Origin of the sequence: Mesobacillus thioparans (assembly GCF_965138835.1) — a bacterium.
Taxonomy (GTDB): Bacteria; Bacillota; Bacilli; order Bacillales; family Cytobacillaceae; genus Mesobacillus; species Mesobacillus thioparans.
Genome location: NZ_CBCSFH010000002.1, coordinates 460,391 through 504,406 on the forward strand (window position 1 = coordinate 460,391; position 44,016 = coordinate 504,406).

56 protein-coding genes and 1 pseudogene (1 of these 57 running past the window's edge) are annotated in these 44,016 nt (G+C 41.7%); 17 read left to right on the forward strand and 40 right to left on the reverse strand.

Features of this window, described 5'->3' with window-relative positions:
- The 6 genes and pseudogenes from ACNAZ4_RS06840 to ACNAZ4_RS06865 form a co-directional block, all read right to left on the reverse strand.
- A protein-coding gene (locus ACNAZ4_RS06840) for a hypothetical protein (RefSeq protein ID WP_044390679.1) crosses the window boundary here: on the reverse strand, positions 1-82 show its 5' end (the start). Its footprint begins 458 nt before the window's first position; 82 of the gene's 540 nt are visible here — the first part of the coding sequence; its start codon is at positions 80-82; the stop codon falls past the left edge of the window.
- A gap of 1 nt (position 83) precedes the next feature.
- The gene (locus ACNAZ4_RS06845) at positions 84-839 is read right to left on the reverse strand and encodes an ABC transporter permease (protein WP_415813451.1); all 756 of its coding nucleotides are present in this window, start codon (positions 837-839) and stop codon (positions 84-86) included.
- Positions 839-1,597, reverse strand: a complete 759-nt coding sequence (locus tag ACNAZ4_RS06850) for an ABC transporter ATP-binding protein (RefSeq protein ID WP_052806919.1) — start codon at positions 1,595-1,597, stop codon at positions 839-841. Before ACNAZ4_RS06850 ends, ACNAZ4_RS06845 begins: the two co-directional genes overlap by 1 nt.
- A 171-nt stretch (positions 1,598-1,768) precedes the next feature.
- Positions 1,769-2,067 (reverse strand): annotated as a pseudogene (locus ACNAZ4_RS06855) (undecaprenyl-diphosphate phosphatase); the annotation flags it as partial.
- A 118-nt stretch (positions 2,068-2,185) separates the two neighbouring features.
- Positions 2,186-3,382: a translocation protein TolB gene (locus tag ACNAZ4_RS06860; RefSeq protein WP_415813527.1), complete on the reverse strand. Its 1,197-nt coding sequence runs from the start codon at positions 3,380-3,382 to the stop codon at positions 2,186-2,188.
- A 75-nt stretch (positions 3,383-3,457) separates the two neighbouring features.
- Positions 3,458-4,306 carry a VOC family protein gene (locus tag ACNAZ4_RS06865; protein ID WP_415813452.1) on the reverse strand — a complete coding sequence of 283 codons (849 nt, stop codon included), beginning with the start codon at positions 4,304-4,306 and terminating at the stop codon, positions 3,458-3,460.
- A gap of 130 nt (positions 4,307-4,436) precedes the next feature.
- Here ACNAZ4_RS06865 and ACNAZ4_RS06870 point away from each other — a divergent pair, with 130 nt between their 5' ends.
- Positions 4,437-4,739, forward strand: a complete 303-nt coding sequence (locus ACNAZ4_RS06870; protein ID WP_415813453.1) for a winged helix-turn-helix transcriptional regulator — start codon at positions 4,437-4,439, stop codon at positions 4,737-4,739.
- 307 nt (positions 4,740-5,046) lie between these two features.
- Here ACNAZ4_RS06870 and ACNAZ4_RS06875 read toward each other — a convergent pair whose 3' ends face one another.
- Together ACNAZ4_RS06875 and ACNAZ4_RS06880 are read right to left on the reverse strand one after the other, a co-directional pair.
- Entirely contained in the window at positions 5,047-5,583 is a 537-nt protein-coding gene (locus ACNAZ4_RS06875) for a hypothetical protein (protein WP_415813455.1), read from the reverse strand.
- Between the two features lie 424 nt (positions 5,584-6,007).
- Complete coding sequence (locus tag ACNAZ4_RS06880; protein ID WP_415813456.1) at positions 6,008-6,700, reverse strand: DUF421 domain-containing protein; 693 nt, start codon at positions 6,698-6,700, stop codon at positions 6,008-6,010.
- A 222-nt stretch (positions 6,701-6,922) separates the two neighbouring features.
- Between ACNAZ4_RS06880 and ACNAZ4_RS06885 the strand changes: the two genes are divergently transcribed.
- Together ACNAZ4_RS06885 and ACNAZ4_RS06890 are read left to right on the forward strand one after the other, a co-directional pair.
- Positions 6,923-7,672, forward strand: a complete 750-nt coding sequence (locus ACNAZ4_RS06885) for a L,D-transpeptidase family protein (RefSeq protein WP_415813457.1) — start codon at positions 6,923-6,925, stop codon at positions 7,670-7,672.
- 397 nt (positions 7,673-8,069) lie between these two features.
- Positions 8,070-8,525, forward strand: a complete 456-nt coding sequence (locus ACNAZ4_RS06890; RefSeq protein WP_415813458.1) for a hypothetical protein — start codon at positions 8,070-8,072, stop codon at positions 8,523-8,525.
- 134 nt (positions 8,526-8,659) lie between these two features.
- Here ACNAZ4_RS06890 and ACNAZ4_RS06895 read toward each other — a convergent pair whose 3' ends face one another.
- The 3 genes from ACNAZ4_RS06895 to spxA form a co-directional block, all read right to left on the reverse strand.
- On the reverse strand, positions 8,660-8,986 hold the full coding sequence (locus tag ACNAZ4_RS06895) for an IDEAL domain-containing protein (protein WP_415813459.1): 327 nt from the start codon (positions 8,984-8,986) through the stop codon (positions 8,660-8,662).
- A 70-nt stretch (positions 8,987-9,056) separates the two neighbouring features.
- Entirely contained in the window at positions 9,057-9,482 is a 426-nt protein-coding gene (locus tag ACNAZ4_RS06900) for an RrF2 family transcriptional regulator (RefSeq protein WP_415813460.1), read from the reverse strand.
- 73 nt (positions 9,483-9,555) lie between these two features.
- Positions 9,556-9,951, reverse strand: coding sequence for a transcriptional regulator SpxA (gene spxA / locus ACNAZ4_RS06905; RefSeq protein WP_415813461.1), 396 nt, complete (start codon positions 9,949-9,951; stop codon positions 9,556-9,558).
- A gap of 212 nt (positions 9,952-10,163) precedes the next feature.
- On the opposite strand from spxA, the gene ACNAZ4_RS06910 reads away from it, so the two are divergent.
- From ACNAZ4_RS06910 to ACNAZ4_RS06925, 4 genes are all read left to right on the forward strand, one after another.
- A complete protein-coding gene (locus ACNAZ4_RS06910) occupies positions 10,164-11,036 on the forward strand; it encodes a LysM peptidoglycan-binding domain-containing protein (RefSeq protein WP_415813462.1) in 873 nt (290 codons plus the stop codon).
- 247 nt (positions 11,037-11,283) lie between these two features.
- The gene (locus tag ACNAZ4_RS06915) at positions 11,284-11,772 is read left to right on the forward strand and encodes a glycosyltransferase (protein ID WP_415813464.1); all 489 of its coding nucleotides are present in this window, start codon (positions 11,284-11,286) and stop codon (positions 11,770-11,772) included.
- Positions 11,773-11,876: 104 nt separating this feature from the next.
- On the forward strand, positions 11,877-12,146 hold the full coding sequence (locus ACNAZ4_RS06920) for a hypothetical protein (RefSeq protein WP_415813466.1): 270 nt from the start codon (positions 11,877-11,879) through the stop codon (positions 12,144-12,146).
- Between the two features lie 23 nt (positions 12,147-12,169).
- Entirely contained in the window at positions 12,170-12,487 is a 318-nt protein-coding gene (locus ACNAZ4_RS06925) for a hypothetical protein (RefSeq protein WP_415813467.1), read from the forward strand.
- A 64-nt stretch (positions 12,488-12,551) separates the two neighbouring features.
- Here ACNAZ4_RS06925 and ACNAZ4_RS06930 read toward each other — a convergent pair whose 3' ends face one another.
- From ACNAZ4_RS06930 to ACNAZ4_RS06975, 10 genes are all read right to left on the reverse strand, one after another.
- Positions 12,552-13,157 (reverse strand): hypothetical protein, encoded by a 606-nt coding sequence (locus tag ACNAZ4_RS06930; protein ID WP_415813468.1) that lies wholly within the window; start codon positions 13,155-13,157, stop codon positions 12,552-12,554.
- 36 nt (positions 13,158-13,193) lie between these two features.
- On the reverse strand, positions 13,194-13,580 hold the full coding sequence (locus tag ACNAZ4_RS06935) for a YkvA family protein (RefSeq protein WP_415813469.1): 387 nt from the start codon (positions 13,578-13,580) through the stop codon (positions 13,194-13,196).
- 76 nt (positions 13,581-13,656) lie between these two features.
- On the reverse strand, positions 13,657-14,292 hold the full coding sequence (locus ACNAZ4_RS06940; RefSeq protein ID WP_415813470.1) for a LysE family translocator: 636 nt from the start codon (positions 14,290-14,292) through the stop codon (positions 13,657-13,659).
- 18 nt (positions 14,293-14,310) lie between these two features.
- Positions 14,311-15,564, reverse strand: a complete 1,254-nt coding sequence (locus ACNAZ4_RS06945; protein WP_415813471.1) for a cysteine desulfurase-like protein — start codon at positions 15,562-15,564, stop codon at positions 14,311-14,313.
- Between the two features lie 340 nt (positions 15,565-15,904).
- Positions 15,905-16,159 (reverse strand): hypothetical protein, encoded by a 255-nt coding sequence (locus ACNAZ4_RS06950; RefSeq protein WP_415813472.1) that lies wholly within the window; start codon positions 16,157-16,159, stop codon positions 15,905-15,907.
- 95 nt (positions 16,160-16,254) lie between these two features.
- Positions 16,255-17,001 (reverse strand): alpha/beta hydrolase, encoded by a 747-nt coding sequence (locus tag ACNAZ4_RS06955; protein WP_415813473.1) that lies wholly within the window; start codon positions 16,999-17,001, stop codon positions 16,255-16,257.
- Positions 17,002-17,248: 247 nt separating this feature from the next.
- Positions 17,249-18,805, reverse strand: a complete 1,557-nt coding sequence (locus ACNAZ4_RS06960) for a SagB family peptide dehydrogenase (protein WP_415813474.1) — start codon at positions 18,803-18,805, stop codon at positions 17,249-17,251.
- An 11-nt stretch (positions 18,806-18,816) separates the two neighbouring features.
- Positions 18,817-20,766 carry a TOMM precursor leader peptide-binding protein gene (locus ACNAZ4_RS06965; RefSeq protein WP_415813475.1) on the reverse strand — a complete coding sequence of 650 codons (1,950 nt, stop codon included), beginning with the start codon at positions 20,764-20,766 and terminating at the stop codon, positions 18,817-18,819.
- Positions 20,763-22,664, reverse strand: coding sequence for a putative thiazole-containing bacteriocin maturation protein (locus tag ACNAZ4_RS06970; protein WP_415813476.1), 1,902 nt, complete (start codon positions 22,662-22,664; stop codon positions 20,763-20,765). The genes ACNAZ4_RS06965 and ACNAZ4_RS06970 overlap by 4 nt, the downstream gene beginning before the upstream one ends.
- A gap of 155 nt (positions 22,665-22,819) precedes the next feature.
- Positions 22,820-23,104, reverse strand: coding sequence for a heterocycloanthracin/sonorensin family bacteriocin (locus tag ACNAZ4_RS06975; protein WP_415813477.1), 285 nt, complete (start codon positions 23,102-23,104; stop codon positions 22,820-22,822).
- A gap of 337 nt (positions 23,105-23,441) precedes the next feature.
- Between ACNAZ4_RS06975 and ACNAZ4_RS06980 the strand changes: the two genes are divergently transcribed.
- Both ACNAZ4_RS06980 and ACNAZ4_RS06985 read left to right on the forward strand, forming a co-directional pair.
- A complete protein-coding gene (locus ACNAZ4_RS06980) occupies positions 23,442-24,233 on the forward strand; it encodes a TIGR00266 family protein (protein ID WP_415813478.1) in 792 nt (263 codons plus the stop codon).
- A 519-nt stretch (positions 24,234-24,752) separates the two neighbouring features.
- Positions 24,753-25,016: a hypothetical protein gene (locus ACNAZ4_RS06985; protein WP_415813479.1), complete on the forward strand. Its 264-nt coding sequence runs from the start codon at positions 24,753-24,755 to the stop codon at positions 25,014-25,016.
- A gap of 66 nt (positions 25,017-25,082) precedes the next feature.
- Here the strand turns inward: ACNAZ4_RS06985 and ACNAZ4_RS06990 are convergent, their stop codons facing one another.
- The 8 genes from ACNAZ4_RS06990 to ACNAZ4_RS07025 all read right to left on the reverse strand — a co-directional run bounded on the left by ACNAZ4_RS06990 (position 25,083) and on the right by ACNAZ4_RS07025 (position 30,398).
- On the reverse strand, positions 25,083-26,351 hold the full coding sequence (locus ACNAZ4_RS06990; protein WP_415813480.1) for an FtsW/RodA/SpoVE family cell cycle protein: 1,269 nt from the start codon (positions 26,349-26,351) through the stop codon (positions 25,083-25,085).
- Positions 26,352-26,357: 6 nt separating this feature from the next.
- On the reverse strand, positions 26,358-26,765 hold the full coding sequence (locus ACNAZ4_RS06995; RefSeq protein WP_415813481.1) for a PadR family transcriptional regulator: 408 nt from the start codon (positions 26,763-26,765) through the stop codon (positions 26,358-26,360).
- Positions 26,766-27,362 carry a sigma-70 family RNA polymerase sigma factor gene (locus ACNAZ4_RS07000; protein WP_415813482.1) on the reverse strand — a complete coding sequence of 199 codons (597 nt, stop codon included), beginning with the start codon at positions 27,360-27,362 and terminating at the stop codon, positions 26,766-26,768. It abuts the gene before it with no gap.
- A gap of 117 nt (positions 27,363-27,479) precedes the next feature.
- Positions 27,480-28,496, reverse strand: coding sequence for an STAS domain-containing protein (locus tag ACNAZ4_RS07005; protein WP_415813483.1), 1,017 nt, complete (start codon positions 28,494-28,496; stop codon positions 27,480-27,482).
- Positions 28,497-28,729: 233 nt separating this feature from the next.
- Positions 28,730-29,275 (reverse strand): signal peptidase I, encoded by a 546-nt coding sequence (gene lepB / locus ACNAZ4_RS07010; RefSeq protein WP_415813484.1) that lies wholly within the window; start codon positions 29,273-29,275, stop codon positions 28,730-28,732.
- A gap of 181 nt (positions 29,276-29,456) precedes the next feature.
- Positions 29,457-29,582 (reverse strand): glutaredoxin domain-containing protein, encoded by a 126-nt coding sequence (locus ACNAZ4_RS07015; protein WP_415813485.1) that lies wholly within the window; start codon positions 29,580-29,582, stop codon positions 29,457-29,459.
- A 185-nt stretch (positions 29,583-29,767) separates the two neighbouring features.
- Positions 29,768-30,007, reverse strand: a complete 240-nt coding sequence (locus ACNAZ4_RS07020; RefSeq protein ID WP_415813486.1) for a hypothetical protein — start codon at positions 30,005-30,007, stop codon at positions 29,768-29,770.
- A gap of 64 nt (positions 30,008-30,071) precedes the next feature.
- Entirely contained in the window at positions 30,072-30,398 is a 327-nt protein-coding gene (locus ACNAZ4_RS07025; RefSeq protein WP_415813487.1) for a YnfA family protein, read from the reverse strand.
- A gap of 264 nt (positions 30,399-30,662) precedes the next feature.
- Between ACNAZ4_RS07025 and ACNAZ4_RS07030 the strand changes: the two genes are divergently transcribed.
- The 3 genes from ACNAZ4_RS07030 to ACNAZ4_RS07040 are packed head-to-tail and all read left to right on the forward strand — an operon-like array spanning position 30,663 to position 33,101.
- Complete coding sequence (locus ACNAZ4_RS07030; RefSeq protein ID WP_415813488.1) at positions 30,663-31,412, forward strand: AAA family ATPase; 750 nt, start codon at positions 30,663-30,665, stop codon at positions 31,410-31,412.
- 36 nt (positions 31,413-31,448) lie between these two features.
- Positions 31,449-32,336 carry a patatin-like phospholipase family protein gene (locus ACNAZ4_RS07035; RefSeq protein WP_415813489.1) on the forward strand — a complete coding sequence of 296 codons (888 nt, stop codon included), beginning with the start codon at positions 31,449-31,451 and terminating at the stop codon, positions 32,334-32,336.
- 6 nt (positions 32,337-32,342) lie between these two features.
- Complete coding sequence (locus ACNAZ4_RS07040; RefSeq protein ID WP_415813490.1) at positions 32,343-33,101, forward strand: aminoglycoside 6-adenylyltransferase; 759 nt, start codon at positions 32,343-32,345, stop codon at positions 33,099-33,101.
- 84 nt (positions 33,102-33,185) lie between these two features.
- On the opposite strand, the gene ACNAZ4_RS07045 is transcribed toward ACNAZ4_RS07040, so the two are convergent.
- The 3 genes from ACNAZ4_RS07045 to ACNAZ4_RS07055 form a co-directional block, all read right to left on the reverse strand.
- Positions 33,186-33,959 carry a TerC family protein gene (locus ACNAZ4_RS07045; protein ID WP_415813491.1) on the reverse strand — a complete coding sequence of 258 codons (774 nt, stop codon included), beginning with the start codon at positions 33,957-33,959 and terminating at the stop codon, positions 33,186-33,188.
- A 352-nt stretch (positions 33,960-34,311) separates the two neighbouring features.
- Positions 34,312-34,560, reverse strand: a complete 249-nt coding sequence (locus tag ACNAZ4_RS07050; RefSeq protein ID WP_415813493.1) for a hypothetical protein — start codon at positions 34,558-34,560, stop codon at positions 34,312-34,314.
- A gap of 278 nt (positions 34,561-34,838) precedes the next feature.
- A complete protein-coding gene (locus ACNAZ4_RS07055; RefSeq protein WP_415813494.1) occupies positions 34,839-35,087 on the reverse strand; it encodes a hypothetical protein in 249 nt (82 codons plus the stop codon).
- 275 nt (positions 35,088-35,362) lie between these two features.
- Here ACNAZ4_RS07055 and ACNAZ4_RS07060 point away from each other — a divergent pair, with 275 nt between their 5' ends.
- Complete coding sequence (locus tag ACNAZ4_RS07060) at positions 35,363-36,655, forward strand: TolB family protein (RefSeq protein ID WP_415813495.1); 1,293 nt, start codon at positions 35,363-35,365, stop codon at positions 36,653-36,655.
- A gap of 2 nt (positions 36,656-36,657) precedes the next feature.
- Positions 36,658-36,951 (forward strand): hypothetical protein, encoded by a 294-nt coding sequence (locus tag ACNAZ4_RS07065; RefSeq protein WP_415813496.1) that lies wholly within the window; start codon positions 36,658-36,660, stop codon positions 36,949-36,951.
- 92 nt (positions 36,952-37,043) lie between these two features.
- Here ACNAZ4_RS07065 and tatB read toward each other — a convergent pair whose 3' ends face one another.
- Positions 37,044-37,241: a Sec-independent protein translocase protein TatB gene (tatB, locus tag ACNAZ4_RS07070; RefSeq protein ID WP_415813497.1), complete on the reverse strand. Its 198-nt coding sequence runs from the start codon at positions 37,239-37,241 to the stop codon at positions 37,044-37,046.
- A gap of 138 nt (positions 37,242-37,379) precedes the next feature.
- Here tatB and ACNAZ4_RS07075 point away from each other — a divergent pair, with 138 nt between their 5' ends.
- Together ACNAZ4_RS07075 and ACNAZ4_RS07080 are read left to right on the forward strand one after the other, a co-directional pair.
- Complete coding sequence (locus ACNAZ4_RS07075) at positions 37,380-37,892, forward strand: DUF2202 domain-containing protein (RefSeq protein ID WP_415813498.1); 513 nt, start codon at positions 37,380-37,382, stop codon at positions 37,890-37,892.
- A 205-nt stretch (positions 37,893-38,097) separates the two neighbouring features.
- The gene (locus ACNAZ4_RS07080) at positions 38,098-38,925 is read left to right on the forward strand and encodes a DODA-type extradiol aromatic ring-opening family dioxygenase (protein ID WP_415813499.1); all 828 of its coding nucleotides are present in this window, start codon (positions 38,098-38,100) and stop codon (positions 38,923-38,925) included.
- Here ACNAZ4_RS07080 and ACNAZ4_RS07085 read toward each other — a convergent pair.
- The 6 genes from ACNAZ4_RS07085 to ACNAZ4_RS07110 form a co-directional block, all read right to left on the reverse strand.
- Positions 38,920-39,156, reverse strand: a complete 237-nt coding sequence (locus tag ACNAZ4_RS07085; protein ID WP_415813500.1) for a hypothetical protein — start codon at positions 39,154-39,156, stop codon at positions 38,920-38,922. The two genes, ACNAZ4_RS07080 and ACNAZ4_RS07085, sit on opposite strands and share 6 nt — an antisense overlap.
- A 217-nt stretch (positions 39,157-39,373) precedes the next feature.
- Positions 39,374-39,568 carry a hypothetical protein gene (locus tag ACNAZ4_RS07090; RefSeq protein WP_415813501.1) on the reverse strand — a complete coding sequence of 65 codons (195 nt, stop codon included), beginning with the start codon at positions 39,566-39,568 and terminating at the stop codon, positions 39,374-39,376.
- Between the two features lie 75 nt (positions 39,569-39,643).
- A complete protein-coding gene (locus tag ACNAZ4_RS07095; RefSeq protein WP_415813502.1) occupies positions 39,644-40,444 on the reverse strand; it encodes a DUF817 domain-containing protein in 801 nt (266 codons plus the stop codon).
- A 17-nt stretch (positions 40,445-40,461) separates the two neighbouring features.
- On the reverse strand, positions 40,462-40,683 hold the full coding sequence (locus ACNAZ4_RS07100) for a helix-turn-helix domain-containing protein (RefSeq protein WP_415813503.1): 222 nt from the start codon (positions 40,681-40,683) through the stop codon (positions 40,462-40,464).
- Positions 40,684-40,693: 10 nt separating this feature from the next.
- Positions 40,694-41,173: a DUF2975 domain-containing protein gene (locus ACNAZ4_RS07105; protein ID WP_415813504.1), complete on the reverse strand. Its 480-nt coding sequence runs from the start codon at positions 41,171-41,173 to the stop codon at positions 40,694-40,696.
- A 198-nt stretch (positions 41,174-41,371) separates the two neighbouring features.
- Positions 41,372-42,301 (reverse strand): DMT family transporter, encoded by a 930-nt coding sequence (locus tag ACNAZ4_RS07110; protein WP_415813505.1) that lies wholly within the window; start codon positions 42,299-42,301, stop codon positions 41,372-41,374.
- Positions 42,302-42,555: 254 nt separating this feature from the next.
- Here ACNAZ4_RS07110 and ACNAZ4_RS07115 point away from each other — a divergent pair, with 254 nt between their 5' ends.
- Positions 42,556-43,875 carry a DUF3238 domain-containing protein gene (locus ACNAZ4_RS07115; RefSeq protein ID WP_415813506.1) on the forward strand — a complete coding sequence of 440 codons (1,320 nt, stop codon included), beginning with the start codon at positions 42,556-42,558 and terminating at the stop codon, positions 43,873-43,875.
- 65 nt (positions 43,876-43,940) lie between these two features.
- On the opposite strand, the gene ACNAZ4_RS07120 is transcribed toward ACNAZ4_RS07115, so the two are convergent.
- Positions 43,941-44,016, reverse strand: a 76-nt coding sequence (locus ACNAZ4_RS07120; RefSeq protein ID WP_415813528.1) for an IS3 family transposase, incomplete at its 5' end; no start/stop codon positions are given.

Genomic DNA, 44,016 nt, shown 5'->3' on the forward strand with positions numbered 1-44,016 from the left:
GCTGTTCCATGGCAAATGCACTTTGCCCAGTTATGACAAATCCCAGAAGTATCGCCAGAATGATACCTGCCTTTTTCACCAAATTACTCCCCTCCTAAAAAGTCCATTTTTTTACTTGCATAGAATAAGCAAATGATCGATATACCCAAGAAACACAAAACAGGTACACTATCCATAAAGATCGAGAAGAAACTTAATTTATTTACTAACCAATCCTTTAACGTCAGCATACTTGCTGAAACCGGACTCAATGAATCAACTAAATGTGCAAATCCTGACTTTTTCATTGTTGTTGATAAAAACATTGGAATGGCGGTCACCAAGAACAAGACAATCGACATAAGCGTTGCATTTTTACTTGACGATATCCATGTAGAAAATGCTAATGACAGCAATGAAAAACTAATAACCAGCGGCAATCCGATCAGATATAAATAGGATAAAATCGTAGGCAGCATATTCGTTCCATATGTCAAAGAATAGAAATACGGGATCGATATAACCGAGATGATCAACCAAAAAACCAAAATCCCTACTACCTTGGAAAGGATTATTTTCACCTTTGATAAGGGGGTTAATAACAGACTTTCTAACGTTCCTTGCTCCCTTTCACCAGAAACCATTGTTGACCCTAATATGATGGATACTAAAATACTGATGCCAATTAACGCTTTCATGAAAGTCATATTAACTTCGACTTGAGCAAGCAAACTTAGTTCCTTCACAGAGATAAAACTATAAGTCAAACCACTGAATAGAATGGAAACGGCAAAGAAAATCCATACGCCTTTTCGGGAAAAGACATGTTCCCTTATTTCTTTTTTTATTAAGCTGGACATTAAATGCTCCCCCCCACTTCATCAGCTGTTAAACTGAAGAATATATCCTCTAATGTAGGATTCTCATTCTTTAAGACTAGACGATAGCCTTTTATTAATTCGTCTAAATACCCTTCTTCAAGCAGTTTTCCTTGTTTTACAATGGCTACACGATTACAAATTTCTGAGATCTCTTTTAATAAATGCGATGTAATGAAAACAGTAACATTTTGTTCTTGATTCAATCTTGTAATAATCGACTGTATATCCTTTTGCCCTTGTGGGTCCAAACCTAATGTAGGCTCATCAAGAAAGATTATAGAGGGCTCATGTACAATCGTTTTCGCAATACCGATTCTTTGCTTCATCCCTCGTGAATATTGTCCAATCAGAATATCTGCTTTCCCGGCCATTCCTACCCATTCAAGGACCTCTTCGACCCTCGACTTGACCCTTTTCTTGTCAACGCCATAAAGTTCAGCAAATAATTTTAAATACTCTCTGCCAGTCATCCAATTATAGTAACCATGTGACTCTGGCAATACCCCAATTAATTTGCTTACTGATGCATTTTCACTTTTTACCTCTTTGCCTTCAATGGTTACGGAACCGTCACTAGGTTCTATTAACCCATTTAACATTCTGATGGTCGTCGTTTTCCCTGCCCCATTCGGACCTAAAAACCCGTAAATATCCCCTTTATTTACTTGAAGATTCAAAGAATCAACAGCCACAAAACCGTTGTCATATTGTTTTGTTAAGTTTGTTGCCTTAATCATTTCAACCCCCCCTTAATACCCACTTTTTAAATACAGATTTAATATAAAGAATGACTATGAATCTCTCCCGAAGGTTAAAAAAATACAAATTAAAATTTTAATGAAAAATTTTTCATTATTGACCATAAAAAAACTCCACCATTTAGGCGGAGTAGAAATATAAGAATTTATTTATCCTAAAATAATGACTGCAATTCCAACGACAAAACAATAAATTGAAAAGTAACCGAGTTTTCCCTTTTGCATAACATTAATGAACCACTTTAATGAAAAATAGGAAGCAACTAAAGATGCAATAAAGGCTAGTGTATAGGGAAGAAAGAGCTCTCCCATTCTTGGATCGTGAATTAAATCGGAAAGCGACAATATCATCCCTCTACACTAACAGGTATATAGAGAAAAAAGGAAAACTTAAGTGCTGTCTCACGTTTAGTTCCTAGGCCCATAGAAGATACGATGGTTGCACCTGATTAATAAAGTTAGCAGAAATACAATAAAATCAACATAAGACGTTTGATAATGAGCGTTAATTCATAAATAAGCGTTAATCCTTCAAGGACTAACGCTGGAGTCTGCTATTTTCTTTTATCATGGCTCTAAAATGGCCGGACCTGACTCGATGTTTTCAATCCATTTATATTCTTGGCCGTTCAGCCCCTTTTTTACCCATAGATCATTCTTATTATCATTTTGTCGCAACCATGTAATATAATCTCCGGCAACTTGTGGCTGATGGTCAAGTTCGTTCTTTTTTGGATGGGAAATCTGGTGTTGTTCATCAGTTTTGATATTAATTGAATATAACGCCGTATACATCGTAGGAACCGGACCTTCATTCCATTCTTTGTTCTCTTTCGCACGTGCAACAATCACTTTTTTCGGAGAGTACCACTCAAGGTCAAGGTCAACAAACCCTTCAGGTGTGTATTGTTTTTGCTGAAGTGCTGCCGGCATGTCGGCTATGGTCGCTTTCTTGTTTTCCACGAAAAATCTTCCTTCTCCAGAAATATAGGCAAGCTGATTCGCATACGGCGCCCACTTCATCCAGTCTTTGAACCCGAGCATCTTTCCTACCTCCTGAAACTGTTCACCTTCATCGGTTAGAACACATAATGAATTGCTATCCATTGACCATGAAGCTGTTGGAATGACAATGAAAGCAAGCCATTTTCCATCGCGACTCCACTTGAAATAGTCGGCATCGATCCCAAACAATTCACTTTCATCCGTCTTAATGGTATAAAAAGATTTCATCTTATTTTTATCCAGATTTGCGTTCACTGGTATTCTATACATCGGAATCGGCCCCCACCCTGTCGGCCGCAAACTGGATTGTGAGGAAACGATGAATTCCTCTCCATTCGGGAACCATTCAAAACCGCTGACACCAAGGGCCACATTCTCAAATCCCTTCGGCCTGCCATTCTTCATCTTGGTAACATTCAATATCCCCTGTGAATTATAGGCTAGCTGATTCCTGGTCGGTGACCATTTAAAATCCGAAGTTTCAATTAGATATGGCCGATAGCTGCCATTATCCTTCGTATCATAAATAAACAGTTCCGATTTATTCCTCTGCTCATCGCCGTCTATATATGCGATAAATCTCCCATCATAAGACCATTTGGGCGACTGCACATATTTCCCCTTCGTCACCTGTACCTCTTGTTCCGCTGTTTTGATCCATAACTGGTGATCACGGACAAACGCAGCAGTAAATGGACCTTCGGCACTTACTTTTATAGATAAAAGAAAACTCACACAAATAAAAAATAGAACCCTCATTTTCAATGAACATCCCTCCTCTTTATAGAGTGTCCTGTTCTGAAATGAGGATTCTATTTGGAAAAATCAGGTTTTTTACACTTTCAGGACTATTTTATTGCTTGAAGGATCCGTTGTCACATAGTAATCATGTTCTTTTGAAACTGATATATTCATTTTTTCCAGCTGATCAACTATCCTGGCTAATTTTGTCTCGTCTGACAGAATCAGTGTATAGGAAGATAACCCCACACTATTTTCTGGGGGTGTTGGTGCACCGACGCCGTTCCAGGTATTCAAAGCAATATGGTGATGGTATTTTCCATCTGAAATAAAGATCGCCTGATGTCCATAACGGCATACTACCTCAAATCCCAGTCCATTAAGATAAAATTCCTCTGCCTTTTTCAAATCGGCAACATGCAAATGAATATGTCCCATTACCGTACCAGCAGGAAGGGCCTCCCAGGGTTCCTGTTCCACACCGGAAATCAGGTCCTCGAAGTCCAACGGGTCCACCGTCATTTTCACTTCCCCATTTTTCCATTCCCATTCAGAAGGCTGGCGGTCTCTATAGACCTCAATCCCGTTGCCATCCGGATCAGAAAGATAGAGGGCTTCACTTACAAGGTGATCTGAAGAACCAAAGCGCACTCCAGCTTTCATGAAATGCAGAACAATCTTGGCTAAATCAGAACGTTCCGGTAAAAGAATAGCAAAGTGGTATAAGCCAGTTGTCCTTCCCTGTTTTGGAATGACGTTTGCCGGCTGCTCAATCGTTAATATCACAGTTTTTCCATCCGCAGTAAAGCTTGCGGAAGAATCCGTCTGTTCCATTAACTGAAACCCAATTACTTTTTCATAAAAAGCGATGGAACGCTGTAAATCCTGCACCTTTATGTTAACTTGTCCTACGAACGTTATAGGCTTTTGATGAAAATTCATGTCTGGAGCCCCCACTAATATTAGTTACTTTATGTAAGTAAGTATATAATGTAAAATAACTTTAAGCAAGTAACTTTTTTATTTCATTGATTAAAAAAATGTATATAATAGGATTAAGGAGTTGGTTTCATTGGATAAGACAATATGCCCTAGATTTGAAAAAGCCATGGGGATCTTAGGCCAAAGATGGACAGGGTTGATCATGTATCAGCTCTTATCAGGCCCTCAGCGGTTTTGTACAATAGAATCAGCCGTAGGAGTAAGCGGCAGAGTTTTGTCAGAAAGACTGAAAGACCTCGAAAGCGAAGGAATCGTCAAGCGGGACGTATATCCAGAAACACCCGTACGAATCGAATATTCCTTAACCGAAAAAGGCAAGGCATTAGAACCACTGATGAAAGAAATCGAAACATGGTCGCAATCATGGCTGTAAGCAGAGGGACATTACCTCTGCTTTTTTTATTGAAAAGCAATTGCAGGTTAGGGTAATTTATCTTCAGTTAAAATTGATTTATCGACGGTTGGACTCGATCTATCGACGGTTGCAGCCATTTTATCAACTGTTACAGGCATTTTAACAACGATTCTAGATGATATTAACGGTTAGATCACATAATTTAACGGTTGGAGCAGATATTTTAACGGTTGGAGCACATATTTTAACGGTATCAGCTATTTTACTTAGGGTTAGCATCTTTTTATTTACTATAACAGCTGCACCCGTTTTACATACATTCTATCTAATCCAAACCGCCAATCGAATTTGCAATCTTAACCAATACTTCTGCAGTCACTTGATCGGATGCTCTCTTATCAACGCTTAAAATATACTGCCAGCCATCTCTTTCAAAAACAAGAAGGTTGAAGTTTGTCACATTGGTATAGATGGCTTTAGTTCCATTCCGCAATTCATAAGTGTCATTTGCTCTCATTGGAATCTTGTGACCAATTGGCCGAATGTCTATTTTATAATGGTGACCAGGTGAATCCTCATTTAAATATTGAATTTCCAAAGAGTCGTTTGTATCTCCATCCTGGTCATTGAACCTTCCAAAGTAATGTGTGAATGATAAAGGTGGAACTCTCACAGGAAGTTTCAAATCTCTTTTAAAATGCTGCTCAAACTTCGATACGGCCTCCTCGACTGTCGTATATCCAATCTCAGAATAAATTACTTCCAAGGGTTTTAGCTGACTGTTGGCTGCAACTACTAATCCGCAATTAACTCCGAAAAACATAATATTGAAAATTAGCAGTTGATACAGCTTCCCTCGCATTAAAATCATCCCCTTTTCCAAATTTAAGTTTTTTTCCTGTAACTGGGTATTTAAAAACTAACCAAAGGACGTTTTTCTGACGGAAATCAATGAGGACTAAATTTAACTTATTGCGAACAATTAAAGACTGAAATTAAAGAGTTGTGATCTCTTTTTTAACGATTTTTTATTGGTTGTACTAGCTTTTTAACCACTGAAGATTTTTTTTACTGTTAGGTAGTGGATTTCTAAAGGATTATCAAATTTAATCCCTGTTGAATTTCTTTTAATCCCTGTTGCCTCCATTTTAATCCCCGTTGAATTTTTTTTAATCCCCTTTGTACCCCTTATAATCCCCGTTGAGTCAATTACAATCCTTTGTTGGCTTCCACAATTCGACCTACATAAAAAAAAGCTGAACCAATACCCGGTTCAGCCAATCCTCTCAATTCGCCTTCTTGTCATATTCCAGCACAAACAGCGGCTCGTTTTCCTTCCATTCGGCAAAAAGTACGTCTTCGAAATGGTGAATTTTTTGCTTTTCCAGTTCGCGCTTCAGCCACTGTTCGTCGAAGCCGGCTTCTTGTAAATTCGCCTGCACCACTTCCCCGTCAAGAATCATGTTGACTGGCAGACTGGGATCATCTGCTTTGATTTTCATGTCAGTGTTCTTGGGGGTGTCAAAATCCGCTTTTGGAAGGACGCTGACCATTCCATTCGTTTCGATGATGGCGTATTCGACTTCCCGCAATGAGAAATACCCCTGCTGCCTGATCAGACTTTGCAGCTGATTGATATCCAGCTTCGCTTTTTTCAAGGCGTCGTATTTGATTTGCCCTCTGCGGACGACGATATTTGGTTCGCCCTCGAGCAATTTTCGCGAACCGAGGAACTTTTGTGTGATCGTCTCTGTCACATAGACAAGTATTCCCCACAAAGCTACAGCAAAGGCGATTTCACCCACCTTCACTTCGTGGTCATAGATGGCATTCCCCACCAATTCACCGAGGATGATGGCTGAAATAAAGTCAAATGGGGTTATTTGAGAGAACTGTGTCTTACCCTGCATCTTCGTCATGATAAATAAGAAGACAAATCCACTCGTCAGCTCGAGTGCTATAGATAAATAATGATTCAACACTCCCACTCCTTCCTTCCCATTATGGGAAAAAGTACAGAAATTGAACCGCATATTTTAAAAAAAAGTTTCCAACTACATAGTTCGACATTCTTGTCATAAAATCAGGAAAGATTTATATCCCATATAAAGGTAAAACATGTAACTTTTATAAAATAAAATCGTTTATAAGGTTGTAATACTTATCAAATTAGTGCACTTATTTTTCAAGGGGGATGGGATATGAAAAAGCTGATAGTTTGCATGATGCTGCTGCTTTCAATGGTGTTCTTCGAGGCACCGGCGCAGGCTGCCGGCGGGGAAATGATCATCATCAACAAGTCTACTAATCAACTGGCTTATTATAAGAATAATAAGCTGGTTAAAACCTTTAAGGTGGGCACGGGACGGCAACCTTCTTATACACCTGAAGGAACATTTAAGGTTGTTAACAAGATCAAGAATCGCCCTTATTATACCGGCAAAATCCCTGGAGGCGATCCGCGGAACCCGCTTGGCAACAGGTGGCTGGGAATCAATGCGAGAGGAACCTGGGGCACGACTTATGCCATCCACGGCAACAATAACCCTAAATCGATCGGCGGATATGTTAGTGGCGGCTGCATTCGGATGTACGACCAGGAAGTGGAATGGCTGTATGATCAGATAAAAGTCAATACTCCAGTTGTCATTACGACTTCGAAGAAATCCTTTAACACGATTGCTGCGGCAAACGGTTATAAAGTTACCGGGCAGGCGTCTGTCCCTGTAATCGCAGTTCCATCAAGCACTGTTCTGAAAAAAGGCATGAGAGGCGCAGAAGTGAAAACCCTCCAGCAAACCCTGACGAAAAAGGGTTATAGTACAAAAGGAATCGACGGTGTATTTGGTCCAGCAACAGAAGCAGCCGTAAAGAAGTTCCAAAAATCAAAGAAACTTAAAGCAGACGGAATCGTCGGACCAGCCACAAAAAAAGCTCTGGGGATGAAATAAAGTGCAGAAGGCCTAAAACTTTAAAAGGGTTCCGTTTCCTAAGGCAAACATTAAAAATGTAATGCAAAATGACCTACTAATTGTATGCCAATTAGTAGGTCATTTTTGTTTATTATAATGGTATTTTGTTTAAAATTTCCGGAGATTTTATAGTAAAATTTGTATATATAAATGTAGGGGTACAATAGCCAGTGTATCCCTACAAACTACAACACATTTTGGCATACAAATTGGCTTACCTAAAACTACATTTGTTATCCTATTAAAGGCTACTGAGAAGATCGTACAACTGCGCAGAGGATTGGAATCGCAGACTGAGCATACAGTTGAAAAGATATAATTTATAAAAGATAACTTTTAACAAATCTTTTATTCATTTTTAAAGGAGAAAACTTATATGGAAAATAAAATAATCATCAAAACACCTTCTCACAAAATAACAATGTGGATTGGTAGCATCTTTTTCCTTTCAGGCACTATTGCCTGTATATTAAGTAAAACCTTAATTATAGCACCAGTCTTTATCTTGTTTTTCTTATTAGGATTATTAGGCATTTTAATTGGAGGCAAAGCGGAGATTTCTTCCAAGGGCTTCTTGGCTGTGTTACCAATCGGTAATTACTATATCTCGTGGGAGGAGGTTGAGTTTATCGAGACAGGTGCAGGAAACCTCGTCCTTGGAAACAAGAATAAAAGATTATGTTTCCCATCGTTTGAATATTGGAGTGGAGGCGAAGAAGGAAAAGCGTTCGACTTCGTACAAAAAGTTTCAAAAGGTAAGAAATTAGAAATTAGGGAGACAAAAAGGGCTATTCTTCCGATACCTCTATTTAAAAATACAAAAGTTAAATAGTCTATAAATAACAAAAATACACTACATTCCGCAGTGCATTTTTGTTTACATTTATACTAACAATTTTCAGTTTTGCGATAGGAAACGTAACCCGTTACAAAACTCTGGGCATTTTGAGGTTTTATGATAACTCTCTATCTTACACCCTTCACCAGTTCCCGCATTGCTTTGAGCTGTTCAGAAAGCTCCATGAACCATTCTTGATCTCCGGTGGCCAGTGCCAGGTCGACCAAGTACTGAATTTGTTCTTTATTTTTCACCTGGGGTACAGGCAGTTTTTTCACTCCGGTTGTTGGCATTGGGATGGTTTTGCCGACAAGTGCTTCATCATCGCTGGAAGTGATTGTTGCATTGATCTTTTCGTCTAGAACATCAAGTGATTCTACGTACCCGATGATCAATTCTCCGTCTCGGGATTTCCCTTTAATCCAATCCCCTACTTTTAAGATTAAGTTATCCATATACGTCACCTCAATTGTTCTGTAATCTTTTTTATTACATTTCCCTCAAATGAATGGGAGTCAAACCTCCCTATTCACAGCATTCTTTTTCCTGCCTGATCAGATCGACCACTTCTTTAATGGAATAATGCTTCAGGAATTCTCCCAAGTGTTCCTCCGCCCCTAGAAAAATGGCAAACAGGACCTTGTGCATATGCGCGCCAACCATGCATTTTTCATTGGAATCAGGACACTTTGGCTGCAGGGCGCCTTCTGAGGTTAATTTATAGATATCCCATAGGTTGACTTCATTTAAGTCCTTGGCAAAAATAAACCCGCCGCCGGAACCTTCTTTTGATTTGATAAAGCCATGTTTTTTTAACAGCCCAAGTACTTTGCGAATTCGCACTGGATGGACGCCGGCACTTTCTGCGATTGCATCGCTCGTCGACATTCTGTCAGGCTGCAGTGCAAGCAAGGTTAAACTGTGAATGGCAAGGGTAAAGTCACTGTTCATAGCCTGCCTCCTATCATCAATCTGTAATACAATATATTACAGTTAAAATAACCAAATGACAAATAATCAGCTTTTAATTGGCTTTCGTTTCCCATTCAAGGCCGGTAAATGTGCGAAGTTTGCGCGGCAAGAAGCTGCGTATTTCTTCTTCATTGTAGCCAACCTGCAACCTTTTGTGGTCCTGGATTATCGGACGGCGCAGCATTTGCGGATTTTCAATGATCAGTTCATATAGCTGATTCAGCGGCAGTGAATCGATATCCACCTCCAGCTTCTGATACGCTTTTGAATTCTTAGAAATAATGTCTTCTGTTCCGTCTTCTGTCAATCGAAGAATCGATTTGATTTCATCCACAGTAAGCGGCTGGGATACGATGTTCCGTTCGATAAAATCGATTTGATGCTCCTGTAGCCAGGCTTTTGCTTTCCGGCAGGATGCACAGCTTGATGTTATATATAAAGTTACCATGAACCGACAACTCCTTCTTTTTACTGTAAAATTAAAGATTACAGTTGAGGCGAAAAATTACTTTGATTTAAAGATATTCACCATTACTGTAATATTAATCCTTACAGTTCATTTAGTCAATAGTATTTTCGCTGAAACCTATTTTTCAAAATGGGCTTATCCCTTCGAAACTCGTTCAGAATCATCTCGTCAAACTATATGAGGTGAGGAAAATGAGGAAGATAAAGCGTTTCATACAGCTGGGGTTAAGTATAATATTAATGGGGGCATTGCTTCTTTTTGCCAACGAGTCGGGATATGCCGATGAGGCTTCGGTCACAGTGAAAAAAGGAGATACATTGTACAGCATTTCCCAAAAATACAACCTGACTGTTCGCGAGTTGAAGGAGTATAACAGCCTGACGAACAATACCATTTACATTGGGCAAAAGTTGGTGCTGCCAGTTTTATACAAACCGGAACAAATGTATTCGGTGGTCGGTGGGTCTTTTTCCAAGAAGGACAATGCAAAAAAACAAATCGGTAAACTGAAAAAAGAAGGAATCGATGCTACACTCACTACCAAAGTTATCAATGATAAAACCTACTATCGCATCCAGGCTGGTGTCTTTTCCAAAAAGGCAAATGCTGAAAAACAAAAAAAGCTGCTGCAGAAAAACGGAATTAAGGATGCCTATATTGCAACATACAATACTCTCCACATTAACGGAGTCCACCTTGGCTCGACGTACGGCCAGGTCCTCCAGCAATTTAGAAAACCTATGAAAACTGAAGACCATCTGAATATCAGGTCGCTGTACTATGTCGGAGACGGTGCTGGAATTCGCGTGAACTTCAATATGAAGGATGGGTCCATTTTCGGCCTGCAGGCATATCCAGAATATTTGAAGCTTAGAAACCTTCCAATCCATAAAAACCAGGTGATCAATGAATACGGATATCCGAATAAAGTGCAGAAAGTCTCTTGCTACGAAAGCGCCACCTGCGGACAATACATTTACCAATTCAATAAAAATGAATTGATCATCCAGTTCGACCGTGACGGAAAGACTGTTCAATATTTCGACTTAAAAAAAATGCATTAAAACCGCTATCCGGCGGTTTTTTTTTTGAATAAATAAGTACTTTGTATAAATAATAAGCAAGATACTATCAACTCTAGAAGGAGCACAGATCATGAAAAAGTTATTAATAATTGGTTTAACATTATTCATGTCACTGGAAATGGTGGCTGGAGTAACCCCAGCATTAGCAAAGCCTCAGCACTAATGTCTCAGCCAGTCTCAGGTCAAGTTCGAAAATGAATTCCGGCGACTGTGGGTAGACCATGTCTTGTGGACTAGCAATTACATAACAAGTGCAACAACCGCAGGTGCAGAAGATCAAAAAGATGTGCTCAAAAGGCTCCTGAAAAATCAAGAAGATATCGGAAATGCCGTCAAGCCTGTATATGGAGAGGAAGCCGGAAACCAACTTACCGCTTTGCTTAAGGAGCATATTGTCATAGCCGGTGATATTGTTCAAGCTGCAAAAGCCGGTAATAAAGCAAAGTTGGATCAGTTGAACAAAGCATGGTATAAGAATGCTGACGATATCGCTGCGTTCCTCAGTAAAGCAAATCCGAATTTGAAAAATGAACAGTTAAAAGAGTTGCTTTATAAACATCTTGAAATGGTGGCAGATGACCTGTCAGCGAGCATGAAAAAAGACTGGGGAGCAAGGATTGTTTCGATTGATGATGGAATGTCTCATATTATAATGATGGCGGATACCATTTCAACAGCCGTTGTAAAACAGTTTCCTGAGAAGTTCAAGAAATAATAAAAAATCTTGGAGTCTGTCGTGACTCCAAGATTTTTTATTGGTTTTTTTGCCACAGATAAAAGGCAATTGTAAACGTCGAAACAAATACAAGTAAGAAGCAGATGCCAATCATCATCGGAATATTGGTAAATGCATTAATTAAGCTTTCTGCGGTTGACCATGATGAAGCATTAGGCGGACGAGAAAAAGTCACTGCCAGATCGGTCCCGTTTGCACCGATAATTAAAAACAAAACACCCAAGAAGAAAAACATCACTGGTACTTTGAATACCTTGAATTCTTTCTCCACCATTCAACTTCTTTTCTTTCCAGCTGCTATTCCAGATCAACTGGTTATATTCATCTCTGGACAGGCATATTATTTACTGTAATTCGACCAAAAGGAGCAATTATATTGATACGAATATTAGGGTTATCCGCTCTCATGCTATTCTGTATTTATCTCGTTTATGCCTATCCCCAAATTGCACAAAAAAATGCTGATGTCGAGACGAACGCTACAGTCCAAGAAGAGCCGGAAACGAATAAAGACATTTTAGAAACCATCATACCGGAGTTTGAATACCTGCACGAAGAAGCACTTGACAAAGAAGTAAACGGATACACGGTTGAGACTTACAGAGAATATGAAATTTACCGGGACAAGTCCGGAAAAGTCATAAAACAAACCCCTACTTCAAATTATGAGTATATAAGATATAGAAGCTACTAATTATGGGCAAAGGCTTTTCTTTGCCTATTTTCATTGTAGCGAATTAACTATCTTGGAGTTACTCTCATTGAGCACCTTTGCTCAAAATTCTTACCCCATTCGGATCCACTGCGCTATTAGCAGGGAATTTTTCCATAACTGCTTCCCGTATGGTTACATTATTGCCATTTACCGTATGTATCTGTTTCACAGGCTGTCCGAACAATTTGAAAAAATCATCTTCCAAACCTTCTTTCTTTGTTTCCATTCTTAATTCTTCAATTTTATCATCCATTGAATCTACCAAGTCTTTATGTGTTTGCAGTTCAATCCGAAAATCATATGGAGTCGATATAAAGGTCCTTCGTTCGCCACGGTCCACTTTCCAATCCAGTCTTCCTGCATTATCGCAGATGGTTTCTTGTTCTTTTTCCGATACGAGAAAGCCAATATGGTCAAACTTAACCTTCGTCCCATATCCAAAAGTAATGTTGATGCTGCCCTTCCTGGCTTCTATAATCCGGATCATCACCTTTTTATCCCGAAAGTCTTCCCATTTCAACGGGGGATTGAAGTTCTGAAATTCCCCCTGGTATTTTCCGACACGCTGAACGATGCGGAAGCCATGGTCTTCGTAAAATTTTTCTGTCTCCTCTACATATGGGGTCCAAAAATGATAATGAAATAGCAAAGTACCACCTCTTTATATATATATTCGATCGGCTGCTTAACTGTTTTGAACGAGTAGTCCAACCACCCAGTATATTACGGCTGCCCACAACAATAAAATCACTGCTCCTGCCAGCCAGTTCTTCTTTTTCACCTTGCCGTTTGCAGCCACTGTCTCACGGGATTCCTGAATGACATGATTGGGAAGCAGTTTTAACAGTAGGGCAATTCCCAGCGGTACGAGGATGAGATCATCCAGATAACCGAGGACCGGAATAAAATCCGGAATTAAATCAATCGGACTGAAAGCATAGGCGACTACAACCAAGGCTATGACCTTTATATAAAAAGGTGTATCCTGGTGCTTTACGGCTTCTGCGATGACAAAGATATCTTCTTTGATTTTTTTCATCCGCACTTTGAATCGTTCCATCGCCTTTCTCATGGATATCCTCCCTGCTATGTATAATCATTGTAATAAGCATAAAGAGAGCCTGGCAATATGTCCAGGCTCTGCACTATTAGGATGAAGCTTTCGTCTTCAGCAAGCTAATGCCCATTCCGATAAAGATAATGCCTGTGAGGCGGTTCAAAGCTGTACCGACTTTTACATTTTCCCTGAGTTTCGAAGTAGCCATTGAAGAAAAATAGGCGGTGATCAGACACCAAATGCCACCTGTCAATGTGAACGTCAGTCCCAGGATGATGAAGGGAATCGGGCTGGCAGAACCGGCATCGGCATGTATGAACTGTGGAAGAAATGCCAGGAAAAACAAAGCAACTTTAGGATTCGTTACATTCGTGACCACCCCTTGAAAGAAGATTTTTCTATTGCTGTGTATTGGCAGCGACTTCTGTTCATTTCCATTACTTTTATCCATGATCATCTTGACCCCTAAATAAGCCAGATAAATCGCTCCGGCAATTTTAATGGCGTTAAACAAAAGGGCTGACTGAGTCAAAATGACGGATAAGCCAAAAGCGGCCAGCAATGTATGCACCACCACACCTGATGTGATTCCCAGGGCTGAGTACATCCCTGCCGTCCTACCTTGCGAAATGCTTCTGCTGACGATATACATTGTATCTGTACCAGGAGTCAAATTAAGCAGGATGGCGGTCATTAAGAACACCTCAAAATGACTAATTCCAAACATGATTCATCTTACCTTTCTTTAAAATCTGACGGCATTCTTTTGATGCTGTTCAATATAAGCTGTCAATCCTGCCTTGAATTGCTGGATTTCTTCTTTTGTATTATAAGGGGCAAGCCCGATCCGCACCCAGCACCCTGTCGGATAGACATCCAATACCTCAGCCATCGTTGAAGCATAGAAATCCCCATCCGCCACACACATATTATAATTTTTGGCTAGCCATGCAGTTACTTCCCGGGAATGGTGCCCTTCTATGGTAAAGGCAAAAGTCGGCGTTTTGCGTCCTGATGCTGCCCGGTACAAGGTCACTTCTGGAACACTTCTAAGAAAGTTCTCCACTTCCCCTGCAAGCTCCTGCTCATATTCATCTATTGCATGCATTCCAGTGAGCAATCGTTCTCTTCTCGTCTCTCCATAACCCAGTTCCTCAATGAACTGAATGGCACCCATCACTCCGGCAATGCCTTCATGGTTCTGAGTCCCTGTCTCGAGCTTATATGGGATCTCGGCAGGTGCAGGTTTCAGCTTATAAACAGGAAGTTTTTCAAAAAGACTCTCTCTAACAACAGCAATTCCCACATGAGGACCAAAGAACTTGTAAGCCGAGCATAGAAGTATGTCACAGCCCAACTCCTCAACATCGATCGATACATGTGGTACACCATGGACGGCATCGACAACCGAGAGTGCCCCGACCTCCTTCGCCCGTTTGATGACCGGCAGTAAATCGGTCACAGTCCCGGTGACATTCGATGACATGCCTACCGCGACCAGTTTGGTTTTCGGTGTAACCACCTGCTCCAACTCATCCATTTTTAAACTGTACGTCTCGGGATCAAGCTTGAGGAATTTAATTTCTGCTCCTCGGTCCTTTGCCAGGGTGATCCAGGGATCGACATTTGCACGATGGTCAAGTTCGGTGACGACAATCTCGTCACCTTCATTGATGAAGCTAGCGAGACTCCGTGCAATCGCAAAAGCATGTGTGGTCATGTTTGCACCAAATGCCACCTCATTCACCTTGCACCCTAGCAAATCCGCCACTGCCTCCCTGGCCTTATCCAGCATCGTATCCGTGTCGGCACTCGTATTGAAGGTGCCATGGAGATTTGCCATCCCGTTCCTTATGTACCTGTACATCGATTCAAGCGCATAATCAACCATCTGCGTCCCGCCTGGCCCGTCAAAATAAATAACTTGCCGGCCATCATCCTTACGGTTTAAAGCCGGAAACCTCTCCCTCACCTGTTCAATCGGAAACTTATCAGCCAACCCCATCACTCCTTCAGCAAAATATATCTATATTATGTCATAATATTCTAACAATTACATCTAAAACCCTTCGACAAGCAAAGGAAAAGTTTTAATGAATCAGCAATTATTCTTGAAAAGCAGCTGTCCGTCAGAAGAGTAGCCGGACACTGTAACTGGACCTTCTTTACCATTTTCCAGATTAGATACAAGGTAAAAAACAAAATAGAAACCATTGAAATCGAAACCAAAAATCTCATATTTCACCCCTTTCACTTTCTGCACAAACGGTCGTTATTCTAACATAAAAAAAGAAAGACCAAATCCATCACGATTTGGCCTGACTGAATCACTTTTTTCCTTATTCATCCTCAGGTATGACAGGACAGACTATATAACAATTCCCGCTCTCCGTACAAACAATCTCACAGTCATCAAACGGTTCTTCGCCTGTTCCGTAGCAGGCTAAAAAACAAATTGATTCCATACATACCAAAACACAATCGTCAGGCACTTCCCTCACTGGTATGATCTCTAATCTGGATAAAGGCACTCTGCTGACATTCCGGTCACAAAACAAATCAGAAAGATCCCCTATATGTTTTTTTCTCTTCATCTTTTCACCTCCATGTTACCATGTTATTCATGGAGGAAGACAAGGGTATGGATGTTCGTCAGGATTGAAACTAAGACATCATAGAGAAAACCGGATTATGACACCAAATATGAAATGACATCTGAAATTCGCTGTTTAAAAGCTGTATACTGATGCTCAGCCCCTTCAATCACTTTCAATTCTGCCTGAATTCCTTTCTGTTCGATAATGGAAAAAATCGCTTTGTTGGTTTCGAGAAATGGCGCTGCGAGTTTTTCGCCGCCTTCCTTTGTACCGCAATCCAGATATATTTTTTCCAGTGAAGATAAATCTGTGTCCTTCATCAGCTGCTCGATTTCTTCTTGATTTCGGTAAAAACCGGAGGAAAGACCGGCCACCCTTTTAAAAATATGTGGATATTCGCATGCAGCATAGACTGTGATTAAACTTCCTAATGAAATGCCAGCCATATAAGTTTCATTGGGGTTGGAAGGATACTCCGAGTCAATCAATGGCTTTAATTCGTTCACAATGAACGAGATATAATCCTTCCCTTTCCCGCCTTCGGTACTCGGTTTGCCGAGCAGTTTTGTTGTAAATTCGCCATTCTTCCATGGACAATATTCATTGATCCGCTCCGAAGACTTTTGGTCAATCGCCACAACCATCAGCTCGATCTGTTTCTTTTCCAATAGCTTAACCAGCTCCAGCCCGACACCGCCGATTGCCTCTTCATTGCCAAATACATTCTGGCCATCATGCATGTATAAAACGGGAAACCTTTTGCCGGCCTTTTCTGATGGGACATATACCCGGATCCCTCTTGCCTCGCCAAACAATGAAACTTCAAAACTATTGATCATCAGCAGCACACTCATCTCATCATTTTTAAAGAAAATATTACCATAATCAGTTAACAGTCGCTAGAATATCTTATGAAAGCTTACGGCAGGAAAATAATGATAAATTTCGTGATCACCGAGCATCAAGACGTCTCTTTTAATGGAGTCCTTACCAATCCCGATGAGCAATGAAGAAAGCTGCACCAGCTTGAATGCTGCGCAGCTTTCTTTGCTTCATCATTCTATGAACAGTTCACTTCGTCCTCTCTTAGCTATGCAAACTTGCTTTTAACCATGGCCTCGGACGGAATGCACCGATTGGAATCTGGATCAGACTTGTTTGTTCACTCATTCTGTACAATTCATCCGCCATGCCTGCATCGAATCCAAGCAACGGATGTCCTCCCAATCCCAGCGCGGAGGATGTTAAAAGCAATCTTTGCACGAGCATGCCTGCTTCCATTTGCATAATACGGTAGCCTCTATACCCGATTTCTTCCTTGTAAAAATCCATATTGCCAGCCACATGCAAACAAAGCGGCACTTGCTGCAGATTGACATTATCAAAGGACAAACCTGACTGCAAGAGACGACGGTGATCTCCGTGCTGTATTTCTAGTAAACTATGTTCCCTATTGTCATATTGGTATGCCCCATTCGGGACACCTTCAACATTATAAAGGCAGCTATAGAGCGAAACCCTTGGAGCCTGATAGGGAAAAACATCGTCCAAATCATTGCGGTATTGAAACGAAGTCAACGACTCTTTAAATAGGGCCGCCACTTGCTGATGACTGATCCGTGATAAGACAAAATCCATCTCAGGAGAAAAGCGTCTTTTGCTTACTTCTGCCAGATCATAGGTTAATGATTCTGTTTCTGGTAGAATAACCTGTTGGTTTCCCCGTGCATAAGAAGACCAGTTTCGAAGCCGCGTGAATGAGTCGGTTGATTCGATTTTTGCGGCTTCATTCATGGCTATTAATTTATAGAATTCCAGAACGTTCTTCGACCTTTCTACTCGCTCGCATACGACTGGTTTCAATGTTCTTTTTAGTGCCTCCGCTGTTTGAAGATCACGTGCTCCTTTGCCACTTGAAGTCCAGTTGGTCGGTTCCGCGGACAAGGGGATCACCGAATAGATGCTCTCCTCCTTTTCTGATAAGCCGAGAAGGTGATTGATTGCCGAATCCAGATATTGATAGTAAACCCCGGCAGCGAAACCAAAACGATTTGCAGTTTCCAACAACTGGCCCATCAGCACCCCGGCATCCAATCCTTGCAGGCGATAGGAAAAATTATTGTACTTAAAGAAGTTTTTCCAGAACATTGTAGAGATGAAGACAGTACCGAAACAGGATGAAACTTCACAACGGTCTCCAAGGGCAGCAGAAATATAGGAATCAAAATTCCCAGCCCGCAACAAGACAAGGCGGTGGTGCGATGGATCATAGTGATAGACTCCATCTGGAAGCCCATTTATCTTTAAATAAATATAAAGTTCATTAGGATAAAGCGCTCCGCCGGAGGGAGCAAACCGCTTGTAGGAATGAATCGGATCAGCATCTTCAGGATAAATGGTTTCGCTTAATTGCGTTATTCCATAGACATACCAGAGGAAATGGCCAATTTCCTTTATGTCCGGACTGGTGGGCATTCTGTTTTCCGCAAGCGACAACGGGACCTCCGCAGAGAGCGGCACCACCGGAAGTCCTTTATACAACTTATAGGATAAAGGCGCATCCTCCCAATTAGGTTCCCAGTTTTCCTGGTTGGCACGATCGATATCAAAGTGTAAATCCTTCAGAAATTCATCAAGTTTCATTCTCGCACCTCCTACGGGAACGGATGCGGCAGGTGGTTTAATCCTTCATATTTCAAAGGTTCATTCGTATAACCAAGTTGCATCGGTACTTGGAGCACACGCTCAAGCCCTTTGAGACGGGTCAGATGGTGGCCAAAGGTCATTGGCAGCATTCCCGGTATCATCACCTTCACACAATAAAGCCCATTTTCCCTCAGTTCTGGCGGAGTCTGGTCGACAACGATGACATTGAGGCCCGATTCACGGAATTTCCCGAGAACTTCCTTCAAATCTTCGGTCAAGTCATCATGGCGGGACTCCCAGTTAAATGCATCCCTAAAACTCTGGATTGACCGGCTGTCATCGAGCAGGAAGCTCAACCTCTCTTCAGCCTGCGGCAAGCCATAAAGCATCCCGTGATCATCCATTTGAGTCACTAGGTAATCATCCTCTAGCATTTGTAAATACTTTTCCTGGTTCGCTTCGAATTTCCCATCAAGATTAAGCATCATCCCGGCAAGCTCCTGAATCGCACTTTTGGCAGCCTTCACTGGATCCAGATGGGCCCCGGCGGCACAAATGATGTTCATTCCCCTATTCTTCAAGTTCCTTGCCAATGCCCAGACGCTTGGTATGCCATGCTCCATCGTAGCGTTATACAAAAGCAACTCATAGCCAGCTACAGAACGAATGCGCTCAACCATCAATTGCAATTCTTCGTCTTCGGCAGATACAGGATCCAGGCGGTTTAAATTCAGTTTTGCGTACCACGACAATAGGAAGGAGTCACGCTCGACCACCTCCATGATGCCATAAAAAATCGCTTCTTCCATGCTTCCGCCGAGTGCGCATCCGTTGGAAGTTTCATAGACAAATCCCGAAGACCCGCATCCCAGGCTATAATAGGAGAGCAGTTCGGGCACAAGGATTGGACGCTCATCGGTCAATGAGTAACCCCAAACCCAATCCATTGGACGATCAGGATCGAATTTCTGAAATGGAAAACCTGGTTTTTCATATTGCTCATCCGCGTGGACACCAACCTCCAATGGGTTCAATGCCTTGCCTTCGAGATTTCGGTAACTGTCATGAACAACTGGACGTTTCCCGCGTGGTTCAAGTCCGCAATGGCGCTCAAGGCCTTCTAGTATGGCAGTCAATTCGCTTTCAGCATAGCATTGTGTCCTTCCTGCTGTGCCTTCATTGCCACCATTGATCATCGGCAAATTGACACTCGCATCAGCGAAGGGTGTGACCAGATCATACATTTTGCTGTTTAACAGTCCGGTCCGGTTATCTAAGTAATCTTCGTAAAGGACTTCCTTCAAATGACCAAGCGGAGTGGTCCGGTAGCTTCCGGGGCTGATTTTTGGACTTGTTTTCAATGATATTTTTGCCAGTTCAACCGAATCCTCAGGAATCTGACTGCATACCGGGCACAGTGAATCAGCAAGGAATGAATGCCACGAACCATTTAACGTCTTTAAGTCGGTAAAAAACATCCTACCTTCGAGCCGGGACTCTTTCCCTGCAAGGATCTTATCTGTTTCCTGCACAATTATATGAGCCAGCTGAAGTAGTCCGATTTGCGAGGCCCATGGGTCTCTTCCCATCCCTTCTATAGCAGCCAGCTTTTGTTTCACTGCCTGCATTTCACTTCTTTCCTGTCCCCCAAGGAGCCTTCTCAGGTCGGCACACTGTGAACACCCCGGAGTATCCGGACGAACGAGCGGGCCAGCAATGCCTTCTCCAAACGAAACAAAACCCCGGAGCCATGCGCTGCCTGTTATGTTCACCAGTTCTTCAGCCTTTTGATGGGCAGCGGGATCCCAAGTATCATGAAGCACCAGGATCAGTTCCGAATTTGCGGGAAGGCTATTTTCAAAATCAGTCCGCCTAAACACCTGGTATCGGGTTGATAATTCTTCCCCCACACGTTCAGCAAGCCTGCCTTCTCCAATTATTACTACGAAGGAACTCAATATAATCCCTCCTCTCGAAGCAATACACCAACCACCCCTTCAAGCTGCTGATTAAAAGCTGGTTCAACCCGCAAATCATATACTGAAAGCCATGTTCCCTTCTCTTTCATGACATTCAATGCTGCATATAGAGTTTCTGGTTGGATTCTTGCAGGGCAATCCGGAATGGGGATCGTTTGTCGTTGCACTTCTTCCAGCTTTACCTCGGAATCATGAAGGCGAACCCCATTGGATTCATTTTGAAAATCAGCCAGAGCATACTGCAAAGATTTCCTTAGCGCCATGGTTTCATTTAAATCAGAACTCCCGTACCAGCCTTTGCCCGTTCTAATCCAGACAACTGGAAAACCAGAAATGTCCCTTCCCAACCCTATTTTCGGTGGACCTTGCAGCATTGTAAGAGAATTTAAATAGAAACGACAACGTTCATCTTCCAATGGTTCCAGGTTCACAAGAGTTATCGATTCTATTTGGCCATTCCATCGATTTTGCAACTTCTCTGACAGACATTTTTGCAAACCGCGGCCAACAGCTTCCACAAAGGTTACACCGGCTCCGACTCCCATGAACTCCCCGTTATGAATCAAACCAGCCATCCGTGCTGCATACTCTTCAATGCCTGATAATGCCGCTTCTATTCGCGCCTCCTCATGCGTAAAGCCACTGCACACGCGCGCCTCCAGCGATTTAGCTGGTCCTTCCGACAGTGGATCGGCTGCCTGAACACCGCATTGTGCCAATGGAAGTTGTTTCAGATCTCCTTCCTCCCACATATGCAAGATCCCAGTTTCCTTGGAAGTCAATAAACTGAAATAGTGCAGTAGCTTTTCCGTTTCCGATTCTCTATGGTTTTTTTCGATTCGGGCCTCGAGTGTTTCAATCTTTTCAACTGTGAATGCTCCAGTTTCCAACGGATGCGGGAAAAAGGAATGCCAGCTTCCTTCAAGAGTCTCTAGATCCAGCAAAAAGACCCGGTTCTTTTGCTCTGAAGTTGTGACGCCCGCAAGATCCTTGAATAATTCAAAAGTGATCACATTCGCCAGCAATGCTCCCGTTGTCAATGAAGCTGATGGGACTTCATGCTTTTTTTCCAAGACTGAGTCATGCAATCGCCTCCATGCCGACTCCCATGAAACCTCAGAATCCGGATAACAAATCGGCCCAGCAACCCCTGCGTTTTGGAGAAGTATCGCAGGGATGAAGGTTTTCTTTTCCTCCCTGCAAATATTTTGCAGCTGTCTCAGCTCTACCTGATTGCCACCCTGTGAAACATAAAGAACATGATCATATGAACCTATCAGCTCCCGCCAGTTCCCTTCTTTTGTGGACAGTTCCTGGTATGCCACTTCGGAATCTGTTTTTTGGGCATGAGCCACCAGTTCTTCGAGTCTTTTTCTGTTTGTTGGCACTTCAGTTGTAATTGAGACATTCAGGTTTTTCAGCCCTGATTCCAATAATGAGGATACCAGTGAATTAAAAATTGGCCCGGAACCAACAGCAAGCACATGTGAATCCCGGAACGATTGGAACCTTGCAGCTCCCGAGCCGGCCAAATTATCCACAAACTCGATTTGCGAAGCGAATTTTTTCATAACCTGTTCAGATAGTGAGTGTGGATCGTCCGTGGCAACATCCCGAACAAATCCATTTTCTATTAGGACGCCCGCAATTTGATAGACACGCTCTTTATAAGGCCCTGGCAGCCCGTCGGTCAATTTTTCCAGCGTATACTCCCCATTGAACATTGGCAATAGCTTCTCTACCCATTGTTCAATCCCATTTCCCTCCAGACGGAAGGAACATGAATTATTCCTTAAATACACTCCCCTGTTTGGTTCAGAGAGATAAAACGTATCCCTTTTCACCTTCAAGCGCATGGAAGGATCCAATTTTTCCATTTCACTCCTCCTTAGGCTTTTCTAGCCCCCTGCTTTGCTTAGTTACCTCGCATTATTATCGTATGTATCTCAATTTGTCCCATATGTCATAACGGAAAATAACGAAAACTCCTGCAATTCATTTTGCAGGAGCTTCCGTTACAAGCTATATTATATTAACCTCGATGGCATCGGCCACAGCCGCCGCAGCCGCCGCATCCACCACAACGGAAGCAACCGCCACAGCCACCACATCCGCCACAGCGGAAACACCCTCCGCATCCAAAGCACCTAAAGAAGCAAGAGAAACCGAAGCAGCCGCCAAATCCACCCAAGCCTACACCCAGAAAACGCTCATCTCCTGCATGGTGGTACACATTCTGATCCCAGCTGACTGGCTGAGTTGCCTGGAAATCCCCAACATTCAGCATTTGCAGCTCGTTATGAAAATCATTCATCATCTTTCTTTACCTCCTCTAATTAATACAGGGCATTTTAAACAGCAAAAAACAAAGAATTTTACCAAAGATATTCCTGCAGATAGGATGCAATCAATATTGAATACTCTTCAACAATTTATGTAGACAAAAGGGCCTTTGTCACAGATGCAAAAGCCTATTTTGTATTGGGAAGAGAAAAAGTAGGAATTGGCGGCAAGAAATGCGTGCCTAAAAAACAGGAGGAGATATTCGGGACGGCCTTTTGAGCGAACTTTGCTGACTACAAGATTTTCTGCAAACAACATTGCAAAGATGTACAATAGACCTAGTAAATCAATCCATAATGGAGGTAATACCAATGAAGAACCATGAAATTGATTATAAAATATACGGGGACGACATGCAGTTTGTCGAGGTGGAACTTGATCCGAATGAAACGGTTGTCGCTGAAGCTGGCAGTCTGATGATGATGGAGCAGCATATTGAAATGGAAACGATTTTTGGCGACGCGTCCGGAAACGGCGGCGGTCTTGTTGGCAAGCTGTTCGGTGCAGGAAAGCGTCTGCTGACTGGTGAGAGCCTTTTCATGACAACGTTCACCAATACCGGACATGACAAGAAGCATGTATCCTTCGCATCCCCTTATCCAGGAAAAATCATTCCGATGGATTTGAGCGAGCTAGGCGGGAAAATCATCTGCCAGAAAGACGCTTTCCTGGCAGCGGCAAAAGGAGTTTCTGTTGGAGTTGAGTTCCAGAGGAAGCTTGGAGCCGGTTTCTTCGGCGGCGAAGGATTCATCATGCAAAAGCTGGAAGGAGACGGAATGGCATTTGTCCATGCCGGAGGAACAATACATAAGAAAGAACTCCAGCCTGGTGAAGTACTCCGGGTTGATACAGGGTGTCTCGTCGCAATGACAAGTGAAGTGGATTACAACATCGAAATGGTAAAAGGCATCAAAACCGCACTATTTGGCGGTGAAGGCCTATTCTTCGCTACACTGAGGGGACCAGGCACAGTATGGATCCAGTCACTTCCATTCAGCAGGCTTGCAAGCAGAGTCTTTGCCGCAGCGCCCCAAGGCGGAGGCCAAAACAAAGGTGAAGGCAGCGTACTGGGCGGAGTCTTCCGCATGCTGGATGGCGATTGATTAATAGGGATTGGGTAGTTTGATTGGTTCGGACTATTTCTTCGTTTCAAGCCGAGGTTTTGTCCGAACTTGCACCTACTTCGGACAAAATCTTCATTTTAAGCTGGAGTTTTGTCCGAACTTGCACCTACTTCGGACAATGTCTTCATTTCAAGCTGGAGTTTTGTCCGAACTTGCACCTACTTCGGACAATTTCTCCGTTGCAAGCCGAGGTTTTGTCCGAACTTGCACCTACTTCGGACAATTTCTTCATTTCAAGCTGGAGTTTTGTCCGAACATCCAACTACTTCGGACAAATTCTCCGTTACAAGCCGGGGTTTTGTCCGAACATCCAATTACTTCGGACAATTTCATCAGCCTGAGCCGGGGTTTTGTCTGAACCAACCTCCTGATTGACTCTCTTTTAAAATAATAGCAACTAAATTAAGAATAATGTAAATTATTAGTTTACAAACAGAACAACCGTTCCATATAATAGTAATAGATTCACTATAATCAAAAGATCAGGGGTGGTATAAAATGAGTAAAATCGCTGAATCACAAAGATCTTTTATTTACCTGGAAGTGGACGAGCTTTATCTTAAATCGAACCTTTTAGAACCTCAAAAACAGTCAATCTACCAGGAGTTCAAGGTTTTCCTTGATGGTGTGGATGACACTTCCCTTTTAACTGAAATCACTGATGCTATATTCGAACTCGGGGCTTCCGAGGATGACTCATTCCCAAATCTATTAACCTTGAAAAAACAGCTTTCAGAGAAGCAGCTGCTGATTAAATCCTGATATTACTGAATAGTAAATAGCTCAGAGATTTGCCTCTGAGCTTGAGTTTTCCTTACTGTTTTTTCGTCAAGCCCTCTTTATAGTGATATCCTTCCTCCTGAACACACTTAGCACCATTCCCATAATAAAAGCATTGAAAAGCATATGCATGAGCCCGTAGCTGATGAATGGAAGTGACATGGAAATCAGCGGGAAAATGCCAAGAATCATTCCAACATTATATAGGAATTGGACAAGGAACAATGTTACACCGCCGAGTAGCAGCAGGTTCCCATATTTGCTGTAAATCGACATTGAAATCATCAGGATCCTTACAGCGAACAAAGACAGAATGACAACCAGCAAGATGGCGAACCAGTATCCATAATGATACGTCAGGTTCAGGAATGCATAATCCGTATGTTCAAATGGCAAGGCTTCCCTTTTTGCAGAGGAACCAAACCAGCCTGCTGATGCCAATCTTTCTTTTAACTGCAGGTACATATACCCCCAATTATTTGGATATTTTTCCGGATGAAGAAATCCTAACAATCTTGCGAGCTGGTATTCTTTTACTGTGAACCATGTCAAAGTGCTGAAGGAAATAAATCCGAGACCAGCGAAGAGGCTTATGATGATTGCCGTTTTCCTTTTAATCGTACTCCACCACATCATAACGAAGACCATGGTTACATAAATAAACGTGACTGCCAAATTCGGGATTGCTAAAAATAATAGCAGGGATACACCAAACAAAAGGAAATGCTGCCAGAGTTTTATTTTCTCGTTGCTAAAAAATGAAGACCAGGCCAGATACAAAAATGGCAAAGCCATGAAACTGGAAATTGAGAAGGGGCCAACCATTAGATACGGAGCTCCATTAATGTACACATTTGGAACCATGATTAACGCGACGAGAAGCATAATTCCTATTGAATAAAACCAATAACCTCTTTTTTCAAACATGCGGTAATCGATGAACATCATGACAACTGCAAGAACGATGCCCAGAAGAACGTGAACACCTTTCTTCACTAAATAATCATTTGCTAACCCATCACCAACTGTCAACAGAGGCAGGAAACTCAACCCCATGGTGATGACCAGCAAACCGATCAGCAGCCAATCCACCTTCGGCTTATGCAATTTGTTCATCTCATGTCCGAGCTTCGAAGGACTTCCCATCTGGCTGACAGCTTTTTCTTCCGCTTCCGTTTCACTCATTCCCTTGCCGATCCATTCCTTTTTTACTTCATTTAAATGAAATTCGAGTTCTGAAGCCACGAATTTCTTTGCTTCCTTTGAACGAATATGGTTCATCACTTCGCTCAAATAATGATCCCATCTCTTATTCATTACACATCACTCCTCCAGCAGCCCCTTGATTGTGTTGCGGGTTGCCGCCATCGACTTTCCCTGCTTCCGAAGGTATCTTTTGCCCTTATCCCCGACCAGATAGACTTTCGTTCCTTCCTCTTTCCAGGCAGAAACGATCCATCCTTTTTGTTCAAGACGGTGCAGGATGGTATATAAAAAACCTTCTTTCCCCTCGAATTTCTGGAACCCCCGGGCTCTCAGAAGTCCCGTCAATTCATAGCCTGTTTTTTCGTTATGGAGAAGCTGCAGGATTGCTAAGGTGACCATTTCCTCACTCTCATCAGGCCTGTTGATTTGCTTATGGACTTCACTTCTCATCTTTTCTGAAAAACATAACTCTTTAAAAGCAGACTCCTCCATTGATTTCCGGAGACGATTCAGACGGTTCTCCATTTATATTGCCTCCAATCTTTCCTTCAAGAGTTCTTTTGCTCGTTTTAGCCTCGTCTTTACCGTGTTTTCTTTTATTTCAGTAATCGATGATATTTCCTTGATTGTCAAATCTTCAAAATAAAATAAATAGATAACTTCTCGATATTCTACTGGCAGTTCCATGACCGCTGCCACCAGTTCTCCATCTGCTTCATCCTGGATTACTATTTCCTCGACACTATCATACTGGCTTGATTCATAAATAGGCTGATAATCCGTCGTAAAGACATTTTTGTTATACCAGCTTTTCAAATAATCCTTGCAATGGTTGGAGGCAATCCTCCAAAGCCATGTACGGAACATTGATTTTCCGCTAAAAGTATGGAGCGATTTGTAGCATTTCACAAAGATCTCCTGAGTCAAATCCTCGGCTATTTGCTTATTTTTCACATATGAAAAAGCAAGCTGCAGAATCTCTTGACCGTATTTATCCATGATTTCATCGATTATTTCTCCTGCGTTATCGATTTCAATCATTTCTGCTGTAATTTCATCCACAACCTTTCCCCCTTCATAGTTATAGACGACGCTCTTAAGAAAAAGTTTTTGAATATACATGATAACAAATAAATCTGATGCTGTATTTAGACCTTTCTCTGACTACTGCTCCCTTGTCTTTTTGAAAATATAATCGAACCAATAAAAAAAGCACTTGATTGAACAAGTGCTTACAATTTATACAATGCTTTTCCCGCTTTTGCCGAGTGCATAGTAGATTCCGTGCTGAAGGGTTTGCAGGCATTCGTATTTTTTCAGTCCTGTCAGTGTTTCGGTGATCACCATCGCGAGTTCGGCGGAAATTCCTACAAGGATGACTTCTACACCTAACAATCTGGCGGCTGATCCAAGTTTATCAATCAACTCTGCCGTGTAGGGCGAAAGGTCCTTGTTCAATCCTGTAAGATCAAGCAATACGTACCGGGCTTGATGTTTTGGCAAGTTATTTAAGGTGTTGTCAATCAGATCCTCCGCCCGGTTCTCATCATACCGGCCGATCAGTGGAACGACGACAATTCCTTCAAGTACCGGAATCAGTGGTGAAGATAGTTCCTTCACTAGTTCCTGCAGCATCTTTGTTTTTTCTGCTACTAGGCTCTCTAATTCCTGGATATGTTTATCCTCTTGCTTTCTTGTCAATTCGCGGATGTTTTGTTGGATATTCACATCCGACGGAAAGTATTCCACAACCGTATATGGATTGGATTCATTCTGGTATTCGCTGATTTTATACCAGTAGTTCCTTCCGAATAACCCCGTAAACACCCCGGCATAATGTGCAGGGACAAAGATCCCCTGCTTATCCTTGTGCCCTAATTTATTCATTTTATATTCCCAGTCATCTTTGATAATTAGTGTGAAATTCTTTGTATCGATGTTCATTTTATCGATTCTTACATAACCCCATCCCGCTGGAACGTATGTATTGGACAGCCATTCCACAACATTGGATGTATTGATTTCCTGCATTTTCTTGAATCCTTCGCCAACGATGATCCCCTGGCGGAAACCAGTTGCCTCAAGTACTAGGTTTGTTGCTTCTTCACCTGTAATTTCATTAATTGTGTCGAAGAAGGTTTTCATGGCAGACACCCAGAAAAAAACGACGTCCCCGCCCTCAAATAATACCTGACCTGTTTTTAGGTCCCATTTTAATTCTACACCGCCAACAATAAGATCCTTTTGCATCTCCATTTAAATCCCTCACTAGTCATAGATTACGTAAATATAAAATTGAGATTTATTATCATTTATAATTCGACCCATCTTTTCCTATTTCCTGCAAATTTGTCGTTTTTTCAATAATTTGAGATTCATTACCAACGGATAACTCTTCAGTCTTAACCATAATACCCCAATAACTAACTGAACACATAACGAAATAACGCATCGATTCATTGATCGATGCGCTGGGGTAAAATATATTTTTAATCGCTGATAATCTTCATTTCTTTAAATGGATAAAAAACAACCTTAGTCGTGCCTACGATATTTTCAATCGGGACGGCTCCTATGTGGCGGCTGTCTTTACTGTTCCTTCTGTTGTCGCCCATCACGAAAACATGTCCTTCAGGTACGACTTCAGCTCCTACCGCAGTTTCATCCAATGTAAAAGATCCTGTTAGTGGTCCATCAAGCAATTGTTTCTTGATATCATCCAAATATGGCTCTTCATATGGCTGTCCATTAATATAAAGGACGTCGTTCTTATACTCGACACGGTCGCCTGGCAGTCCAATCACCCTTTTAATGTAATCCTTATCCTCGGTTGCATGGAAAACGACTATATCAAACCGCTTCGGTTCACCTACCTTAGTGACAAACATCCGCTCCTCGTTATGAAGAGTTGGTTCCATGGAAGCACCTTTTACTTCAATCGGTGTGAATAGAAAAGCTCGTATAACAAATGCCAATAATATAGCGATCAGAAAGGCCTTCGCCCATTCCCAAAGTTCATTTCTTTCTTTTACCACAGAACTGCACCCTTTCTAGTTTGGATGTTTAAGGGATTCCACATAATATAACGAAATTCCTTCTTACCATTATATCAATGTTTACAAAAAAAAGAGGCCGAAGCCCCTTTATTGTTTAAAATTTATTTTTTCACATACTGCATGAGTGTATCCGGGTCAAAACCAAGAACCCAGTTGCCATTCACTTTCGTTTGCGGTACACCCATCTGCCAGTTTCTTCAACCAGTTTTTGTGCAGCCTGCTGATCATACTGTACATTTACTTCTTTGTAGTTTAATCCTTGACCCTCAAGGAATTGTTTCATCATTGTGCAGTAAGGTCAAGTGTTTGTAGTGTAGACTGTAATATCATTCATTGCAAATGCCTCCTTCAATTTTTTAATACCCTATAATGTATTATCCCAGTTGTGCTAAATTTTTGCAAAAAAGATGCACCGGGATACCATTGTTTTTCCCTATTTCAGCGAAAAAAAAACAGAACGGGAGGTATCGTCTATAAGAAAGAAAGAAGAATGATGAGCGAACCCATTCCAATAATAAAGTACGAAATACCAGATCCTTTTTCTCTTAAACGTTGTATCCCAAATACAATTAAATAGAGAGCAATCAAGAGGTTCGCGGTTTTCAACAGCCAGTAATAATGATCGTTTATCAAAGCTGGAATCACCGACAGCGCAGCACCAAGCGCCAAAATGATTTGCAGCTTATCCAATAATGTGAGCTTCTTTTTCATCTTCCTTCCCATCCCCCAATTCCTTTTTTATTGCTATTTTTTCTAGCATTACATATGTAATTGGTTACTGTCTCGGCACCAGCAACATCACGGAAACTCCCAACAGACAGATCGCCGCACCGATCCAGTCGTATAAATCAGGTGTTTTCTTGTCGATTCCCCATCCCCATAATACAGACAACACAATGAAGACTCCTCCGTAAGCTGCGTAGACTCTCCCAAACGACGGAAAGGACTGAAACGTGGCGATGACTCCGTATAAAGCGAGCGCGAATCCGCCTGCGAGTCCCCAATAAAAGGATTTTCCTTCCCTCAGCCACAGCCAGATCAAATATCCCCCGCCAATCTCCGCAATTCCAGCTAAAATGAACAAAATAATTGCACCAAACATGATCAACACTTCCTAATCAGACTTTGTACAAGTATTATAACTAAAAAATAAGCTTCGATGACCGCATGCAAAGTGTTTTATAGCGAGTTTTTCGTTTTTATAGCGAGTTTTTCGTTTTTATAGCGAGTTTTTCGTTTATATAGCGAGTTTTTGGTTTTCATAGCGACTTTTTCATTTATATAGCGAATTGGAAATTTTCCTCGTTTTTTTCCAGTTCTCATTTTTTCATGATAAAATTAAGAAAACTATATAGGCGGGTTGTTTATGCTGAATTGGCAATATGTACGCAGTGTCAGTTTGAACGCAGAGGAAGGATCTTCTTTTGACTCATATCCATTCAATCTTCCTAGCTTTAAAAATCTAAATGAATTGGATTTACACCCAAAGGTGACATTTTTGATTGGTGAGAACGGGATGGGTAAATCGACATTACTTGAGGCGATTGCAGTCGGTCTTGGCTTTAATCCTGAAGGCGGTTCGTTTAATTTCAATTTTTCAACTTATGATTCCCATTCTGAGCTGGGGAATTTTTTGCGGATTGTTAAAGGAGTAGAACGCCCAAGGGATGGCTTTTTCCTTCGTGCGGAAAGTTTTTATAATGTTGCTTCCAATATTGAAGAAATGGATCAAGAAATATTGGGAGGCCCTAAGGTAATCAATTCATTTGGCGGGCAGTCTCTACATGAGCAATCACACGGCGAGGCATTTTTCTCAACCTTCCTTCACCGGTTTCGCGGGAATGGCCTATACATATTGGACGAGCCAGAAGCGGCACTTTCCCCGTTAAGGCAAATGTCGATGCTGAGCCGAATCCATGATCTCGTCCAGGAAAATTCCCAGTTGATCATCGCTACTCACTCCCCGATTATCATGGCTTATCCAGACGCGACGATTTATGAGTTCAGTGAGGAAGGCATTTTTAAAAGAAATTTGGAAGATACAAATCACTACCGGATTATGAAGCAATTTTTCGAGGATCGATCAAGGATGATCCATCACCTTTTAAGTGAGTAATCATCCTCGATAACATCCGGAAAAAGCTGTGTTAGAATGTTATATAGAAATAAAATCCAGGGGGGAATCGGAGTGTATAACAGTGGTTTGATCCTTGAAGGTGGAGGCATGAGAGGTGTCTACACAGCAGGGGTATTAGAGTATTTTTTGGAAAATGAATTATTTTTCCCATATATCATCGGCGTTTCGGCTGGAGCATGCCAGGGCTCTTCTTATGTTGCCAGGCAGCCAGGCCGAAACAAGCAGGTGACGATTGATTATGTGACACATCAGGATTATATTTCTTACCGGAATTTGTTGTTCAAAAAAGAGCTGTTCGGGATGGATTTCATTTTTGAGAAGCTGCCAAACGAGCTGGTCCCCTTTGATTTCGAGACATTCAACAATGCCGCGGAAACATTTCTCATCGGTACGACTGATTGCATTAGCGGTGAGCCAGTTTATTTTGACAAAAATGATATACCAGAGGATATCCTGAAGATCATAAGAGCTTCCAGCACGCTCCCCTTCATGGCTCCGGCAATCGAGTTTAGAGGCAAAACCCTGATGGATGGCGGAATTTCAGATCCCATCCCAATCAAGAAAGCGATCGCGGATGGTGTCCAAAAAAGTGTGATTGTGCTGACGAAGCCAAAAGGGTACCGCAAGAAAAAATCTTCCTTCTCCTGGCTGCCGCGATATGTGTACAAAGATTTCAAAGGCCTGCACACGGCTCTCGAAACACGCTATAAAATGTATAACGAAACGCTTGATTACATTGAAGCTCTCGAAGCAAGGAATGAAGTGATCGTCATCCGGCCATCAAGGGATCTCAAGGTTGGCCGTGTAGAACGCAATCCCGATAAACTGACATCTTTGTATGAAGTCGGCTATGAAGACGCGAAGGAAAAATTCGCCCAGTTAAACGACTGGATTGGTGCGTGAATTAAAATGAAGATTGATGAAGCACTGAGCGTTTTAACAAACACCCTTGTTAAGGATAAAAGAGTTCAAGCCATCTTTGTAAAAGGTTCCCTTGGACGTGGAGAGCAGGATGAACATTCTGATCTAGATCTCTACTGTCTTGTGGATGATGTTGATCTCTCACCCTTTCTTCAAACAAGGGTCAGCCAGTTGGAAACCTACGGAAAATTACTTTTTTATGATGATATATATATTGTCGCCCCTCAGATCATTGCGGTCTACGAAAACATGGTGCATGTCGATTTGTTTACCGTGACTGATGAAACCTTTGTAGAAAAGGACTTTTTCCAGGTTATCCATGATCCTCAAAATCGATTGAAGAAGTTTGAAGCTTCACAGACACTTCAATTATCGGCGGTTGAGTTTCAGGATGCAGTCGATGATGTAGCTTGGTTCCTTTTTCAATATCAAAAATCAGCTGCCCGCGGGAATGATTTATGGTCGGTGAATATGCTCAACCATGTGATGACAAATCTCTCAAGGGTCCTTCTCCATAGATACAAACCTGATCGTGCGCAATTGGGTGTGAAAGCATTGAAAGCTTCTCTGCCATCTGGAATGATGATCAAAATGGAAGAAATACAGGAGCACATCACTCCTAATAAACATTCAACTGCAGTTGTGCTGATGCAAAAATTGTTGGAACAGGAATCCAACTGGGTCATAAGTGAAGTTGCAATACCTGACAAAATCTCCCCGCTATGGCACAAAATGCTGCAGTATTGACCCTTTGAACCTTTCAGTGCAATCAGAACGTAAAAAAGTGCGTATCTCCAGCCAGGATGATACGCACTTTTTTTGATATATGATTTAGGCTTGTCCTTCACCTTTGGATTTCTCTCCTGGTGCAAACCAGCCGATCAGGGCAATGGATACCAATACACCGTAGAAAATGGTTGTCCATAATGTACTGTGTGGAAAATCATGATCCAAAATGGCGATCTTTTCATGTGCAAGGGTGATAACAGCCAATTTCACACCGACCCAGGCAACGATTGCATAAGCGGTTGTTTCCAATGCAGGGCGGTCGTCGAGTAGCTTAACAAACCAGGTTGCTGCATATTTGATCAGGATCAATCCAGCGACTCCTCCGAGAAGAACGATAAGGAATTTTCCTCCATCCATACCGCCAAAGTTACCTAGCGGTGAGTCTGGAAGTCCAAGAGCAAGCGCGACTGCTGCTAGAATCGAGTCAATCGCAAACGCAAGGTCGGCTAAGCCAATTTTACCGACAGTCGGCCAGAATCCCAACCCTTTTGCTTCCTTCGCATCCTCCTTATGTATATCCTCATTTTTCGCACCGAATTTCGCCTGGATGACGTGCTTTAATCCCAGGTATAGCAGATAAGCTGCTCCGATTGCCTGTACCTGCCAGACGTTTGCGATATAAGAAATTGCAAAAAGTGCACCGAACCTGAAAACAAACGCCATGAGTATACCATAACTGATTGCCTTTTTCTTTTGATCATCAGGTAAATGTTTTGCTATGATTGCCAGTACAAGAGCATTATCGGCCGATAATAAACCTTCCAGACCGATTAATATCAATAATGCCCAGGCATATTCAAGCCAAATTGATTCCATCAACCTCTCTCCTTCCACTTTGACACAGGCCTTTTTCGAAAATAAATCCACTTTTCAAACGACGTCTCATGGGCAGCGACACCAAATGAGTCTGTAAGCTATAAGTGAAATTCATCGAAAAGTAACCTTGACATCTCTTTTTAAAATGTCTCATTAACAATAGAATGACCCATTAAACATTCTGCAATTCCGGCGAATTTGCCGAGTTTCAATCCAGGTGACCCTCGATTATCTATTTCAATATACCTTTAACAAGGAATAGATAAACTTGCCAATATCGACTATAATACTCTATATTTTTTTTGCAAATTATTCAACAAATATCTTTTCTCAAAAAAAAAGCTTGCCCATTTTAATGGTGGATTCTCGATTCCTTCTTTAGTGCCATACCAATCGCGATGAATAGCAGGATAATCTGTAATAGAAAAAATATCAGGGAGAAGTTCGATTTTACCGCTAGACCGACCAGCACAGATGAACTGGATAGAAGAATCATTCCTGCAATTGCCCCATTCCCCTTGCTTTTAGACCTATTCTTCCAGATGAAAATACCCATGAAGATGATGAAGGCTAAGGCGATCACAGAAAAAACAAGCTCCACATTTACACATCCCTCTAAGTTTTGTCAGACTTCGTCATTATACCACTTATTTCCGTAAAAGAGGCAAAATTAAGCTGGCATCCCAATTTGCCAGCTGACCTCTTCATTTTGGCGGATTCGTATTCATTTCAGCGTTAGTTTAGGGGTTTCGAAGTACTACATTTAATTTAACGTCAACCGGATTCCGGGAAATTTCGACACGAATCGATTCCTCTTGCTAACAATAAGATATCAACTGCTAGCGGTAAGCTATTACCCTCTAGATCCTAGTAAGACAGTTAAAAATCCTCATGATCCAATTTATTTATCTGTCTTCTTTCCTTTTTCACTTGACTTACTTTATTCCTGTGGACATGCGTGTTTTTTGAATGTGTATGATGACTTTTCAGTTTCCGTTCCCTTTGCCAGTCATGATCATCTTCATCATGTTCATTGATTAAGCGGGCTGCACGAATTTCGTTTTTAGCTGCCAACACACGCTTGGATGGGTGTCGTTTACCTGAACTGCGGTTGAACTTTGAAATCATTTCTCCACACCCCCTGGATAAATTCCCTCTCTTTTATTTTATCATGACAACTATTGTCCATTATCTAAAAGTTGATTACCCTAAATTCTTAGCCATTCTACAGTGTTGCACGCTGTTCTATTCTTTCTTCCTCTTAACTGATCAGGATATAAATAAATATGCTTTCAATCCCTATTCAAGAAAAAAATCTTATTTTTTCCTAAAAAACCCTTTTATTAGGTGTAATATTACACTATATTGTAATTAAGGTAAATATTCTGGAAAGGGGAATATGAATGAATAAAAAGAAAGTACTTTTGAGTAGTATTGGAATTATCGCCTTTTTACTGGTCGCCAGCGCAGGTTACCTTTTATTGGCTGATCGAGATGCTTATAAATATCATACCGGGCTGGGCAGCGGGATTGCGATTTCAAATGATGATCAGCACATCGCCTTTTCTTACTACCACAACGGGAATGAGGCAATTTATATATCCAAACTGGATGGATCAAGTGTACATAGAGTGAGCAATCCAAACAAGGAGTATCACCGCCAGCCTGAATTTTCACCCGATGGCAAGAAAATTTTGTATTTATCACAAAATCGGGACCATATCCAGTCTCTCTTCTTAGCCAATCGTGATGGCAGCAATCCAGAAAGGCTTACCAAGGACACTCAGCATGTATCCGAAGCGATTTTCTCTAGTGATAACAAGACTGTTTTCTATGCCAGTACGCCTGCTGAGAATGTAAACAAATCAGAAGGAGAAGCAAAGGATGGTTTGGACCTTTTCTCTGTAAAAATAGATGGAACCGAAATACAGCAGCTGACTGACAGAGATTTTTTTTCGATGGAAAGTCTTTATTACTCGTCTAAAGACAAAGAGGTGTTCTTCAAGGACTTTAATGACTCGAATGTTTATGATCTGGAAGACGGCAGAATATATAGTGCCAATTTCAGCAGTGAATTGCCAACCGATTACTTCCATCTGACAATATCACCTGAAAGAGATGTGGTCGCCTACACGACTGTCTCCGAAGAATCAAAAGAGTCTTCACTTTTTGAATATGATTTGTATATTAAGAATTTTAATAACGGAGACACGAAGAGACTCACAGACTTGAATACATCGGTCGTCTCACCGGTCTTTTTTAACAACAAAGATGAAATTCTTTTCCTGGAAAATGAAAATTGGCCAAAGGAGCCAGAGGAATATAACTTGGTGACAGTTGACTTGAAAACGAAGAAACTGGGTGAGATTGCACTGGATATGCCTGAACTTGAGAGGGAAAATCCTTTAATGAAGGCAGTTGATTATTCGGTGAACGGCTGGACACTCGGCCTCTTGTATACGTTGCTGTTCATGCTTATTACAGTCTACATTAAACCTGGAAAAGTGTTTTCTCCGCCATTGATCAGCCTTGCAATCGGAATGCTGACAGTTGCGGCAAGCTTTGTGTTTGCTTTTGCAGTTGATCCATGGGCAGGAATCGGGGTCGGGATGATTGCTGCCTCAATATTGGCATGCAGCGCCATTTTGTTCATCTTCTCCTTGGTTCTCAAGTTCTACCGTAAAGGAGTAAAGTAATCATGCCTGAATCAATAGGTACCATTTTGACGATTCTGCTGAACGTAGCTCTTTTCGGCACGGCCAATTATTTTGCTGTAAAGCATTCTGCAGGGAATGTAAAAAAACGTCTTATTGCCGGGATCTTATTTCTGCTGTTAACCCCTGTTATTTTTTTTAGTACACTTTTTTTCAGTTTCACCTGGGATGACAGCGGTTGGGGAGCTGGGATCCTCGCTGTCATTTTTACCGGGCTTTATCTTTTAAATGGATTGATCATATTATTGTCTTCGATTCATATATATTTCAAGAATTAAATCGGGAGGACTTCTTCCAACATATTACCTGTGCCTAAATTGCTTGTCGGCTATATCCTCCACAATAAAAAAGCTGCCATTGGCAGCTTTTTTTAATTCTTGTGCTCGTCTTTATCGTCTTCTCTGATTTCCTTCTTTATTTCATCCGTGATTCCGTTCGTCGCATTCTTGAATTCTCTCATGGACTTGCCGACAGCCCGTCCAATTTCAGGGAGTTTGTTGGGCCCAAAGACAATCAGGGCAATCACGAAAATAAGAATTAATCCTGGAAAGCCTATATTTGAAAGCATTGTATCTCTCCTAATGAAAAAAGTTACTTCTATTATAACGAAAAACATTAGCGATTTGTACCCAAACTCTTTTTGCGAATGAAAATCTTTGTTTGGAAAAGAATAAGATGAAGATTTTTTTCAAAAGGAGTGATAAAAATGAAATTCATATCTATACTCGTATGTTTATTTTTATTTGCAGGTTTTTCTGGCGCTGCCCAGGCACAAACCCAGCTGCCGGCTGATTTTGGAGCTAAGGGGGCACTTCAGGATTCGTCCATTACATTGGATGAAGCCCTTGTATACGCCATCCAGGACGAGTACCTTGCTCAGGCACGTTATGATGCAATAATCGGGAAATTCGGCAGCATCAGGCCATTCACCAATATCAAAGCAGCCGAGCAGCAGCATATTAATGCCCTTTTGGTTTTGTTCCAAAAATATAATAAACAAATACCAGAGGACAATGCGAAGCAATACGTATCAGCGCCGGAAACATTAAAGGATGCGTTCAACCAAGGGGTTCAAGGTGAAATCGATAACATCGCGATGTATGATAAATTGAAAGCAATACCAGGCCTCCCTGACGACGCAAAAACGGTATTCACCCGTTTAGGAGATGCTTCAAAGAATCATCTGAGAGCATTCCAGAGAGGTGCAGGACGAGACTAAGACCATCACCGTGAACAGTCATAATTAAAAAAGATCGGAGCAGGCTTCGATCTTTTTTTGTGATTCTTTATCAATTCAGGTGTTCTTTTCTTGCAAACCCATCATTCCCCCTCTTTGCGATCGTGTTTAAAGAAAAAATCCTCTTAAAATAGAGGAATCTATTCCTTCGTATCTAATTACTTTCATAATAAGGAGGAATGAAATCATGCACCCATTTGTATTTGCCTGTATTGCTCCCCACGGAGGAGAAATTATTCCTGAGCTAAAGGGGCCAGATCCCCAACGGATGGCTGCCACCAGGGAAAGCATGGAAAAGCTGGGAACGTATATGACTGAGGCCAAACCTGATTGCATCATCGTCCTTACCCCTCATGGAACAAGAATCAATGGAATGTTCTCGATATCTGATTCTGAAAAAATGAATGGCAGCTGGAAAGAAAATGATGGAATCTTTGAGATGGAAAAACACGTTGAACGGGACCTGGCCAGGAAAATTGCTGAAGAAGCAAATAAAAACGGGATCGCTTCATCAACCATCAATTATGGGACATCGAGTGGGCCGATTTCCTGCCTGCCACTGGATTGGGGAGCAATCGTACCGCTCCGTTTCATGCCGGATGTTCCTGTTGTTGTCATTACTCCCCCAAGAGAGCTAAGTTTTGATACTCATCGTAGGTTTGGCCGCTCACTTCGAGAAGCAGCTGCTCAGTATAATAAACGGGTCGGGTTAATTGCCAGCTGTGATTGGTCCCATACCCATGACGAAAATGGACCATATGGTTTTGACCCGGCTGCAAAGGACCTGGATGAACAGGCAGTCCATTACATCAAGGTAAACAAATTAGAGAAAATGGCAGAATTCGAGTCCGGTTTTATTGAGGCTGCAAAACCAGATGGCATTTGGCAGACGCTGATTCTGGCTGGAGCTATCCCGCCAGATGAAAGGCATGTAGAGTTCCTGTCATATGAAAGCCCTACCTATTTCGGATTAATTTGCGCAGCATATTTTACAAAAGTAAAAATCCAGTCATGATGACTGGATTTTTTCACTGATATCAGCTCTTATGTCCTGAATAAGTTTTTCTGATAAGTTAGCAGGAAGCGACGAGCCGCCTTCCAGCACCCAGGCGTTCATCAGTTCAAGGTCCGACTTCTGGAAGGTTAACATATAGCCCTTCTCTTCATAGGTGATTTCCGCTGTTACATGCTCCTGGTCATAAGATTCATCGTCAATAATCATATTTGTAATCTTATATGGTTTCATGTTTGTACTCCTTTTAGAGAATTTGCTTAGTAAAAGAATACCCGTAAAGTTTGATGTTTAACATAATCTTTCCGTACAAACATAATGTAACCATTATAAGGATGTTTCACCAGCTGGCCCTTTTCTCAATAGTATTTTCCTTTGGCAGTCTTTTCAAAAACCTCCCAACGGCTGTTTACATAATAAATTTATAATAAACAAATTTATCAATAACTCATCATGTAAACCACTTTATATAAACTCCAACTGCAATAAATGAAAGTAAAATAACAACAATGTAAATTACAGAAAGATTGGTCGTGTTCTTCTTTGCAGCATTGCTGTAGTCATCATCCCCTTTTCCAAACAGCAATATTGTTGAAAATAAAGCGCCTAAAAGGATGATGACAACCAAAATAAGTCCAAAAGTCATGATTTACACCTCTATTATTAATTATAGTTTCCTATAATTATAAACCTTTTTCTTTTCTGATTTGGTCAAAAAGAATCAATGTGAATTAATTAATCGATCACCATCAACTTTTGCAGATGTCTCTCCTTTTACCTGTTTTAATGTGGCAACAATCAGAAAGCTGACAATGACCAACAAAAGCCAGGAACTCACTTTTCCAAGATGAACAAGGCTCCATGCTTCCATTTGATTCGGGTATTGCCATGCGCCAAAGAACGTGGCGATATTTTCCGCTATCCAGATAAAGAACCCGATAAGCACAAAAGATAAAGCAATTGGCATACGATACTTAATTCCGCCAATTTCATATGTAACCCATGATTTCCAAAAGACAATCATCACAAGTCCTGATAACCACCAGCGAATGTCCAGCCAAAAATGGTGAGTGAAAAAATTCAAATAGATGGCAGCTCCAAGTGGAACAACCAGCAAAAACGACGGCCAATCAACGAGTTCAACCCTGAGTCTCCGCCACGCCTGGCATAGATAACTCGCCACACTTGCATACATGAATCCGCTGTACAAAGGTACACCAAAAAGCTTCGAATAGGCCTCTTCTGGATATGTCCATGACCCCATATTCACTTTGAAGATTTCGAGTGACAGACCGATGAGATGGAACAAGGTAATCACCTTTAGCTCATCCCTGGTTTCCAGACCTGATCGCAGCATCCCCCATTGCATCAACAGGAAAATAAGCAGCAGCCAGTCATAGCGTGGCAGGAATGGGAGTTCTATTATTTTTGTAATCGCCAATGAGGCGAAGATCACGACGGGAAAAATGCATGACAGTGCCTGCTCCCAGCCAAAACGAACAAGTTGCTTGATTGCCTTCATAGTTAATGCCCCCACCTTCAGTCGTGAATATCTTCATCGCATTGATATTCCAAAATGTCTCCAGGCTGACATTCCAGTGCCTTGCAAATCGCATCCAAAGTCGACACCCTGATTGCTTTTGCCTTGCCGTTTTTTAAAATAGAGAGGTTTGCCATTGTGATGCCGACCCTGTCGGAAAGCTCCGTCACGCTCATCTTCTTCTTAGCAAGCATTACATCAATATTTATTACTATTGCCATTGTTATCACCTCAGACTGTTAAATCGTTTTCTGACTTTATTTCTATGGCATGCGTCAACAGCTTTTCAAGAACTGCCGCAAAAGCTGCGATTACGACGGGAGCAAAAGTAAGTACCATTCCAATAATGATGACACTAGGAGCATCGTCCTTTTCGCCAATGAGATAGAAAAACGGCATGCTTGCCAGATATAAGACACTAATTGCAATGGCGCAGAATTTAATATTTCTCAAAGCTTTTACAGAACTCTGTGAAAATGCTGTGTTCTTGTCAATGTAACCGAGCAGCAGAAATGCCTGATATAGGGCTAAGAAATAAGGAACCACAGCCGCATACATAACCCCAATCACTGGATACAGAAAATTGACAAGCTCCCAGTCGCTTTGCGATGCATTCCTGAGCAGCCATGGCAGCAAAAAAATGCACGCAGCCAGTATCGGGATAGCCAGAAGGAAAACTACCACCTTTAAAAACAATGTTTCTCGTTTCATAAAAGCACCTCATTCACTTAATGTCATATTGAATTTAACAAAAATTTTATCGTAAATCAATAAATTTTTGGTTTAATTCATGATATTTTTATCAACAATGTATAAAGCCAGCTTTTCCAATTTCACCCGTTATTGCAAAATGGATTTGAAATATTGCTACGTACCCAAAAAAATAAAGCCGCCAAATTGGCGACTTTATCAAGTATTATTTTGTTTTACTGTCTTCGGTTCCACTGACGCCTTTTTATCGCCAGTCGACAGCCAAGTTACGAATATCAGCATGATCATTGCTCCTGTCAGCTGGACGTTTTGGAGCATGGTATCGAACCAAATGACCGAAATTACCATGACAGTTAGAGGCTCTACACTTGAGAGAATGCTCGTTTCGACAGCGGAGATATAATTCATGCTTCCGAGGAATAACAGGAATGCTAACGTTCCGAAGAATATCAATATCGCCATTATCAAAAGCATTTTAGGCTGAGTAATGGTCGTCCATTCCTTTGAAAGCCAGACTCTGTTAACCAGTCCGAGCATTATCCCCCCGAACAACATGCTCCAGCCAACGATGGTGAGTACGCTCCATTCTTTCATCAACCGTGATGGATAAAGCGTGTAGAACGCAAATGTCAGCCCTACAGCAATTCCCCAGAGAAGGGCTTCTGTGCTGACCAGCAAACTGCTCATCGAACCATTCGTCAATAACAGGAACAAACCTGCCAATGTTCCAAAAATGCCTAATATCTGATAGCGCGGCGGCCATTTTTTATGGTGAAAAGAAACATAAAGGACCACAAAAATCGGAGCGGAGAATTGCAGCAAGGTTGCCACGACCGCATTGCTTGTCTGAATCGCCATCGTAAAGGTGAACTGCAAACCAACCATTCCCAGGATACTGAATAAGATTAGCTGATTTCGCCAGTATGGTGTTTTAACAACCGTGAAAATATCCTGTTTTTTCATCGCAAGATAAGCCAGTATACTGCTTCCGGCAATGATCATCCGGATTGTCAGGATAAAAGGAACCGACAATTCCGTATTGGCCAGCACCCATTCCGTGATCGACCCTGTCATTCCCCAAAGCATCGCACCTATAACAATCATAAGGATTCCTTTTAATCGCAACATCTTGAACGCCCCTATTACCAAGTGATTCTACCTTTATCATTCTAACAATTATATACTACCATAAAAATTGAAGGAGTCTCTTAAACGAAAGGGAAAGTTGATAGTCTGCTTGCTTCAAATTACCAAAGGGTTTCAAGTGGCAAATTCACAACCCTTATTTTACCAAACTGTTTTCTAAAGCTAATCTACTAAAATATCTGATCATGGGGTAATTAATGGATAAGAAGAAAAAATAAACCGAAAGTGGTGAATACATGGAACTCAATAGACAACTTCCCCTTACAAAACAAAATCGGGTTGGGAAATTCCTTCCACTTGCTGTCCTTGGCATTGCGGGGACTCTTTATGCCATGAATATAAACCGCCGGCGAAAAACTGCAAATTCTTCACACTCCAGGACGCTTAAAAATATTGAACACGGATCTAAAGATATAGCTATTGAATGGGAGGCTCTCGGTGATTCTTACCGGGTGTTCCGGGACCGGGAGCTTATTTACGAAGGAACTGAGCCGAAGTTTGCGGACAATTTCCTGACTCCTGGCACATTGTATTCTTATAGGATCGACTCTCTTATGAATGGGGAAGTGCAACAGAGTATGCGAATACAAACCACTACTTCTGTTAATCACAAAGAGAAAGACAATGTTCTCGAGGATCTCCTCATAACGACGATTGTCACAGAGGGCCAAGTCAGTTTTGAATGGGAGCCGATCGAGGGTGTGACGGAGTATACCGTCCATCGAAACGGCATGCAGCTCGAGAAAGTGACTTCCTGTGCTTTTACTGACAGAGGCATCCAGGATGATAAAACTTATACTTATACCATCAAAGCAAGACGACCTTTGCAGCGCTCGGAACAAGTAAAGTGGGAGCTAAAATCACTGATTGCCAATGCCGTTGGAGCAATCAAGAAAGATTCATCTAAAAGGATGGCAGCTGATGAAGAGTTTTCCATTACCAAACGGATTGGTCCAATTCAAGAGCTTTTGGATACTAATCGTGAACACAGCTTTACAAACGGAAATTGGCAGCTGAGATACACTACCTTTTTAAAAGAAGAAACTTTGAAAAACCCAAATGCAGCATCTGGGGATCAATATTTTAAAGGTGACGACCGTTCCTTTGATCCTGACTCGACTAAGTATCGGACACGAGGTGACGTCTTCATCGACACAGAAAGCCAGTCCGCATTGCTCAATAAAAATACTGGACTTACCGAAGCTTTCAGCGTTAATCATGAACCTGTCGAATCAGCTAAAGCTTCTGAAGATGGAATCCAATTGGAAAAAGTCATGATCGATGGCGATAGTATTAAGTTCATCCTAAAGCATACTGTCGGCAATCCGCTCGTCGTCTCCCCTGCCATTGATTATGTCGTTTGCGGAGTCTTTTATAAAAACAACGAATTCGATTTGATTGGAACCCATGATCAGGCACCTGAACATGAAATTTATCTCAAAGGACCAGGAACAGACAGCTGGCTAGTAATCCACCAAACACATAGCAAAGGCCTGGAAATGATGGCTGGAGCATTGGCTAATCATTACTGGCGCTACTCTTCTTTCACCAGCTAAAAAAGAACGGAAAAGCGATTTGAACTGCTCCCCGTCAAGTAGACAGTGGAAATAATAAAAACAATCTAAGCGGCTTTAGCCCTGTATTCTAAAGGGCTAAGGCCGTTTAATCTTTTTTGGTAACGTTCATGATTATAAAAG

What these genes read in the sequence shown, in the direction of transcription:
- ACNAZ4_RS06990 (WP_415813480.1), bottom strand. Translation starts at nt 26,351, where the DNA reads ATGAATAAGAGATGGGATCATTATTTGAGCGAAGTGATGAACCATATT.
- ACNAZ4_RS06900 (WP_415813460.1), bottom strand. Translation starts at nt 9,482, where the DNA reads ATGAACAGTGACTTTACCCTTGCCATTCACAGTTTAACCTTGCTTGCA.
- ACNAZ4_RS06895 (WP_415813459.1), bottom strand. Translation starts at nt 8,986, where the DNA reads ATGGATAACTTAATCTTAAAAGTAGGGGATTGGATTAAAGGGAAATCC.
- ACNAZ4_RS07040 (WP_415813490.1), top strand. Translation starts at nt 32,343, where the DNA reads ATGAAGATTGATGAAGCACTGAGCGTTTTAACAAACACCCTTGTTAAG.
- ACNAZ4_RS07110 (WP_415813505.1), bottom strand. Translation starts at nt 42,301, where the DNA reads ATGTTGCGATTAAAAGGAATCCTTATGATTGTTATAGGTGCGATGCTT.
- ACNAZ4_RS06950 (WP_415813472.1), bottom strand. Translation starts at nt 16,159, where the DNA reads ATGAAGAGAAAAAAACATATAGGGGATCTTTCTGATTTGTTTTGTGAC.
- ACNAZ4_RS06875 (WP_415813455.1), bottom strand. Translation starts at nt 5,583, where the DNA reads ATGCGAGGGAAGCTGTATCAACTGCTAATTTTCAATATTATGTTTTTC.
- ACNAZ4_RS07085 (WP_415813500.1), bottom strand. Translation starts at nt 39,156, where the DNA reads ATGAAACCATATAAGATTACAAATATGATTATTGACGATGAATCTTAT.
- ACNAZ4_RS06970 (WP_415813476.1), bottom strand. Translation starts at nt 22,664, where the DNA reads ATGGAAAAATTGGATCCTTCCATGCGCTTGAAGGTGAAAAGGGATACG.
- ACNAZ4_RS07115 (WP_415813506.1), top strand. Translation starts at nt 42,556, where the DNA reads ATGGAACTCAATAGACAACTTCCCCTTACAAAACAAAATCGGGTTGGG.
- ACNAZ4_RS06890 (WP_415813458.1), top strand. Translation starts at nt 8,070, where the DNA reads ATGGAAAATAAAATAATCATCAAAACACCTTCTCACAAAATAACAATG.
- ACNAZ4_RS07060 (WP_415813495.1), top strand. Translation starts at nt 35,363, where the DNA reads ATGAATAAAAAGAAAGTACTTTTGAGTAGTATTGGAATTATCGCCTTT.
- ACNAZ4_RS06980 (WP_415813478.1), top strand. Translation starts at nt 23,442, where the DNA reads ATGAAGAACCATGAAATTGATTATAAAATATACGGGGACGACATGCAG.
- ACNAZ4_RS06935 (WP_415813469.1), bottom strand. Translation starts at nt 13,580, where the DNA reads ATGAGAAAGGCGATGGAACGATTCAAAGTGCGGATGAAAAAAATCAAA.
- ACNAZ4_RS06960 (WP_415813474.1), bottom strand. Translation starts at nt 18,805, where the DNA reads ATGAAACTTGATGAATTTCTGAAGGATTTACACTTTGATATCGATCGT.
- ACNAZ4_RS06860 (WP_415813527.1), bottom strand. Translation starts at nt 3,382, where the DNA reads ATGAGGGTTCTATTTTTTATTTGTGTGAGTTTTCTTTTATCTATAAAA.
- ACNAZ4_RS07020 (WP_415813486.1), bottom strand. Translation starts at nt 30,007, where the DNA reads ATGAAAAAGAAGCTCACATTATTGGATAAGCTGCAAATCATTTTGGCG.
- ACNAZ4_RS07005 (WP_415813483.1), bottom strand. Translation starts at nt 28,496, where the DNA reads ATGGAGATGCAAAAGGATCTTATTGTTGGCGGTGTAGAATTAAAATGG.
- ACNAZ4_RS07035 (WP_415813489.1), top strand. Translation starts at nt 31,449, where the DNA reads ATGTTATATAGAAATAAAATCCAGGGGGGAATCGGAGTGTATAACAGT.
- ACNAZ4_RS06940 (WP_415813470.1), bottom strand. Translation starts at nt 14,292, where the DNA reads ATGTTTGGAATTAGTCATTTTGAGGTGTTCTTAATGACCGCCATCCTG.
- ACNAZ4_RS07100 (WP_415813503.1), bottom strand. Translation starts at nt 40,683, where the DNA reads ATGGCAATAGTAATAAATATTGATGTAATGCTTGCTAAGAAGAAGATG.
- ACNAZ4_RS07080 (WP_415813499.1), top strand. Translation starts at nt 38,098, where the DNA reads ATGCACCCATTTGTATTTGCCTGTATTGCTCCCCACGGAGGAGAAATT.
- ACNAZ4_RS07065 (WP_415813496.1), top strand. Translation starts at nt 36,658, where the DNA reads ATGCCTGAATCAATAGGTACCATTTTGACGATTCTGCTGAACGTAGCT.
- ACNAZ4_RS07105 (WP_415813504.1), bottom strand. Translation starts at nt 41,173, where the DNA reads ATGAAACGAGAAACATTGTTTTTAAAGGTGGTAGTTTTCCTTCTGGCT.
- ACNAZ4_RS06845 (WP_415813451.1), bottom strand. Translation starts at nt 839, where the DNA reads ATGTCCAGCTTAATAAAAAAAGAAATAAGGGAACATGTCTTTTCCCGA.
- ACNAZ4_RS07045 (WP_415813491.1), bottom strand. Translation starts at nt 33,959, where the DNA reads ATGGAATCAATTTGGCTTGAATATGCCTGGGCATTATTGATATTAATC.
- ACNAZ4_RS07055 (WP_415813494.1), bottom strand. Translation starts at nt 35,087, where the DNA reads ATGATTTCAAAGTTCAACCGCAGTTCAGGTAAACGACACCCATCCAAG.
- ACNAZ4_RS07030 (WP_415813488.1), top strand. Translation starts at nt 30,663, where the DNA reads ATGCTGAATTGGCAATATGTACGCAGTGTCAGTTTGAACGCAGAGGAA.
- ACNAZ4_RS06865 (WP_415813452.1), bottom strand. Translation starts at nt 4,306, where the DNA reads ATGAATTTTCATCAAAAGCCTATAACGTTCGTAGGACAAGTTAACATA.
- ACNAZ4_RS06955 (WP_415813473.1), bottom strand. Translation starts at nt 17,001, where the DNA reads ATGATCAATAGTTTTGAAGTTTCATTGTTTGGCGAGGCAAGAGGGATC.
- ACNAZ4_RS06975 (WP_415813477.1), bottom strand. Translation starts at nt 23,104, where the DNA reads ATGATGAATGATTTTCATAACGAGCTGCAAATGCTGAATGTTGGGGAT.
- ACNAZ4_RS07015 (WP_415813485.1), bottom strand. Translation starts at nt 29,582, where the DNA reads ATGATGAAACAATTCCTTGAGGGTCAAGGATTAAACTACAAAGAAGTA.
- ACNAZ4_RS07075 (WP_415813498.1), top strand. Translation starts at nt 37,380, where the DNA reads ATGAAATTCATATCTATACTCGTATGTTTATTTTTATTTGCAGGTTTT.
- ACNAZ4_RS06910 (WP_415813462.1), top strand. Translation starts at nt 10,164, where the DNA reads ATGAGGAAGATAAAGCGTTTCATACAGCTGGGGTTAAGTATAATATTA.
- ACNAZ4_RS06850 (WP_052806919.1), bottom strand. Translation starts at nt 1,597, where the DNA reads ATGATTAAGGCAACAAACTTAACAAAACAATATGACAACGGTTTTGTG.
- spxA (WP_415813461.1), bottom strand. Translation starts at nt 9,951, where the DNA reads ATGGTAACTTTATATATAACATCAAGCTGTGCATCCTGCCGGAAAGCA.
- ACNAZ4_RS06920 (WP_415813466.1), top strand. Translation starts at nt 11,877, where the DNA reads ATGCCAATCATCATCGGAATATTGGTAAATGCATTAATTAAGCTTTCT.
- ACNAZ4_RS06885 (WP_415813457.1), top strand. Translation starts at nt 6,923, where the DNA reads ATGAAAAAGCTGATAGTTTGCATGATGCTGCTGCTTTCAATGGTGTTC.
- ACNAZ4_RS07025 (WP_415813487.1), bottom strand. Translation starts at nt 30,398, where the DNA reads ATGTTTGGTGCAATTATTTTGTTCATTTTAGCTGGAATTGCGGAGATT.
- ACNAZ4_RS07095 (WP_415813502.1), bottom strand. Translation starts at nt 40,444, where the DNA reads ATGAAGGCAATCAAGCAACTTGTTCGTTTTGGCTGGGAGCAGGCACTG.
- ACNAZ4_RS07090 (WP_415813501.1), bottom strand. Translation starts at nt 39,568, where the DNA reads ATGACTTTTGGACTTATTTTGGTTGTCATCATCCTTTTAGGCGCTTTA.
- tatB (WP_415813497.1), bottom strand. Translation starts at nt 37,241, where the DNA reads ATGCTTTCAAATATAGGCTTTCCAGGATTAATTCTTATTTTCGTGATT.
- ACNAZ4_RS06985 (WP_415813479.1), top strand. Translation starts at nt 24,753, where the DNA reads ATGAGTAAAATCGCTGAATCACAAAGATCTTTTATTTACCTGGAAGTG.
- ACNAZ4_RS07000 (WP_415813482.1), bottom strand. Translation starts at nt 27,362, where the DNA reads ATGTATATTCAAAAACTTTTTCTTAAGAGCGTCGTCTATAACTATGAA.
- ACNAZ4_RS06995 (WP_415813481.1), bottom strand. Translation starts at nt 26,765, where the DNA reads ATGGAGAACCGTCTGAATCGTCTCCGGAAATCAATGGAGGAGTCTGCT.